Consider the following 57,671-nt stretch of genomic DNA (forward strand, 5'->3'; position numbering starts at 1 on the left):
TGTACCAGAAATATCTGTTGTATAACGAACCTTGCCATTCATAGAATTCAAAATACTAATTCCTGGAGGATCTTGTGAACCAGTTCTATTACCCCATCTATATATTAAATCTAAGCCCTCCTCTTTATTTTTATAAAAAATATTAGAAAAATACAATTCTACAATTTCTGCATGAGATGTTTCTGCATTAATAAACCCATTGCCATCAGCACCATTCATTGTGGTTACTGTTGCATACTCCATTAAATCAATGGTTGCACTGGCGTCCCATTCTGGATGATTTATCAAATCTGCAAATAAATGATCATACTTAATGCTCATATTACGTAAATTACTATTACCTAGAACTACGTAATCTGATATTCCCCAAAAATCATATTTCACATTATTATCAAAACAATATTCTATTAAATCCTCAGCAAAAGAAGCGAAAGGCTCTCCTTTGTAATTTAATACAGAGCCATTTTGATAGAGAAAATCTGGAGCTCTTGTGTGTAAACCAATCATTGCATTCGGCAAAACTGACCTTACTGCACTTTCTGTATTTTCATAATGCTCTATAAAATCTTGTTTGGTACCAAACCAATGGTCTGGTGTTTCGATTTCCGAACCGACTCTAAAACGCCAAGACAACACCATTTCTTCTCCATAGTTTGCTACTAACTCGGTCATCAATGCTACTATATAATCATAGTATGCAACTTGATCTGCAGGAGGTAAAGAATTTCCATAAATAGATATTTGTTCGTTTTCTCGAAAATTAACGTTATCTATAGTCCCTTCAGGAATAAACGTATAGCCGTGTTGAAAAGCCCAAGGCGGTTGATCTAAGACAATTTGATGGATTTCTGTTTGAGAATTAATAATATTATCTAACCTTGCTATCAGTGGCTCAAATCTATAAACGTATTGATTATTAATAGAATCATACAAACAGGTATCAAAATCTAAATCTTTCATTCGTACTCCATTTACAATTTTATTGATTCCGCCAATCATTCTAACGGTATTCATTTTAAGTCCTGGACGTACATTTGAACCATTTTGAGGACTAATTCTATTAGCTATAGACCAAATATTATGTAAAGGTGCGCTCTCATCAGCTTCATCTGTAAAATCTGCAGATAGAGTTACTTGTGCGCTTAAGTTGTAAAGACTAAAAATGAATAATAAAACGGCTAGCTTCTTTAGAGATGACATCATTTAAACTATGATTAAAATTATTGTGAATGACAATTTAGTTATATTCTATAGAATAGCTGTCCTGTTATGTCATGGACATCGTAATTATTCGTTTATTGTCCATTTACGCGAGTCTTTTGCTCAACAAAATAAGGCTGAAACGTATAATTGGATTCAGAATCCCATTTTGAATTCACGTTTGGTAAGAGTACTTTTAACTCTTTAATTTTTTCCGCGTATTTAGGGTTATCTGCTTCATTATTCCATTCATTAGGGTCTGTACTGTGGTCGTAAAATTCTTGAGCTCCATCTTCGTATTGAATATACCTAAACCCATCTTTTTTAATGGTATGATTATTCATTCCAAAGGTTGTAATGGCGTAACTTTCATTTACCGCTTTATTATTTTGCATCATACCCTCTAAACTTACACCTTCATTTTTAGAATAAGCAGGCAATCCGCTCAATTCCAAGAGTGTTGGATAAATAGACAGCATTTCTACTGGTGTATCTATCTTTTTTCCTTTTGGTAAATTAGGTCCGGCAAACATTAACGGTGCTTTAGTAGCGGTTTCCCAAAGCGCATGTTTTGCAAAAGTGCCTTTTTCGCCTAATCTGTAGCCATGGTCTGACCATAATACAATAATCGTATTATCGACATATTTACTGTTTTCTAAAGCATCTAAAACACGACCCAGTTCGTAATCCACATAACTCATACAGGCTAAATACGCCTGTATAATTTTTTTCCATTCGCCACTTTCCTTTGCCCATTCCGTAGAAGGCATCATTGGCAAGTCGTTGATTTGCATTCCGACTGGTGGAATATCATTTAAGTCGTCTACTAAATATGGTGGTGTTTCTATGCTTTCTAAAGGATGCATATCAAACCATTTTTGAGGTACATACAATGGCACATGAACACGAAGAAATCCAAGTCCTAAAAAGAATGGTTTATCGTATGTTCTGTTTAAACGTTCCACAACCCAATTTACAGATTGATGGTCCGGCATTAGAGTATCATTTTCAGGAAAAGCGCCCCAATCTGTACTTGTTCTGCCATGTGTTCCTTTTATTCCTTTTCCAAAACCATCCCAAACAAAACGTTTTTCTGGATAAGGACCAAAGCCTTTGACGCGTCCTCCAGATTCGTTAAATAAACTATCTGGTGAATGAATATGAAACAGTTTACCAATACCCATCGTATGATATCCGTTTTCTTCAAAATACTCTGGAAGAAATGTAATGTCTTTTGTGGCTGGGTTTCCTACTCTTCGGATTTTATTATCTGGTGTCATACCATAAATTCCTGTAGTAGAGGGACGCAAACCTGTCATAATAGAGGCTCGTGATGGGCCACAAAGTGGTGCTTGCACATGCGCATTTGTAAAGGTTACACCCATTTTTGCCAACCTCTCAAAATTTGGGGTTTTAACGTTCGAAAAATTATCAATAGGACTAATCCAATTGTTTAAGTCGTCAACAGAAATAAACAATACGTTTGGCTTTTCATTTTCTGTTTCAGCAGGCGTTGATTTTTCATTTTTACATGAAAACATCAGTAGTATCAAAAATATGAAGCGTATGTTTTTCATAATTACCAATTACTATTCTGTTCTAAATGCTTCAATTTTCTTGTTCAGTTTTTCGACCAATTCAGGATTACTGCTAGCAATATTATATTTCTCGAAAGGGTCTTCATCAATATTAAATAATTGGATTTTTTCCTTTGGTTTTCTAACCGCATCTGGCACAATTAATTTATAAGGTGGGGCAATTGCTATAGTGTAAAACAAACTAGACTCTATAGTCGTAAAATCGTGTGCATAGATTTCTCCAAAAATCTCTTCTCTATTCTGAAGTGTTTTTTCGTCTAAAACATTTATGCCTGGTAAGTTTTCAGGTTTATCAATATTCAAAATATCTAGAACTGTTGGCACCATATCAATACTACTTACAACGGTCGTCGTATCCATCTTTGGCTTAATTTCTCCTGCCCACTTATACATAATTGGCGTGCGCATTCCTAAATCGTAAGGCGAACGTTTTGATATTTCATTATACTTGCTATCATTTAAATTTTGTACCCAACCATTATCACATACATAAACAAAAAGGGTGTTTTCGGTCAACCCTTTTTCTTCAATAATATCAAATAATTCGCCACAGGTTTCATCAAACCATTCGCACATGGCCCAATACTTGGCCACATATTCTGTAGGTGCTTTTGGAAGATATTTATCTAACAAACGCTTTGGTGGTGTATGTGGTGCGTGTGGTAAAAAAGGTGCATACCATAAAAAGAATGGCTTTTTTTCTTTAATAGCTAAATCGACGTAACTGGTTAAAGTATCCATTCCTTTTCGCCCGATTTCCAGCCCATAATCACCATGACGACCTCCACGATTTGGGTCTCCATGGGTCATACCGTAATCGAAACCTCCATTTTTATAATTACCATGCCACCATTTACCTGTTTGAAACGATAAATACCCTTTTTCTTTGAGCAAATCTGGCAATGTTGTTAAGCGTTCGAAATGAGAAATCATGGGCTTATAGGCCTCACTTCTATTCTTTCTCTTAACAGCTTTATCTTTAGTCCTTTCATAAGCCACATCGTTTCCAAGGATGCCATGGTCTTTTGGATACATTCCTGTGATTATGGTTGCTAAGGATGGTGAACATAAGGATGTTGGTACATAACCTCTGGTAAATGTTAGACTTTCTGAAGCAAATTGATCTAGCCTTGGTGTTTCAATATTTTCGTCTCCCATAAAACTGTAATCGGTCCATGATTGGTCATCTGAAAGGATGAATACAATGTTAGGCAATTGCGACTCTTTAGCCTCTTTTTCGTCTTTAGCTATCTTGTTTTTAGTCTCATTTCCACAAGAAAAACAAATAGCTGCAAGTATTATTAAACAACTTATATGGCTTAATCTCTTCATGATAATTATTCTATTTATTTAACGATTCTATTTTATTTATTATTCCCTACTAGTCTTCATTTTTTAAAACTTGTGCTTCATTTTTATTGCGCATCACAGCACCATTATCTCCTAAGAGATACATATTTCTGAAATCCGACCCTTTTACTTTTTCTCCAACAATCAGTCTAGCATCAGGATGCGGATTATCAATTAGAGAAGATATCACAAATCCTGAGTTCTTTCGACTTAAAAGGACAGTTTCTTTATTAAACGTTTTTCCAGTATCAGAACTGTCCCATCGACTTATTTCTCCTACATCATCGTTGGTCTGACTTTCTAAATATAGACTTACTTCTGTGCCTGATTTTACGTCGAAAATACCATCACCTTTCGGAAGATTAGAAGTATCACTTTTTAACCAGACCTGTCCATCCCATCCGAAATGTTGTATGCGTTTAGGGCCACTTCTGTTGGCTCCTACGTCTGGACCAACCAAAACTCCCACATGTGGATTACCATTGGGACCTACATCTGCTATAGCTTGAAATGTCCAATCGTCAGGTATTTTTCTTACCAAGGTTTTTTCGTCTGCCAATTCCTTGGTTAAAGGCATTTCTAAAGTTTCGTTTTTTACGTTTTTCCATTGATTAGTTTTGGTATCAAAAACCATATAATAAAGGTTATGTCGTTCTGGAATATGGCCTCGCTCATCCTGAGTGTTATTTCTATCTCTACAAATATGGTAATCGAATGCCACAATAATATCGTCTCCATTACCTCTAGTTACCCAAGGATACCAAGAATCTTCAGCTAATATATCTGTTCTGCGTTTGTGTTTTAAAAATGAAATAGGCTCACCAATAGTAACACCATTATCGGTTGATTTTTGATACACCCAATTACTTCTATGTGCACCGTGACGATAAAATAAATACATATCGCCATTATCCATTTTTACAAACTGACTGTAGGTACCAAATACTGATATATTATCTAAAGTTTCCCAAGAAGAAATATCTAATGGTTTTTTGGAAACGGCATGTAAATTTTTTCCGTAATGATGATTTCCTAAAGGGTTATCACCATCTTCAAGTGTCCCACCATGACCTCCAAAAGCAATATGAATATAATCAGCATCATCAATAAGAATGGCCGGTTTACCGTGATTATCTATTCGTTTTTTTCGATTTGGATCTTTACCCATTTTACTAACACCCGCTTTATATGGGCCTTTCCATTCTTTAGTTTTATGATTATATGAAGCTACATAAGGGTCTTCTAAAGCACCTTGGTAAGCCACATAAGTAATGCCTTTATGGTAAACACCAGATGGATGTTGCACAATTGCCACCGCATTTCCAAAACCATTATCGGCAAAATAGTCCACCATGTTTTCATTTGACTCTTCATTAGGCGAATCATTTTTTGGTGACTTACATGCTATAAAACAAAAGCAAACACACAGCTTTAGTATGAACGTTTTTCTAATCATCTTAGGATTTTAGTTTTAAAAATTATGATTTTAACAGGATCTAAAAGTCCAGACATTTTTAATTTGGAATCTTTGTTCCAATGTTTCCAAGAGGCAAAGGTTTGTCTTTTTGATAAACGCTTTTCGGGATTATCTAACCAATTTGGTAAGGTTTTAATTTTATTTCCTCTTCGTTCATAATCTAATGGTAATTTTTCATCACCAATTAATCGATTTACCCACACATTAGTGATTTTAACTTGCAGTTTGTTTTCTCCAAGCTTAACAAAATCATCAATAGTTACTCTAAAAGGCGCTTTCCAGAGTGTGGCTACTTTTTTCTCATTTACAATGACTTCTGCAATAACACCAACACTTCCTAAATCTAATTGAAAAGCATTGTCTTTGGACATCTGCTCATTAGACAAATTGAATGTTTTCTCATAAATAGCAGTTCCTGAAAAATGTTGAATGTCTTCTTCTGAGGCTTCTGACCAAGATTTTAAGGTTTTGTAGGTTTTCTTTTTTGATATTCCGTATTGAAGTGGAAAAGTAACTTCCCAATTTTTAGATAGCATTATGGGTTCTGGAACGTTGACGCTTACAGTCTGTGATATTCCTGATTTGGTTTCGTAAATTAATGTACCTGAAAAAGGTGTTTTCCAAATCGTGTTGTCGTCTTTTTTATAAATTTCTGATTTTGGAAGCGATTTATCTAGTTTTAAAAATTCACCTTCTGCAATAATTTCAGTCCTTTCATTTCCATCCGTTTCAAAAGTAATTTTCAGAAAATTATCTTTGTTTTTTAATGTTTTACCTTCAACTAATTTATCAGAAATCTTGATATTATAGGATTTTGAACTTACTAGATGTTTGATGGTTTCAGTTACGTCAAAAGCTTCAAAGTTTTTCGGGACACCTGTGGTTTCAGCTTTAAACTTCCCAAATATCGCCGAAATTATTTTGAGGTCTTTACCCTTAGCATCAATAGTAACAAACTCTCTTTCCTCTGCATGCATATGCTTAACTTCATCTCCAATTTGATATGCCATTCGGAACTCTTTTACATAACCCATCGCTGGGTCACAATCGCAAAAGGCTCTAGTCATTTGAAAACTCAGCTTGTCGTTATTTACTTCTTTAGCTACTTCTTCAGTAATATCTACCAAACCTTCCTGTAAAAAATTACCATACTCAGCCTTAATTATTTTTAAGTTTGATAAGGGTTCAGTTTCAGATTCATCTAAACGCTCAGTCGTTTTTACAATTTGATTTTGATTCCCAGTCTGCTCTCTAAAAACCACAAATACCGATTGTTCAGCATCTAAAACAATTGGAATGTTTGTTGTACCATCATCATTAGTTTTCCAAACCGCTAGTTTTTTAATGTCTCCTGTTTCAGAATTCCATAATTCAGGTTGTTTGTTTATTACTCTAAAATTCGCATCAAGTGTTATGCGTTCTTTTTTCGCATTCGCGATAAAATATATATCAACATCTTCAGTTTTTCTATGGATAAAACTGATATCTGAATTCTTATTTGCATCAGAAGAAAAATCTGGAAAAATATTGTTTTTTTCTAAAAACGATTCAACAGAAATATCTCTTATACTATTATTATCCCAAAGTGAATTGGCTGTTTTTTTGATGTAAGCATCATTTTCAGGATAATTGGTTAAACTTGGCGATTGCTTTGGTTTCGCTCCAATTACTTTTGCGCCTTTATCAACCAATACCTTAATAGTTTTTAATGATTTGGCTGTTATCCAATCGCTTTCTGGTAATAATAAAACTTCATAAGCACCACCAAACTTTGTGACAATTTTTCCATCTTTCACCGATAATTCAGATAATTTATTAGCACCAATTAAATCATAATCGTAACCCTTCTTTTTAAGCTCTGGTAGTAAAAAAGCAGTATTTGGCGAAGAATCTCCTGTAAAAAACAATACATCTGCTACATTATTTCCTTGTTGTAATAAGTATTGTGATTTAGCTATATAATCTAAATGCGATTTGCTTTGTGTCCACCACGTATTTAAACGGTTAAAATCAAAACCGTGATAACTTAAGGCTAAACCTGGTGCCACATCCCAAGGTTGATGCACATAGGTGTGAAAAATAAAACGTGTAATGCCTTCTGCCCAAGCTTTATCACCAATAGCTTTTATGGTTGCTGGATGTTTATCCCAACCACCAATACCAGTAAAAGATTCAGCTCCTACAATTGAGCTTCCGTTTAAATGCGCGATTGAAGACACAAATTTTGAGGAATCGAAAAACGGATAGCCTCCACTCCAAAATTCACACATAACGATATCGCCTTTTGCACCTACTTGCATATTATCAAAAGGTCCCCAATACGGTTCTACTGAAAAATTTAAATTATTTTGATGACACAATTCTGCAAAACGGCCATAATAATTTTCAGCAATTAAATCGCCAATCGTTCTTCTAAAATCCCAAAGAAAGCGTTCTGTAATTTCGCCACTATCTACATAATAACCAGCTAAGGTTGGCAAATACAATGTTAAAGCGTAACCTCTTAAAGTTTCAAATTGAATACCAAAACCAGTTGTCCAGTTTTGCGAACCCACTTCGTAACTATCAATCAAACAATTATTTACAGTTGTCCCAACTAAGTCTCCTAACTTATTTAAAATAGGTTGAATTCCAGCATTCCAGAAGGCATCTAGAGCATTTTTAGACATTTTATCGACTTCTAATCCTCTACCTCCATTTGGTGCTGGTCTATTTTTAGCACCATTTGGTGTATGTCCAATTCGTAAAATAATCCAATCGCCTTTTGGTACATCCCATTCTAAAATACCTTTATAGTTAAGCTTAGAAGTGATATCAACAATACTTTCTTTTTTGACGATGGCAGACTCAGGAATATCTTTAGTGTCAGGTAATAGATGATTTCGAATTCGGTTTGACAATATTTTATAATCTAAACCCTCAATTTTTAAAGCTTGTTTTGGCTTTGGAAATGCTAAGATTGCAATGTCTTTATAGTAATCAAACTTTGTTTCTGGTTTTGGAATTTCGCTTTTAAACCGTTTTCCTCCTTCAATATTCAATTCACTAAAAACAACGGTTTGCATTGCATTTTCAGGTGTTACCCAAGGTCCTCCTGATGATGACCAACCAGGACCATTGTGAAATGCCAATTCTAAACCCAATCGTTTGGCTTCAGTAGCCGAAAAGAGAAACAAGTCTAACCAGTCTTCACTTAAATATTTTATGGGACCTTCTGGAAAACCTAAATGCACATTAAACAATTGGGCTTCTTGAATGCCAACTTGCTTCATGGCTTCTAAATCTTTTGTGATTCCAGATTTAGAAACGTTTCCGCTAATCCAATGCCACCACGTTCTGGCTTTGGCTTCGTTGGGTGGTGATTTAAAACCAGATTCCAACTCATCGTTTATAGATGAATTTTGACCATGTAATGCCATGCTAAGCATAGCTAGGAAGAAAACATTAAATATGATTATTATTTTTTTAATCATTGTCTGTTACTTCTAAAGTATCAAAAAGATTTCCATGATAGGAACTAGCAAAAGCAACGTATCCATTGCTGACGACGTGAGTTGTTTTTGTTATGGATTCGTTATCAACAAAAACTTCGACCTCTTTACCTTGAAATTTTAGTTTCAATTGATGCCAAATAGTACCATCAAAATCGATTATATTTCCTTTGGTCAAGGCTTTCTTATTATGCATTAGCTTCCAGTTTCCGTTTTTTTCTATCATAAATCGATAGCCGTTTAAAAAACTTCCTTTTACACGTCCTCCTAATTCCACATTTCCATCTTCTATATAAACGTCTACACTACAGGTAAAATTCTTCCAATTTACGTCTCCTACTAAAGTGTGGGGTTTTATGTTTGTTCGTCGGTAGATTCGCATCCAATCATAACCAGGTTCTGGTGCAATTTGTTTTAAGCAATTGGTGCCATCTGCTTTTAAAGCGATTTCAAAACTCCCTTTTTGATCTGAATGGTATTTTGGTAAGTCACCAACCTTTCGATCCTCGTAATCCTCTTTATATGGAAAGGGAAATGCTTGAGATTCTGGAATCTCATACCTTCCTTTTTGTTGACCAGTTGTTGTGGTTAACGAATAGATGCTTTTGGGATCGAGTTGTATGCTAAACGACCTCTTTTTAGGGATGATACTTGCTAACTCCACAAATTGATTTTCTGCATCAGATTTCCAAACAAATACCTTTTCATCTGCTAAGTCCTTTTTAATTTTCACCTCTAATGATTCTGCATTTTCAGTACATATAATCATACTCCAATTGGTGCTCTTTTTATCTTTTAAAGTGACAACACTTCCTTTATAAGTTGATGCATCAAACAACCCACATGCACCGTCTAAATATTGCCAATTGTCTGGTGAAACGAATTGTGAAGTATGCGCTGTTGCCCAAATTGTTGGCCAAACTTCATAATAGCCACTCCAAGGTTCATTGGCTTTCATAGCGCCTGCCTTATCCCAAGTAACAGATTTATAAATGGATCCAATAGGTGCCCAAATCAGTGATTTTGTAATTTGATCTCTAATGTAAAATTTATTGTACAGTCGCGCTAAGTTGAGTGCTCCAGCACCATCCCACTCTTTGCCCGTCCAGCTCCAATCTTCACTTGCCCAAAGTGGTTTTCCCGATTGTTTTGCTTTTTCTGTAGTTGGGCGACCACGACCATCAACCATATTATCGGTAAATTCCCTTCCTGAAACGTAGTGATAACCTACAGCCTCAATGACGTCATCAAACGCACTGTCTTTTTCTAAATCATCAAATATTTTCCAATCACCACTGTTATCATCAGGGCCTTGAATTTTCACATTTTTATAACCTCGTGCATCTAAAGTAGGTCTCATATGGTTTACCAACCAATTACGATCTGTATCATTTTCATTTTCTACGGCTGCCACCCAATCTATATCTAGATTCCATTGTTTTTTTGCGACATCTAAAAAAGCTACAAAATACTCAGCAGATTCTTGCGAGTATATGTTTGGTTTTAGCCACCCAGGAAAACTCCAAGGCAGGTATTCAAGAATCATATCAGGATTTCTGTTTTTGGCTTCTCTCATCAACCAAAACTCATATCCGCGAGCAATCGGATTTTTTAATTCTTCTTTTGTAAATGCATGAGAAGGTTCTGAGCCACAAGTAGAATTTTCTCCTCCACCCATTTCTACTTTTAGATGTTGGAAACCTGCTCCAAATTTAGGTTTGAATAAAAGGTCTAAAATTTGACTTCTTACAGGATCTTCATAATCGTATAACAAATCTGTTGAAGCACCTGCACTAACCGCTCCAACACCTTCAAAAGTTCTACCTTTACTTTTACTGTTTATATTGATTTTGATGACACCTTTTCTAGATTTAGAAAACACATAAGGTTGAAATGCAGTTTCAGGGTTTTCTATTTCCCCCATTTCAAACCACGAAACTTCACTATGCACTGCTCCCCTATTATTTCCCCAAATGGTTACTTTCCAGTACACGCGTTGTCCGTTTCTTAAAGGCTCTCCTGAATACTGAATGCCACTAGATTGTGATGAACTGGTTGGCCCTGAATCCCAAAGGTCTGGATATTTTAATTTTTCTGGTGAGGTTGCCATTACAATTCTATAGCCTCCTTGTTTTGGACTTTTTGCATCACCTATAAAAGTCCAACTAAAATGTGGTTTATTACTGGTTATGCCTGTTGGGTTTGTTTGCGATTCACATTTCAAATCTTTCACCTCCATGGCATAGGTATAGGAACACATAAAAACTACAAAACATACTACTTTGTTCATAATACCGCTACTATTTTTACAATTCAATCTTTATTGCAACTAAACATTAACAATAGAAAATTAAACACTAACAAAACACCCATTGCAATTAATATGTTCATAATATCCTCAATTTTAAATATTTTTTTAATCCACAAACAACTCATCAATAAAAGCACCACTTTCACCAGTTGTTTCTAACTTAATACTGTTAGCTCCTGCCTTTAATCTTATAATAGCAGGCACAAATTTCCACTCCTTTTCCCAGCCACCAGTTGCTTTAAACTCTAATGTTCTGATGTATTCATCATTGACATACAATTTCATAGGATGTAATTCCCCTTCATTATTATGCATGTACCGAAAACGAATACTATAATCACCTGCTTCACCATCATTTTCTTGATAAAATTCTACGGAACCTTCCTTTCCATCAAAGCGAACAAATCCAGTTCCTTTGTAACGACGCGCGTCTGTGCTTGCTTTTGCTCCGCCTTTTATAATGCCATCTTCTGCAGAAATATTGATTCCTCTACCAATCCACATATCCTTAGAATGTTCGTCGCCCCAAAATAAACCTTCATTTTTACCAAATGTTTCTTCCATGTTTAAAACAATTTTTTCGTTTTGTTTTACTATAGCTTTTATTGTGGTGTTATCAGTAACTTCAAAAGAGCCTTTATAAATTGTGCCTTCTGTTGCTGGGTTTTCACCATTGGTTGTATACAGAATTTCTAAATCATCAACATTTGAATTTCCTAAAACTTGAATCTGTTTAGCGTCAATGGTGATTGTATTGGAGTTGTATAATGCCTTGTCTCCTAAAATTGATGCTGTTACTATGGAAGCCACTTTTGGATTGGGTAATTCTCTTAGGAATAGCCTTGTTTTTCCGAAAAACAAGGCTCTAAAATCTGATTTTGTTCGACTCATAGGATCAATTGGATTTCCATTTTCCATCGAAATTTTTTTTACATCTCCTTGAATATTATAGTAAACTTTGTTTTCTCCATAAGGATATAAATTATCAAAAGCATCCAAACTTTCTGAAGTAATGATGTAACTTGTGGTAAACGAATCTTCAGCATCTAATCTCTCAATACTTGTTCTTAATTTTGACGGTTGTTTACTCGTTGAAAAAGAGGTGCGTTTGACTTCCTTGCCATCGCTATAAGCTACAGCTTCTAGTTTTCCTTCTTCATAAGGCACCATCCATTCGCATTGCATTTCGTTCCAAATGGTTCCTGGTTGGTCTTTTCCTAAAGATTTTCCGTTTAAGAACAACTCTACTTCATCAGCATTAGAATACACCCAAACCGGAATTACAGTTCCCTTTTGCATTCTTGGATGTGTCCAATGTGGTAACATATGTAACATCGTTTCTTTGGTCCATTGACTTTGATAGAAATAGAATAAATCTTTTTTGAATCCAGCAACATCTAAAGCACCTCCCATGAATAAATTGAAAGGTAAACCTCCATGTACTAAACCAGCTTCTCCATAATAATCAAAACCCGTCCAACGGAAATGACCACTATGCCAAGCATGATCTCGCATCACTTCCCAATATTTTCTTGCCGAAACTCTTACAGTTGCATTATCATAAGACGAATTAAAACTTTGCTTTCTATTCCTCCAGTTTTTAGGATTGATGCCTTCATAGAAAAATATTTCCTTTTCGGTCAAATTCGGTAGCTCATATGTGCCTGGTAATTCGTTATCGCGCCACCATGTTTGTGTTCTGTAATAGCCTCTTGTTTGCCAAGTATGTGGTGCTTCTGTTGAAATAAATGGTTTATCAAATGTTCTACTTTCTATAAAAGACTTGGTTTCAGATCCTCCATTAACGCCTGTAATATCCATGTCTTCTGGATTTCCTGCGCCAGATGTAAACAATCGTGTTGGGTCTAAACTTTTGCCAAATTTCACCAATTCTGGTGCAATGTCACTATGGGTTTCATTGCCTAAACTCCAAACAAAAATACTTGGGTGATTTCTATCTCGTGTTATCCATTCTTTTACATCACGTTTCCACCATTCATCAAAAGCTTGCTTGCCATAATCTTGAGGTGCTTTTTTGTGCCAACCATCAAATATCTCATCCATAACGAGCAAACCGATTTCATCACATATATCATAAAACATTGGTGGTGTTGGATTGTGTGACGGACGAATGGCATTGATTCCCATATCCTTTAAGGATTGTAATTTCCAACGCAACATGGGTTTTGTCCAAGCTCCTCCAACTGGTCCTCCTTCCCAATGTTCACAAACCCCTTTCAATTTTACATTTTCTCCGTTTAACCAAAAGCCCGTTTCGGTTTTCCATTCTACGGTTTTGAAACCAAATGTGGTTTCAACCTCATCAATGATTTTTTTACCGTCTAAAATCTGAGTCACAGACTTGTACAAACTTGGACTTTCTGGACTCCATAATTTTGGGTTGTCTATTTGGAATTGATAGGTCGGATTGGATACTTTAAGTTTTTTACACGTGGAGGTAAGTTGTTTGCCATCTGGTGAAAACAATTTGACTTCATATTTTAACCCTTTTGTAGTTCCATTAATTTCTGCATCAATACTAACGGTTGCTTTATTTTTTTGAATAGATGGTGTTTTTATAAAAATACTATTGGGTTTAAAATGTGTTGGATTAACGCTAATCAATTTTACTTGTGCATAGATTCCGCATGGATGATACCAACGTGCAGATGGCTCTAAACTATTATCAACTCTAACAGCAATTGTATTTCTTCCTGCTTTTAAATACTTGGAAATATCATATCTAAAACTAATGTAGCCATATGGTCGTTTTCCTAAATGGTTGCCATTGACCCAAACATCGCTATTCATATAAACGCCATCAAAATTGATGTAGGTGTTGTTAGAAAGACTTGCTTTGTTGACATCAAAAGATTTACGATACCAACCAATACCACCATCGTGATAACCACCTCCTTGTCCTTGGTCTCCACCTTTCCGCACGCCTTTTTCAAAAGACCAATCGTGTGGAACGTTTAAGGTTGTCCAAGACGAATCATCTAAATCTTCTTGCGAAAAATTGGCGTTGTCCTCTAAAATAAACTGCCAGTTGTTATTAAAATTTGTTACAGACCGCTGCGTATAAACAAGATTTATACCTATAACTAAAAATAGAAGTAGTAGCGATTTTTTAATTTTCATTTGATTGACCTTCACACGTCACTCAAACTTAATTTTAAAAATTATGAATATAATCCTGTAGTGTCATGCTCTGACTATGTTAATCTTAATGATAAAAATGTGAATTAAATTAGGTTATAAATATGCATCATCTTCTTGGCTGATCATTTTGCAAAAACGGTTGATTTCTAGGAAACTGTTCTTCTAATAGTTTTTTCAGTTTCTTTTCTATTTTTTGATGCTTTTTATTTCCTGATAAATTAACATAAGCTAACAAACTATTTTTATGCTCATATAGTTCTGCTTCTAATATTTCATTCGTTACAGAATCTCTCCATTCCGTATAGCGCCAATTGCCATCGGTAACTGTACAACCCATTATTTTTTTGCCTCTTGCATAAACACTAAATGCGGCTTCATCCCATTTTTTATTGGGCTTGTCTACAACCGAAAGAAAACTTTTGCCGTCAGAATCTGGCCCTTCTAAACCGCAATACTCAACTAGCGTAGAAAAGATATCGACATTCTCTATTAAGGCATCAGAAGTTTTGCCAGTCACTCTATTTTTATAGCTCGTTTCTCTACTCACAATTAAAGGCACTCTAACATCTATTTCTAAATTAGATTGCTTGCACCATAACGCGTATTCTCCAATTTTATAACCATGGTCACTCATGAAAATTACCATGGTATTTTTTCTTAAATCTAGCTTTTCTAAGGTTTCCATGACTTTACCGACTTGGGCATCTACATAACTAATTGAAGCATGATAACCATGTATTAACGCTCGTGTTAAATCATCATCTAAATCGCCTTCTGTAGGAATTCCGTGATAGCTTTTTAATTCTCCCCATTTGGGTAGTGCCAACCTATAAGCGCCTTCTGGTTTTTGCCTTGATGGAATTTTAAAATCATTTTTATCATATAAATCCCAGTATTTCTTAGGTGCATTATAAGGTAAATGTGGCTTGCTTAAACCTACAAACATTATAAAATTATCGTCCTTAACCTTGTTCAAAGTTTCTATGACATAATTAGCTGCACGTCCGTCTTTATAGGCTTCGTCTGCGACATCTGCATCTTCAAAAGCTGGTCCTTTTAACGGTTTTACACCTTCAGATTTTAGGCGTTCCATTAATGCTATATTTTCAGGTTTATGGTAACTGTTTGCTTCTTTTTCGAAATAGGTTGTCCATTGGTTTTTATCATCACTACCATGATGATATACTTTACCAATACTTACCGTTTTGTATCCATTGTCATTGAATAATTGTGGCATAGAAACAACCTCTTTATGCACTTTACGCAGTGGTGTGAAAATACTATAAATACCAAGTGTTTCTGGACGCAAACCTGTTAAAGTGCTCATTCTGGAAGGTGCACAAATGGCTTGTTGTACATAAGCTTTGTTAAACATAACACCTTCTGACGCTAGTTTGTCTATGTTTGGTGTAACTGCCGTTTCGCTTCCATAACAACCTAATTCTGCTCTTAAATCATCTACATAAAAAATTAATACATTGGGTTTCTCTTTTTGAGCAGAAACTGATGTGCAAGCACATAGTATGAGAAGTAAACCTATAATTTTTTTCATTTTTATAACCATTGTCTTATGCGATATTGATTCGTACTACTTTTCTATATAGTTTAATAAGATATTTTTGACATTGTCAACATTTCCTTGTTTTAATCCGCCATTTGTAGCTCCTGTAATCCAATATAATACCATACCTGCATCTGAACAATCCCATTTTCCTTTTTGGAATTTTACGATATTATCTAGTTCTGCCAATTTTCCTTGAATCCATATGCCTTGAATTCTAGGGTCAGGATGATTTTTCGCCCAATCCCAATCTTCAAGTTTAACTTTTAGCTTAATATTCTGGTCTGGAATCCGAACTTCTTCTACTCCAAAATCTAATATATCTTGCCATTCGTAGAAATCTCCTGCATCGTCGTTTGCTGAATGATGTGTCACCACTTTGACAAATTGGTGTTTCTCTTTTGGTGAAGCTTTTAGGGCAAATCCGATAATATCTGGTTCGCCTGCTTCGATAATCCAAAGTGGGTCATCTACAGTAGAAACACTTATGGCATGTGCTAAATCTTTAATCGTCTTTTCCATTTTCCACTTCGCATCTAGAAATGTGAGTGACTCAAAACCGCCCCATCGTCTTGCTGTAACATCACAACAACTTTGCATTAAAGCATGACGCTCTTTTTCAGCCGACTCAGAAATTCTTTGATTTCTTATCAAATCACAACTATGTGAGTAATGCACCAATCTGTTTTCGAGTCCAGCAGCTCTTAACAAGGCAATAGAAACTGCAGTACCTCCAAGGTCATCTGGGTCTGGTGAGTTACCATCTGCTACAATGGCAATACGACCTGCAGGCGCTTTAATTACAGGTACAGAATTTCGCACCACATCTATGTTGCTTTTGAATGGTGTTTTTATAATCGCTTTACCTTTACCCACTGGCGCAAAAATGATTCCCGACCAACGTGCTCTCGCCCATTCTTTTCCATCAGCACTGGCTATTTTTGCTACGACTTTAATTTTATCACTTTTTTTAAGTTTTACATTTTCCCAAAGCGCATTATTATTTTCGCCTTCTTCAAAAACATCGTTTGATAATGGCGGTTTAAACATGCCTAATTTTTTATCATTAATTAGAATTCTGAACTCAGATTGTCCATCATTTTCTCCCACACTAACAAATATCAAATCGTAGTTTCCATTTTTAAATGTAAAAGGTGTTGATGTTTGTGCTTCTTTTTGCTTGTTTGGATTAATCCCTAGCCATTTGCCACCTGCATGCTTGTAAAATCCTGTGCCATTTATAGGAAAATCATCAATAGGTAAGGTCTTATTTTCAATGTTGGATGCTGCAATTTGTTTGTAGTACGATTGCATAGGCCAAAGCGTAGTGACCTTTAACCCTTCATCTTTTGGAATGTATGTGCTGTCCTTTGTTAGGATAAATTTATCAAACTCAAAACCATCTTCGCGCATACTAAATTGGATATCGTGGATACCTGCTTTTTCAATATCTAAATAGATTTGTTTTGGCACACCACAATGTTCTTCTTTTGTACGTTGTTTGCTTTCCCAAGTCCATTTATTTTTTCCTTCGCACCATTGCATACGTTGCCCATGTTCTGGCCACTCACCATTTAATCCAACGTGTATGCCGTTATCTTCACTTCCTGTGCTAAAAGCGCGCACCCAAACATAGTAGCGTCCTGGATTATTTATTCTGACTTTATAATGCAAAATGCCTAATTCACCTGCTTTATTAGAGAAATTTTCTCCTTGAATGAGCTTATCAGAATGCGTGACTCTCGTATCTGGTAATATTTCAATATATGCGGCATTACTTGCACCTGAATGATGTTGCGTATCGTCATCTCGACCTACATGAGATACAGCGTCTTTAGACGTGATATACCATTGTCTAATTTCTGATTTACTTTGTTTATTAAAGTATTCGGCTTCAACGGCTACCATGCCATTATTTTCCATAAAAATAACGTCGTCATCAACAATTGACATATTGAAATTTGTCGATTGGGCATTCAAAAATAAACTTGAGACTAGAAGTAAACAGATTACAAATTTTAGGTTCATTTTTTCAACTTATTTAAGTTTTGATTGAAATGTGTATGTCCCAGATTGCACTTCTAATTCAAAAGCATCTTTTCCTGTGTTATTCAACTTCATATTTGAATTATCTTCAAACGTTTTTCCATCAATTTCGAGTGCTTGGCTTGTGTCAGCAGGTATAATTACTTTGGCCGTTGTATTTGGCGGAATTACCACTTCCAAATCGAACTTCCCATCCTTAATTTCCCATGAAGACGATACCTTTCCGAAAGGTGTGTTTAAACTTGCCGAAGCCGATGTTAATGGCTCTTTGGCTTGAGGCGCAATTTTAATGACTTTATATCCTGCTTCCAAAGGTGCAATACCTGCAATACGTTCATACATCCATTCACCTATGGCACCATAGGCATAATGATTTAAACTATTCATGCTCATAGGATTGTAACCTTCGGTTTTACTGTAGCTATTCCAACGTTCCCAAATTGTTGTCGCACCTTGATTGATAGAATAAAACCACGAAGGATAGGTTTCATTGAATAATAATTTATAGACCATATCTACTTCGCCCATATCGTCTAAAACTCTTGACAACAATGGTGTTCCTAAAAAGCCTGTTCTTAGATGATAGTCAGCGTCTTTAAGCTTACGCAATAAATTAGTCTGCGCGTTCTTAATTTTAGATTCAGGTAATAGATCGAATGCTAATGCCAACAAATAAGATGTTTGGGTTTCTGTGACGCCTTTTACTTTTCCAGTCTCATCAAAAAACTCATCATCAAAAGCTTTTGCTACGGTTTGATATAGTGCTTCATACTTAGCTTGCTCTTCTGTTTTACCAAGAACTTCGGCAGTAAGAGCCGTTAATTTTGCAGAATGCGCAAAAAATGCCGTACCGATTAAATTCCTTGAGGTGTCTCCTCTATTATTACCACTTTCAGGAAAAGGTTGCAACCAATCTGAAAACGACATCATATTAGAAATATGGTTATTTGATTTTTTTTGATGATACCCAACCCAATTTTTCATCATCTCAAAATTATCTTCTAAAAAACCTACATCGCCAGTTCGCATGTAAATTTTCCAAGGAATAATTGTGCCTACATCACCCCAACCTGAACTTGCGATTTTATTTCCTCTTGAATCTGGAACCGTCCACGGAATGGCACCATCCTCTAGTTGTGCTTCCCTTACACTTTGCAACCAACTTGCCCAGAATTTATATACATCGGCATTAAACATGGATGTTGGCCCGAATACTTGTGCATCTCCTGTCCAACCCAAACGTTCATTACGTTGCGGACAGTCGGTTGGGATATCTAAAAAATTTCCTCGCAAACCCCAAACAATGTTGCTTTGTAGTTGATTTAGTTTTTCATGCGAAGAGGTAAACGTACCGTTATCTTCAAAATCAGAATACTGCACAATACCTGTTACCCAATCCTTCGTTGGTGTTTCTGAGGTATCAAATCCACTTAATTCAACAAATCGAAAACCATGAAACGTAAATTTTGGTTGATATTCAATATCTCCATCTTTAGCGGCAATATAATAATCTGTAGAATGTGCGCTTCTATAATTTTCAGTATAAAACGTACCATCTGGTGATAGCATTTCGGCAAACCTTATTTTAAGGGTATCTCCTTTTTTCATTGGAACATTTACAACAGGCACACCTACCATATTTTGTTTTAAATCGAACACAACCGCTCCATCATTATTTGTGATGTTTTGTGGCGCTAATTCAACTTTTTCTTTTACAGAAGTATGACGTTTTGGTTCTAACTTCACATTTGTATCAATAGCTGCAACTTCAACTTTCGTCCAAGTTTTATCATCAAAATTATTAGTCGTCCAATTAGGCATTTCCATATTCGCGTTATAAATTTCGCCATCGTAGATTTCTGCAAACTGAAGTGGACCGTTGGTCATTCCTTTCCAACTATCATCAGAAACAATAATTTCTTTAGAACCGTCACTCATGGTCATTTCTAACTGTGCTAAAACTTTTGGTGAAATTGTATTATCCCATGGTGTGGTTCCCCAAAGTAAACGACCAGAATACCAACCCGAAGCCAGTTCAACACCAATGGTATTTTGCCCAGATGCTATTAAATTCGTAACATCATAAGTCAAGGTCTCAATGCGCTTATCGTAAGTTGTAAAACCAGGCGACATCGCATCGTCTGAAACGTTTTCACCGTTTATAGACACATCAAAAACGCCTTTCGAAGTAATGTATAAGCGTGCTGAAGTTACATCTCCGGATAATTCGAATCCTTTTCTTAAATATTGTGGTTTGTGTATCAGTACTTTTTCTCGTCCGCGAATACTGTCCTTAGCGGTATCTAAACCAACCCAATTGGCTTTCCAATCACTATTGTTTAATAAACCCAATTCAAAATGATTGGTTTCACTCCACGTTGATGCTTCACCATCTTGATTCCAATATTTCACTTGCCAATATACTTTTTGGCGAGATTCGAGTGATTTCCCTCCATATGTAATCCAAGTTGATTGCTCTGAATTCTGTTTTTGAGAATCCCATAAATCGGCATTATCTGGAAGTAAATCTGGGTTACTCGCTGCTACAATGTGATAAGCAGACTGACTTTTATTGCTTTCTGACACAGGTAATTGCCATGAAAATGTTGGGTTAGCATCATAAAAGCCTAATGGATTTTCAAACCCTTCGGAAATAGTCAAATCTTTTGCGCTTTCTAATGAAACTTTAGAGTCACAAGACATTGTTATACTCAAAAAGACAAAAGCGTATGCGAAATATTTGAAATTTGATTTTTTAAACATGATTTAAATTTTAGTTTGAAAGTTATATGTTCCTGGTTCTGCTACAATCTTTATTGAATTACTATCAGAACTGATTAATTTTAAATTTGAAGTTTCTTTGAAAGCACTTCCATTTACGATTAAATTATCTTGTATTCCATAAGGAATTTGAATCTCAGCAGTTGTATTTGGTGGAATCACAACATCAAGGTTAAAAGTACTATTTTCTATTTTCCATGATGATGATGCGTTTCCATAAGGGGTTTTTACACTTGCAGAAGCCGATGTTAAAAACTCGGCATTCGGTAAAGGTGCAATTCTAATTTTCTTGTATCCTGGTTCTAATGAAGCTAAACCAGCTATGCGCTCGTACATCCATTGGCCAATGGCTCCGTATGCATAATGGTTAAGGCTGTTCATACTTTGCGGATTATAGCCGTCAGCTTTACTGTAGCTGTTCCAACGTTCCCACATAGTGGTTGCTCCTTGATTTATAGAATAAAACCAAGATGGATAGGTTTCCTTGAAAAGGATTTTATACATCAAATCTATCTCGCCCATATCATCCAAAACTTTTGGTAGAAGTGGTGTTCCTAAAAATCCTGTTCCTAAATGATAATCGGCATTCTTAATTTCTTCAAGCAAGTGGTTTTGTGCTTTTAGTTTGGTTTCTGGTTTAAATAAATCGAAATAAATGCCTAGCAAATAACTTGTTTGGGTTTGTCTGTCCTGTTTAAACTTTCCGTTTTCATCAAAAAATTCATTTTCAAATGCATTAGCAACAGTTTTATATAAGGCTGCATATTTTTTTTCATCATCTGTTTTGCCTAAAACACCAGCAATTTTAGATATTAAATGCGCAGAATGCGCAAAATAAGCCGTATTAATTAACTCTTTTGGTGTATCGCCTCTATTTGCTTTTTTAAGTGTTTCAGATGGATAAGGTTGTAACCAATCTCCAAACGAATGCATTATTGGTATATAAGGTTTCTTTTTAACTTTTGATTGATAGTACCCAACCCATTTTTTCGCCGATTCATAGCTTTCTTCAAGTACTGTAATATCTCCTGTGATATTGTAAATATCCCAAGGGACAATAACACAGGCATCTCCCCAACCAGAACCTCCGTTTTTGTTTTGCAATACATCTGGCACTATAAAAGGTACTAAACCGTTTTTGTGTTCAGACTGATTTTCTCTTAAACTTTGCAACCAAGCTGTCCAAAATGCATGTGTATCATAATTAAACAATGCTGTTGGCGCAATGACTTGAGCATCTCCTGTCCAACCCAAACGTTCATCGCGTTGCGGGCAATCTGTTGGAATATCGAAAAAATTACCTCGCAAACCCCAAGTAATATTCTCTTGAAGTTGATTCAGCTTATCATGTGATGATGTAAATGTACCTTTATCTTCAAAATCTGTATGCTGTACCAAACCTTGAACCCAATTTGATTCTGGTTTTACTTGTTCATCATAACCACTTAATTCCACATATTGAAAACCGTGAAAGGTGAATTTAGGTGTGTATTCTATAACGCCGTCTTTAGATGCTATATAATAATCTGTGGAATGCGCCGAACGGTAATTTTTGGTGTAGAATGTTCTATCTGCTAATAACATTTCAGAAAAACGAATTTTTAAGGTATCCCCTTTTTTCATGGGTACTTTTAGCTTGGGCACGCCAACCATATTCTGTTTTAAATCAAAAATAGCTAAATTATCATGTGCTGAAATTAGTTCTACATCATCAATAATGGTTTTATTTTTTACAGTATGATGTCTTTTTGGTTCATGTTTTACGTCAAAAGACATTGATTCTGCTTCTAAAGTTTCCCAAGACACATCATCGAATTCCGCATTTCTCCAATTTGGAATTTCAAAATTTGAGTCGTAAACCTCACCATCATAAATACTTGCTAATCGTATTGGTCCGTTAGTAGTACCTTTCCAAGATTCGTCTGATATAATCGTTTGTTTAGAACCGTCTTTCATCGTTATTTCTAACTGACAAAGAATTTTGGGTGATGAAAAATTATCGTAAAGTGCAGTTCTTCTGCTAATTCTTCCTGAATGCCATCCAGAAGCTAATTCTACAGCGATTGCATTATTTCCTGTTTCTAAAAATCTTGTAACATCATAAGTCAATGTTTCTATGCGATGATTGTATGGCGTCCAACCTGGTGGCATGACATCATCACTTACATTTTTTCCATTTAAATGTACATCAAAAACCCCTTTTGCCGTAATGTACAATCTTGCAGAAGCAACATCCGAAGACAACTCAAATCCTTTTCTTAAATATTGTGGTCTGTGCATTAAAAATTTTCGAACGCCTTTAATGCTATCTTTTGCAGTATCTAATCCTGCCCATTTGGCTTTCCAATCGGCATTATGCAGCAAGCCTAATTCAAAAGTATTTATGTCGCTCCAATCTGAAGCCTTTTCATCTTGGTTCCAATAGCGTACTTGCCAAAACACCTTTTGTCGAGATTGTAATTCCGAACCTTGATACTTTACAAAAGTAGATTGAGAACTCTTTTGTTTTTTAGAATCCCACAAATCTGGATTATTTGGTAATAAATTCGCTGAAGATGCCACAACGATTTGGTATGCCGATTGTGATTTAATGTCTTCTGAAACCGGTAATTGCCATGAAAATGTTGGATTAGCATTGTAAAAGCCTATTGGGTTTACAAAATTTTCAGAAAGCTTTAAAGATTGAGGTCTCTTTATTTCTTCCTGATTGCACGACACGCAAACGAAAAATGACACAATGCAGCACCAAAATAATAAGGGAAGTTTTGATTTTTTTGATTGTTTCATTTTACATACACTGAGCTATATTTTTAAAGCTCTTCTAAGATTGACATAGTAATTACCAAAGTCTAATTTTTTTCAATAAAAACTATCCTGTACAATTGGGTATTCACTAAACAGAAAGTACAGGTCAGTTTTTAGGTAATGATATTTTAAATTTGGTATTTAACAATTAAATGATGCAAAAAAATACACTAATACAATCAAAAAAATAATTAATTATGAGTAAAAACTACAATATTGCGGTTGTCCCAGGTGATGGCATTGGAAATGAAATTGTACCTGAAGGCTATAGAGTTTTAGAAGCAGTAGCCAAGAAGCATAACTTTGGTTTAACATCTAAAACCTTTGATTGGGGCGCAGGATACTATTTAAAGAATGGGAAATTCCTTCCAGATGAGGGCCTGGAAACACTTAAAAATTTTGATGCTGTATATTTTGGTTCAGTAGGATTACCAGCTGTTGATGATACACTTCCAGCAAAAGATTATACGTTTAAAGTTCGAACGACTTTTAATCAATACGTCAATTACAGACCTGTGAGAACGTATCCTGGTGTACAAAGACCATTAAGAACTGAAAAGCACATCGATTTTATTATTATTAGAGAAAATGTAGAAGGCGAATTTGTTCAAATGGGAGGTCAGTATTTACCTGATGAGGCTAACGGCATGGGAATAGATACTAGTGTTTTTACTAGAAAAGGTATTGAACGTGTGGCACATTTTGCATTTAAATTGGCTAGAAAAAGACGCAACAAAGTAACGCATATTACGAAGTCCAATACCTTGATTAACAGTTTATCTTATTGGGATCGTATTATTGGAGAAGTGGCCGAACAATATCCAGATGTAGTGCATGATCAAATGTATATTGATAATTGTACCGCTAGTTTTGTTTTAAAACCAGAAGTTTTTGATGTCGTTTTAACAACTAATCTTTTTGGTGATATTTTAAGTGATTTAGGTGGAGCAATTATGGGAAGTCTAGGTCTTGGAGGAAGTGGTAATATTAATCCTGAAAAAGAATTTCCATCAATGTTTGAACCTATTCATGGTTCTGCACCAGATATTGCCGGTCAAAATATTGCGAATCCTTATGGGCAAATCTGGTCTGCAGCCATTATGTTAGAGCATTTAGGCGAAGTTGAAGCTGCTAATAATATTATGGAAGCCATTGATAAATCTACCTCTGAGGGTGTTTTAACAATTGATTTAGGTGGAAATGCAAAAACATCCGATGTAGCAGATGCAGTTATTAAAAACCTTTAAAAAATGCAAATTGTTGATCTTACATTAACCTATACAAATAGTTCTACAGGCTTCTCAAAGGAAACTAGTAGAACTATTGAAAAAGACGGATGGAACGCAAGTACTTTATCTTTCTATTCGCATTGCGGCACACATATGGATGCCCCTATTCATTTTAATGTAAGTAATCAAACTATTGATAAAATCCCTGTTTCAGACTTTGTAGGTAAAGCTTGGGTTGTTGATGTTCGTCAAATAGGTCCAAAGGGATTAATAACAGTATCTCATATTTCTAAAGATATTTTGAATACATTTTCCTCTGGAGATAGTTTAATTTTTTGGACTGATTGGTCAAAATATGTCAACACCTCAAAATATAGAGACGACTTACCAAGAATAAGTGAAGATTTAGCTAATTGGTGTGTTGAAAATAAAGTGAAAATGATTGGTGTTGAACCACCTTCAGTTGCTGACGTGAATAATATTGAAGAAGTTACTAAAATTCATCAAATATTATTAAAAGGAGTTGTGATTATAGAAGGCTTAACCAATCTTGAAAAATTACAATCAAATTGTGTGGAATTAATTGCTTTACCTCTAAAAATAGGAGAGGGCGATGGTGCGCCAGCACGAGTTATAGCTATTGAAAAGTATTAATGAGCATACCAGTTACAGACATATTAAATAATTTACCTGAAGAAGACAGCACTAATTTTAGATCTAAAAATAAATCTTTATTCGAGGCTAACAACAAAGCTTGTATCGTTATAGATGATGATCCTACTGGTAATCAAACCGTTTATAATATACCATTATTAACAACATGGGATGTTGATACTTTGGTTTATGAACTAAAGCAATCTTCAGTATTTTTTATTCTAACAAACTCTAGGAGTTTAAGTGCTGAACATTCAAAAAAAATCTATAAAGAAATAGCTCATAACATTAAAAAAGCTTCTGAAATTACTGGTAAAGATTTTACGCTTGTAAGTAGAAGTGATTCTACTTTACGCGGCCATTTTCCGTTGGAACCTAATACACTTAAAGATTCTTTGGGCTTAGACGAAGCTATTTCTGTTTTTATTCCGGTAATGTTTGAAGGCCATAGGGTTACCTTAAATGACACACACTTTATTATTGAAGGAGATGCTCTAATACCAGTTAGTGAAACACCTTTTGCGCAAGATCATTCTTTTAAATATTCACAATCAAATCTCAAAGCATATATTGAGGAAAAATCTCAAGGAGAAATCAAATCTTCAGAGGTGTATTCTTTTTCTTTGGACAGCATTAGAAATGCAGATACAGAAGTCCTTTCCGAAAGTATTCTCAAAATTCCAACTGGTCGTTATTGTATTTTTAATAGCCTAAATTATTGCGATTTAGATAAAGTTGCACATGCCTTATTGCTTGCTGAAAAATCTGGTAAACATGTTATTTATAGAACGTCAAGTTCATTTATACCTTCTTATATCGGTTTAGAGTCAAAGGGCTTAATTGATAAGGATAATTTGTTAAGCTATAAAACCAGTCATGGTGGATTAACCGTTGTTGGCTCTTATGTTAAAAAATCATCAGAACAACTTAAAAAGGCCTTAGAACTTTTTGATTCGAATACTATAATTGAGGTAGATATAGCAAGTATTTTAGGAGATGCTTCAAAGGATTACATAACATCTATAATTCAAAAAACAGATACCAATTTAAAATCTGGTAAGGATACTATTGTCTTTACCAGTAGAAAATTAGTAACCGGAAAAGATGCTTCATCGACTATAAACATAGCATCCACTATTTCTAACGCATTGGTTAGTATTATCAATGGTTTAAAAACAAGACCTAAGTACCTAATTGCCAAAGGTGGTATTACATCACATGATTTGGCTACTAAAGGTTTAAAAATGAAACGTTCTGAAGTCATTGGGCAAATAAAGCAAGGTATTCCTGTTTGGAAAATGGGAAATGATACCAAATTCCCAAAATTACATTTTATCGTATTTCCAGGTAATGTTGGAACTACGAATACATTAAAAGAAGTAATAACTAAACTATCATAATATGGGCACTCGCATACCAACAAAAAGATATGGTTTCTTTTTAGGATCATTTTTAATAACGCTTTTATTGTATGTTGATCGCGTGTGTATTTCATCAGCAAAAGATTCAATAAGTGCCGATTTAAGTCTTACCGATATTCAAATGGGATGGGTTTTAAGTGCATTTGCTTTGGGCTACGCCTTATTTCAGGTTCCTGGAGGCACGTTAGGAGATAAATATGGTGTGCGACGAGTAATGACCACAATTATGGTGTTATGGTCAATTTTTACCGCATTAACAGGAGTTGCATGGAATTATATTTCTATGCTGTTTTTTAGGTTTGTTTTTGGAGCTGGAGAAGCAGGAGCCTTTCCAAATATTTCAAGAGCCGCTTTTTCTTGGGTGCCTACAAAAGAAAGAGGCATCTTTCAAGGTATAAATTTTTCTGGTTCCAGACTAGGTGCTGCTTTCGCTTTGCCTTTAGTAGCATACTTAATTGATGTTTGGGGATGGAAAAATATATTTTATTTTTTCGGTGCAATAGGAGTCGTTTTCGCTGTATTGTTTTTTACATTATTCAGAAATAAACCAGAGGAACACTCAGGTTTATCCGATATTGAAAAAGAATATATTGTAAAAAATAGACAGCAAGAAGTTGAAAAAATAGGAGGAAATCTGCCCATAAAAACGGTTTTAAGGTCTAAAAACGTGATACTGGCTATGATTCAGTACATAGGAAGCAACTTTATTTTCTTTTTTATGTTAACGTGGTTATTCCCTTATATAAAGGCCAAATATGAACTTAGCTTGGTAACAACTGGTTTTTACGCTATGCTACCTCTATTAGCTGGTGCGGTAGGAAATTGGGTGTCTGGCTTTATGGTAGATAGCATTTATAAAAAAGGGAAATGGAAACAATCCAGACAAATACCAGCTACCATTGGTTTTATTTTAGTAGTAATTGGCATATTATCAAGTTTATATATGGACACTGCTTTAGCATCTGTTTTATGTTTATCAGTTGCTATTTTTGGTGCCGACATGACCTTAAGTCCATCTTGGTCGTTCTGCATGGATATTGGTGAAGAGAATTCTGGTAAAGTATCTGGTATGATGAATATGGCAGGGAATTTAGGAGCATTTTCAACAGCTTTGGCATTTCCCTACTTACGCGATTGGACAGGCTCTGACGAACCCTTCTTTTATGTTGCGGCTGTCTTAGGAGTAATAGCTATATTCTGTTGGTCTTTTATGAACCCAAACAAAAAACTAAATGATGACATCTAAATTAAAAGGGGTTGCTATAGGAGCAGGATATTTTAGTAAGTTTCAATATGAAGCGTGGACTCGTATTCCTGAAGTTGAAATAACGGCACTCTGTAATTCAAATTTAGAACGTGCAAAAGGTATTATGGAACCTTATGGTGTTAAGAATCACTATACAGATTATAAAGAAATGATTCTTAAAGAAAAACCAGATTTTGTAGACATCATAACACCACCCGAAACACATTTTGAAATGTGCAAGTTTGCTGCAGATCATGGTGTACATATAATTTGTCAAAAACCTTTGGCTCCAACTATTGAGGAGTCACAAAAAATTGTGGACTATGTTTCTAAAAAAAATGTTCGATTTGTGGTACACGAAAATTTCAGGTTTCAACCATGGCATAGAGAAATAAAGAAAATAATAAATCATGACGAAATCGGAGAACTTTTTAGTCTTAACTTTAGGTCTCGTATGGGAGATGGTTGGGGAGAAGATGCCTATTTAGCAAGGCAACCCTATTTTAGAGATTATAAAAAGTTGCTTATTTATGAAACGGGTGTGCATTTTATAGATACCTTCCGTTATCATGCCGGAGAAGTTAAAAGTATATATGCTATTTTAAAAAGGTTGAACCCAGTTATTAAGGGAGAAGATTCAGGTTTAATGTTATTAAATTTTGAAAACAACTCTCATGCTATTTGGGACGCAAATAGATATAATGAAAACAATTTCAAAAAATCGCGCTATACTTTTGGTGAATATTTAATTGATGGCTCTAAAGGCTCAATTCGGTTATATTCTGATGGAAACATTACTATTCAACATTTAGGAGAAAAAGAGAAAAAACATGAGTATGTGCACAACGATATTGGTTTTGCTGGTGATTGTTGTTATATCTTCCAGAGGGATTTTATTGATAAACTTATTTCTGGAGATAAGTTCGAAACCAGCGGAGAAAACTATTTAAAAACCCTACAAGCTCAAGACGCTGTTTATAAATCTGCAGAAATCAATAGACCTATTTTTTTTTAATTAATTATAATACAAACAAAAGCCAGAAAAGATAAACTTTCCCTGAATCTGTAATAAATTATTATGCCAATACCAAGACTTAATTTAAGGGCTATATCTATCTAGTCAATAACTATTTTACTATTATATATATGTTGATTATCGCCAATAACCCTTATGATATAAATCCCAGACTTAAATTTATTATCTGTATCTATTTCTATTGCACCTGCTGTAATAGAATTTGTATAAACAGTCTTACCTAAAATATCGTAAATAGTAACTGTCGCATCATTAAAACCGTTTAATGCTATTGTAAATTTATCATTAGTCGGATTAGGAAAAATATTTACTAAAAAAGGATCAACATCTACCTCTGGAGTACTTAATGTTGTGGACTCTACTAGCCATTTGGCTCTATCATCGTTATTTGAAGAGTGAATAATTGTGCCGTCAATATTGTGATACAAATATCTATTAACATTTCTAGTTTCAAACGTATAGGTACCATCTGCATTAGGTATAACAGTCCATATTTTATCAACATCAACTCTAGGCGGAGTAAAATTTGTGCTTATCATGGTGCCAGCTGAACCTCCCGCAAATCTTAGGATGCCTCTTTCACCATTATCGATATTGTAATAATCACCTGAGCCAGAAGCTATAAATTCCCATTCGCTTACCACACCATCTCCCGTGTCACTAGTAACAACAGCAGAACCATCAGACATTAAGTATTTTCCAGTTACAAAATTTTTCAATCTATAAATATCGCCTGATAAATCTGTCGGATCATCAATTTCTATATTAACAGTGATTTCGTTAGAAGTTACAGTTTCATTATTTGCATTATAGGCTACAGCCTGAATATCGTAAGCACCCTCTGTATCTGGTGTCCAATCTAAAGTATATGGCGCAGTGGTGTCTTCTCCAAACAACGCACCATTAAGCAAAAACGCTACTTTAGAAATACTTCCATTCTCATCGACGGCATCTGCAGAAATGGGTATTGTTTCACCTAAGTCATAAGTTTCATCATTAAACGGCGACGTTAATGATACTCTAAATGGTTCTTGAATGATATCTAAATCAATTATCTGTAAATACAATGGTCTTGTATCATCTGAATGCCCACTTTCCATTAAATAGTAGTACAATTTACCATCCGCTATATAAACTCTACCATGTCTGAATGTTCTGCCTGTTGTAGGCTGATATACCGTTGTAAAATTATTAGTGCCACCTGCAGCTTTTTGTATTCGAATGCGACCGTTTGTTAGACCAATTAAAAATATATCATTACCAGCCGTGTAGATGGCTTCTGCTCCCGAAAAACTCTCTGTAGTAATAAAATCCGTAGCACCTGCTGGTCTGTAAGTATGTAAATTCTTGGTCACATTAAATTCATCATCCCTAACGCGACTAATTATGTGTTCATCACCATTCTCGGTAACCGTCCAATCAAATCCACCTACAATATAGACTTGATTTGTTTGGGTGGTTTGTGCATAATCTCCTGGCTCCATCACCTTTATCTCATCGGCGTTACGTAGCGGTAAAGTAATACTTGTACCTTCATGGTTTTTCCAATTAGTGGCACCACTTTGATCATCAGAATACGCATAATATACGCCATTTTGATACAGATACTTATCTGTATTATTTCCAGAACGTCGTTGAAAACCGATTCTAATTTTTCCACCAACATATTTTAATCTACCGTACATTCCCCAATTATAATCTTGACCAAAATTACTAGCGTTTTTATCTGCAAACTTTATAAAATCAGACCAAGTGGATGTAGCTGCATCATATTTTGCGAAGTGATACCCTCCATTTGAGCTTGAGCCCTTTCGCATCGAAAAAAACAAATCTCCTTGATTATTTAGAAAAAATTGCGGATAAGTAAGCTCAGAAAATGCACCATAATTTTCGACACCGTTTAAACTTAAATGCTTATAACCACCGTTAGCATTTTGAACAAATTTGTCTAAGGTGAATTCTGCATCAGGAACTGAGGCTGCATTTGCGACAGAATACGAATACCTAAAGTAATCATCGCTTAAACTTCCATCTGAAGGTCTGGTATTGGTATAAGCATGCATATCAAAAAGCAGATGAATGGTTCCATCTAAAGGGCTTACACCTACACCAATGGTATTATGAGATTCACCAATATACCATATATTACGCCAACCTGTATGTTTGTGCGGAAACTCAATGGTAGCCGTGGTTCCTGTAATGGTATTATAACGGGTTAGCATCATATTTCTATTAGCTTTACCGCCTTTATACCAAGTCATAAACACATATTCATTATACGTGGTTATGCAATCTCCATGGGCCGAGATTTGTGGCCCAAATTTATAGTCGTAACCTGTAGTTGAATTTGGTGCCGATTCATCATTTACTTGTACACCATCAAAGTGTAAAGCGATATCTGTAATTTCAACTTCATTTTCTAGAACTACTTGAGCAGAAATAAAATAAGTAGTTAATGATAAAAGTAAACAGACATATTTGATACTCCAACTTATCTTAAAGTATTTTTCTTTCATAGTATTTAAAATATAAACACTTAAAATTACAGTGAAAATGCCTTTAAACAATCCTGTACAATCAGGTGAGTTTAATAATTTAAGTTTAAATTCGTTTACAGATAAATAAAAAGGCTAGAGCTATTAAACCTCTAGCTTCTTTAAGCAATTAAGTGTTATTTATAATTTATCTAATCATAAGCTTGGTATGAAAAACCCTTTGATTTTCATCCACTACTTTTATAAGGTATAGTCCTGATTTGAATTGCCCATTATTTTCAATATTAATTTTATCAGAATCCATAGTATCTTGATAAACAATTTTTCCGAGCATATTGTAAATTATAACATTGGCTTTATTGACACTATTTAACTGAATTGTAAACGCGTCCTCAGCTGGATTTGGAAAAATCTTTGCCGTAAAAACATCAGCTTCAACCTCAGGAGTACTGAGCGTTGTTGATTCTACGATCCATTTTGATCTATCGTCTGTGTTTCCGACATGTTCAATAACACCATTAGCATTATGGTATATGTAGTTTGAACCATTTCGAGTTTCAAACTGATATGTGCCATCATTGCTATTATAAATTACTGTAAATTGTTTATCGGAATCTTCTCTTGGTGCGGCAAAACCAGTATTAATGATATCATTTGCAGGATTTCCTGCTGACCTTAAAATTCCTCGGTCAGATCTTTTACTTTCTATATTATAATAAGCACCAGCCAGTACAAACTCCCATTCTTTATCGCCAGGAGCGACATTGGTACCATCATCAGCCTCTACGACATCTGCACCTACGGAATGTAAGTACTTTCCTGTGACGAAATTCTTGATGCGGTAAATATCACCTGTTAAATCAGTTGGATCAAAAACTTGAATATTAACTGTAATTTCAGTAGAATTCACAGTTGCATTACTTGCGTTATAAGCTACAGCTTGAATATCATAAGCGCCTTCCGTAGTTGGTGTCCAATCTAAAGTGTAAGGTTCTGTGGTATCTTCTCCAAACACTGCTCCATTAAGTAAAAACTCCACTTTAGAGATACTTCCATTTTCATCAACTGCATCTGCTGAAATTTGAATAGTTTCTCCTATATCATAAGTTTCACCATCAAACGGAGAGGTTAGCGATACTCTAAATGGTTCTTGTATAATATCTAAATCAATAATTTGTAGGTATAATGGTTGCGCACTACCTGAGGCATTTTCCATCATGTAATAATACAACTTACCATTATCTATGTGTACTCGACCATGGTCAAAGGTTTTTCCAGAAGTAGCCTGATATACTGTAGTAAAATTATTAGTGCCACCTTCCGTTTTTTCAACTTTAACTCTACCACTACTTAAACCAATAATAAAGACATCATCTCCAGCAGTGTAAATAGCATCCGCACCAGAAAAGTTTTCTGAGGTTATAAAATCGGTAGCACCAGCCGGTTTATAAGTATGCAAATTCTTAGTCACATTAAATTCGTTATCTCTTACTCTGCTGATGATGTGTACATCACCATTATCGGTAACCGTCCAATCGAAACCTTGTACGATATAAACTTGATTAGCTAGGGTTGTTTGCACATAATCTCCAGGCTCCATTACTTTAATTAAGTCGGCATCGTATAATGGTAAGCTAAAACTAGTGCCTTCATGATTTTTCCAATTTGATGCCCCAGTTTGATCGTCAGAATAAGCATAATACACACCATTTTGATATTGGTACCTGTCATTATTATCTGCAGAGCGTCGTTGAAAACCGATTCGCATTTTACCATTGACGTACTTTATGCTACCATAAAGTCCCCAATTAAAATCGACACCTGTTTGACTTTGAGCATTCAGTGCGTTAAAATCTATAAAATTAGACCACATAGAAGTCGTTGCATTGTATTTAGTGAACTTATACTTGCCATTATTATTTCCGCCTTCACGCATGTTCATCAAAAGTTCTCCTGCATCGTTTAGAAAAAAAGATGGATAGGTTAATCCATCAAATTCATTTTGATTTTCGTTACCTGTTAACTTTAAATGCTTGTAGCCACCACTTCCGTTCTGAACAAATTTATCTAAGGTAAATTCGGCATCAGAAAGCGATGCTGTATTTGCTATTGAATAGGAATATCTAAAATAATCATTGGCTAAACTCCCATCTGATGGTCTTGTTGCACTATAGGCATGCATATCGTACAATAAGTGTATGGTTCCGTCTAAAGGACTTACACCAACAGCAATAGTATTGTGAGATTCTCCGAGCCACCACTTATTTTGAAAACCAGTGTGTGTGTGCGGAAACTCTATTGTTGCCATGGTACCAGTTACGGTGTTGTATCGCGTTAACATGACATGTCTATCTGTTTTTCCACCACGATACCAAGTCATAAAAACATAATCTCCGTAAGTCTTTATACAATCACCATGTGCAGAAATGTTTCGTCCGAAAACATAATCGTAAGTAGTGGTACTTCCATTATCAGATGATGTATTTGGCACTTTACTTCCATTAAAGTGTAAACCAAAATCAGTAATATGTACTTCATTTTCTAAAACTACTTGTCCAAACTGAAGTTGAACAAAGCACAACGTGAGAAAAAGGCATAAGTTTTTCCTTAAAAGCCTTATACTGAGTGTGTTTTCTTTCATGCTTTTTCTTTTTCTTTTTTCTTCAAACTTGAAGAATTCAATAAAAATAATTATAACAATGTAAAATAGTATCCTGACCTATCCTGAGAAATAGTTAAAAAATCTATTTCATGTAGAACACTTCTTCTAAAGGTACAGATATTGGTGAATTATCTGGATTCACCTCCATAATATCTGCCATAAAATCCCACCATTTTTTTACGATAGTATTAGAAGCTAAATCTTGAGAACCACCAGAACCTGACACTTTTTGAAAAGCAAACAACGTATGTGTTTCTTCATCTAAAAAAATAGAATACTCACTAACACCATTAGCTTTTAAGAGTGCTTTAAGTTCTGGCCATAACTCATCATGACGCTTTTTATACAGTGCTTTCTGCCCTTTATTCAGTTTCATTTTAAAAGCAAGTCTTTGCATAGTTCCTTATTTTACTTTAACGTTAATAGTATGTAAGCGCGCACCTAAATTTTTACTTCTGGCTCCTGGAGAAGCATTACCTACAATAATTTCAGCATTTCCTTTATGTCTTTTTGTATTTCCCTGATCATCAAAATAATTAAAGGCATTAGAGTCAATTTTAAAACTAACTTTTAAGGATTCTTTTGGTTTTAATGTAATGCGCTTAAAATCTTTAAGCGATGCTAATGGAACACCTTCATCGTTGCCTTTTAAAGTTATATACAATTGTATGACATCTTCAATAGTGCGATTGCCTTCATTGGTTATTGTAGCTTCAATTGTTTGAGTTGTATTTTTTTTAATGATTTCAGAATCAATATTAACATTTGTCATTGACATCTTTGAGTACGTAAGTCCATAACCAAAAGGATATAAAGGCTCTTTAGTCATGTACTTATAAGTTCTTCCTTTCATGCTATAGTCTTCATAGGCTGGCAACTGTTCTTTATTTTTAGGAAAGGTTATGGGTAATTTACCAGATGGAGAAATGTCTCCAAAAATAACATCTGCTATGGCATTGCCACCTTGCTCTCCTGGATACCATGCATAAATTACTGCGTCAGCTAACTCGCTCACTTCAGTTAAATCTAAAGGGCAACCAGCAAACACAACTACTATTAAAGGCTTATTGTGTTTACCTCTCATTTTTCTTAAATATTCAATTTGATTTTCAGGCAATTGCATGGTAATATTATCACCTTTATTGCTTGAACCGATGGCTTCGTTCTCTTCTCCTTCCATAACTATGGTCAATCCTAAAGCGACAATCGTTGCATCAGCCTTTGCTGCTAAATGACTATAATTATCTCCCTTATTTTTATTGGACTGATTGATCATTGCTCCTGCACGATACTGGACTCTGGTAATTGGAGACACTTTACCAACTACACCTTCTAACAAGGTTACTAAATTATCTCCTAAACCGTGATAATTCCCAATTAAGGTTCTTATGTCTCCTGCCAGTGGGCCACTCACATATAGTTGTTTGATATCTTTTTTCAACGGCAAGACATTGTCATTTTTTAAAAGCACTATCGATTTTTGAGCTACTTTTTTAGCGAGTTCTATGTTTTCTTCTGAATGAATTACTTCTAAACCAATAGTTGAATAGGGGTTTAACTCAGGAGAATCAAACATTCCCAATTTAAACCGTGTTTTCAATAATGGACGCAAACCATTATCAATATCTTCATCTGTTATAAGTCCCTGACTGTAGGCTTCATTAAGTTGTTTGTAGGTATTACCACAATTTAAATTTGTACCACTTTTTAAGGCCAATGCCGCAGATTCTGCGGGTGTTTTAGTAAGACCATGGTCTCTATGAAAATTGCGTACTGCGCCGCAGTCACTTACTACATGTCCTTTAAAGTTCCAATTATCTCTTAGAATCATTTGTAGTAAGGTTTGGCTACCACAACAGGCTTCATTATTGGTTCTGTTATAGGCGCACATCACCGCTTCAACACCAGCATCTACACATGCTTTAAAAGCAGGTAAATAGGTTTCATGTAAATCTTGGCTATTAACAACAGCATTAAAACTGTGCCTATCAGCTTCTGGCCCACTATGAACCGCAAAATGTTTTGCGCAGGCTGCTGTCTTTAAATATTTAGGATGGTTGCCTTGCATTCCTTTAATAAAAGACGCACCAATTTGTCCAGATAGAAAAGGGTCTTCTCCATAGGTTTCCTGACCTCTTCCCCAGCGTGGATCTCTAAAAATATTAACGTTTGGACTCCAAAAGGAAAGTCCCATATAACGAATAAACTCTCCATTGTTCCTTACTAAATGATTATTAACGGCTCTTGCTTCGTCTGAAATAACACTGCCAATCTCTTCGATTAATTCTGTATCAAAAGTAGAAGCTAGACCTATAGCCTGAGGAAAAATAGTAGCTTTTGGACCACGAGCAACACCATGTAAAGCTTCATTCCACCAGTCGTAGGATTTAATATCTAAGCGTTCTATCTCACTACTCGCATTTATCAATTGTGATATTTTCTCATCTAAAGTCATACAATTGATTAGTAGTTCTACACGTGCATCAAAACTTAACTCAGTGTTCAACCAAGGTTTTGAATCGCAACCCGTCTGACATATTCCACTAAATGGAAAATGTAGTAAAGTTATAAACAGTAATACTAGCGTTTTATTCATAATAACTTGGATTAAAAACTATTGGTAACAAGACTATAATAAGGATAATTCTTTATCAAAAAAATCATCCCATCTTTTGTAATACAAAAGATGGGATGATCTAAAAAAACATTTTATATCAAATATGTAATGTTATTCTTTTACTATTTTTTTTGTAAAACTAGCACCGTTCTCTCCTTGTAGTTTTACAATATACATACCACTAGTGAGTGTACTTACATCTAATTTAGTAGATGAAGCGTCATCTTCAAGACTACTAGAAATGACTTGTTTTCCAAGTAAATCATAAATAGCAATTTGCTTAATGCTTTGATTTAAGCCCTCTATTGATAATTCATCTTTAACAGGGTTAGTGATAACAACAGAACTTGTATCAAACTCTTCAGTGCTTAATGCAGTAACAAGAATGAAACGAATATCGTTAATTGTACCCCCATTTTGAAACAGTACTTGATCACCTGCTGCCGTTGGAGGTACGCTATATCTTAAGTTTCCTTGTCCTACAGGTTTAGCGAACAATGCATTGTTTCCACTGCCGCTCCAACCAGTCGCTTTTCTTCTTTGAAACTGGTCATAACCGTAGTCTGGATCACTTGTATCACTTATCGGCAGACCAGGTCTAACATTAACTCTAATCTCAGGATCTGCTCCGGACCCATCATAAGTTGATTGATCTACAATCATGGTAAAGGCTCCAGGACCAGGGGTGATGTCTGCTGTAATTTCCACATAACCAGAGGAAGCTGGCTCTCTATGGTCTATTACAGTCCAAAGTTGTGTTGCATCATCGCCTGCTAATTCGTCAGACCATACTAACTCACCAGAAGAACCATCGATGGTCATGTAAAGTTCCGTAGTCAATCCACATGTTGCAAGTTTATAAACACCTGGCTCAAGCCATAGTTCAGGACAATTCTGAGCCTGTACTTGAAGCGCAGACAGAGCAAATAGTACAAATGCACTAATTTTTAAAGTAATTTTTTTCATATTCATTGTTTTTAGTTAAAAAAATATTTAATGTACTTTCTGTTATAAATATTAATTATAGATTAATTTACTACCAATATTAGCACATAAAATCAAAAGTACCATCCTGCACTATCCTGTTAAAATTCGGTATAGAATATTTCCTTATAATTATTCTGTCATGCACTATAGATTGCGGTTTTAAATCAATCAGTTTTAAACTTACTTTTCCACCAGTTTTCATTAGGTTGAAAACCTTCAGAAAGCACTTCCTTTCTATTTTTTTCTAATGAAGGCCATTTTTTATTTATAGTATTAGAATATCTGCTTTGTGCTTTTAACGTATCGAATTCTGAATCTTCAGATGGAAACTTAGCGTTTACGTCTTTTAACCATAACATTAAGTTATCACTAAGATTTGTGGCTATTTCTGAATGTTTGGAAATTACATTTAATGAATCATGCTCTGTTGATGGTAGTTTATAGAGTTCTTGATGTCCATCTTCCCAATAGTGAATCAGCTTCCATCCATTTTGCTGAATAACCGAAGAAGGTTCTCCTCCTTGATTTCCATAATGTGGATAATGCCAATATATTGGTCTGTTTAGGTTTAATTTTTCACCTTTTAATAATGGCTTAAGACTTATGCCATCTATATGCTGATCTTGGTTAAGTTGTAAATTAGCTAAATCTAAAAGTGTAGGATAAAAATCAGTTCCAATAACCGGAAAATCTGTTTTAATTCCGCTAGTATTCAACCAAGGCACCTTGATAAAAAAAGGAACTTTTATACCTCCTTCCCATTGGTAGCCTTTGCCACCTCTTAAAGGTAAATTGCTTGTCGCATAATGGTCACCAGAAGCTACCCCTCCGTTATCTGATGTAAATATAACAATGGTGTTATCTGAAAGTCCGTTGGCCTCAAGCGCTTTTATCACAATTCCAACAGCAGCATCCATCGTTTCCACTAGACCAGCATAAATTGGATTATCTTGAACTTGACGAATGGGTAAAACGCGTTCCATTTCATAACCTGTTTCTGTAATCCCTATACTATCAGCCTTATCTCTGTATTTATTCCACTTTTCTTCTGTGGTTTCAATTGGTGCATGTACTGCGTAAAAAGACAAAAAAGCAAAAAATGTAGAATCTTTATGCTTGCCAATAAAATCTGCGGTTTCTTCAGCCAATCTTATCGTTAAGTTCTCTCCTTTATTCCTGTTCTTAAGTTTAGGGTTGTTCCAAGGTGAAAAATAACCTCCTCTTGGCGAGCCTGCCTCTATACCTGCAATATTTATATCAAAGCCGTGATTTTCTGGATAGGATCCTTCGCCTCCTAAATGCCACTTCCCTGCAAAAAAAGTCTTGTAATCTGATTGTTGAAAAGCTTCTGCAATTGTTATATCTGCTTTTGGTAATGCGTTAACATAATCGGCAGGCAACAGTTTGTCATGCCTATTTCTGCTTCTCCAATCTTCTCCCGTTTTTGCACCAATCCAATCCGTTATGCCATGTCTTGCGGTAAACTTACCCGTCATTATACTTGCTCTTGATGGGCTACAAACACGACTCGTCGCATAACCATTTATAAACCTCGTAGATTGGTTTGCTAACTGGTCTATGTTTGGTGTTTCGTAAAAGTTACTACCTGTAATACTGAGATCGTGATAACCCAAATCATCAACAAGAATGAATAAAATGTTTGGTTTTATCGATGTAATAACGTCTTGTTTTTTGCAATTAACTAGACCAATTAGAGCTAATAAAATACAATTTTTAAGCGAAAAAAGAGAATTAAATTTTAATGACTTTTTTAACAAAATGATTATTTTGATCCGTACTAGAAATAAAATAAATACCGCTTTTTAAACTACTAATATCAACAACTTCTATGCTATTTTTCGCACTAAATTCACGAACAACCTCACCTAATATATTAGTAATAGTAAGATTTGCATTTTTAGGTATATTTCTGATTTCTAATTTTCCTGATGTTGGATTTGGGAATATTTTTACTTCTTTCTTTTCAACTGTTTCGGTAGATAACGATGCGTCATAGCACGAAGATTCTACATTATTTAAATTAAACGCTGTACCATCTGAAACATCCGTTCTACGCAATACCATTTTATCCATATAAAAGAAACTAGACCTGGCATCTACAATTACCGAATAGTTACCTGGAGCATTAAAAGTGGCCCATATAAACCTAAATGAACTACCATCATTTGTATTAGTAACAAAACCCCAACGCTGATCGATAGGAAGGTTTACAGGGTGTCTATTCATAAAAGCTTTAAAATACCCACTTGTACTAGAACCTGCTGGACAATCTCTATCTGGGTTACTTACACAACTAGGTCTTGGCTCTAACTGAGGAGTAGCAGTTGAATTGTTTTGATTAGTAGCATAAAAGTCATCAGCTACTATGCGAAGCCATGCATCATTGTGTTCTCCTCCTGAAGTGCCGGTACCAATTCGTCCACGCCATGCAAGTCTGTAAGTACCGGGATTATTAATTTTTATATTATAAGTAATTGGAGCTCCAGTTAAAGAATTGAAAGACTGTGCTCCATCCCAATATATATAATTTATGGTCGATCCAGGTAAATTAGGGTCAGCCTCACTACCAGTTTGCCAATTTGATCCAGAAGGTAAGATACCGGATTCCATCTCTATTGTTAACAACCCATTTTCTTCTTCAAATGGCAATATACCATCGCAGGCTGCCGTTTGAGAAAACATAAGGTTAGAAACTATTGAGAATATAAGTATTAGTTTAATCTTTATTCTATTATTATTCATAGCTACATAATTATTTAATTGCAATTATCTTCATTTAACGTTGAGTGTTACTTTCAGTAAATCATTATTAACAGAAGATGTTCCAACGGAAATTGTAAACGTTCCAGGTTCCACAACTTTTTTCATGTCTTGATTTAAAATATTAAGCTCATCAAAACCTAAATTAAAGCTGACTGTTTTTGTCTCTCCTGGTTTTAAGGTGATACGTTCAAAACCTTTTAACATTTTTAAATAACGTCCAACCGAAGCAAAATCATCTCGCACATACATTTGTACCACTTCATCTCCTTCTCTTTTTCCTGTATTTGTAACTTCTACAGAAACCGTAGTTGAACCGTCTGCATTAATTGTGGCGCTTTCAAGTTTCGGTGTACCATACTTAAAAGTGGTATAACTCAACCCAAAACCAAATGGATATAGTGGCGATTTATCTGCATCTTTATATAAGCCTTTACCGGAACCTATAAAATCTGGTCGTTCTAAATACGTTACAGGCACCTGGCCTACATCACGAGGAAAAGACACCGTAAGCTTACCACCTGGATTGGTATCTCCAAAGATAGCATCTGCAATAGCATCGCCAGAACGCATGCCTAAATACCAAGTCTCCAGAACAGATGGAATGTTCTCTGCTATGTAATTAATTGTTAAAGGCCGTCCATTGATTAAAACCACAATAACAGGTTTCCCTGTTTTATGGATAGCTTCAACCAATTCATTTTGAACACCATACAAATCAAGACTGGACCTGTCTGCACCTTCTCCTCCAGTTCTACGCGAACCACCTACCACAAGCACAACAGCATCTGACTTTTTTGCGGCTGCAATAGCATCCGAAAATCCTTCTTTAGAATTACTTAAAAGATCACAGCCTTTAGCATAGTTTATTTTCACTTTGCCTTTGGTTTTGCTTGTTAAGCCTTCTAATACCGACGTATAAAATGGCGGCAATCCTGAATAACCTCCTAGTAAAGAATAGGTGCCTTTTGCTGGTTGTTCTTCATGAGCATTAGGTCCAATTACTGCTAACGATTTAATGTTATTGATATCTAGTGGCAATAGATTATTGTCGTTTTTCAATAAAATCATAGCCTTTTTTGCCATTTCATACGAAAAGTCTTGATGCTCTTTTCTACCAGCATTTACAGTTTTGGTGTCAATCTCTTTTGGTTCTGCATCAAACAAACCCAATTTATATTTAGCAGTTAAAATACGAGCTGTTGCTTTGTCAATATACTTTATCAATTCAGGATTTTGCGTAATCGTATCCTTCAATACATTGGTATGGTATGCTGCTAGTTTTTCATTTTTCCCTATTACTAAATCCATATCTACACCTGCTTTTAAACCTAAGATAGCTGACTTGGCTCTAGTTTCAGCAATAAAATGCATAGTTCCTAACCTCGCAACATCATTATTATCAGAAACAATAAAACCGTCAAAACCTAATTCATCTCGTAAAATATCCTTTAGTAACCAAGTATTCATATGGTTTGGCACTCCATTATAATCTTGATGCCCTGGCATAACGGAACCTACCTTTGCTTCCTTTACTGCAGCCTCAAAGGGTGGTAAATAAACTTCTCGCAAACGACGTTCTGACATATCACTAAAACCACCATTTATACCGCGACGGTTTTCAGGATATCCAATAAAATGCTTAGCCGTTGCAATCACATGATTCTCGTCAAATCGCTCATCACCGGTACCTTGTAAACCCTCGATAAATGCAACACCCATTCTAGACACCAAATACGGGTCTTCACCATAAGATTCTTCAACACGACCATATCTAGGATCACCAGAAATGACATCTAAATTAGGTGAATAACAGTGCGTAACACCTAGAGTACGTGCTTCTAGTGCGGTTTGGGAAGCCATTTTTTTGATGAGATCGGGTTCCCAAGTAGAGCCACAGGCAATCGCTTGAGGATAAACCGTTGTATTACCGTAATAATCAAGAACAAGCCACATACCGTGCAGTGCTTCTGCATACTTCATATATGGAATACCTAAACGCTCATTGGCAGGAGCATCTTGGGTCATTTCGGCAATCTTTTCATCTAAGGTCATTTTATTGATAAGGTCTTCGACTTTTTCAGCAATTTCAGCATCTTCCTTACTTTTAGTTGGCTGGTTATTTGTTTCTGATTTACAGCAGAAAAAAGTCGTTACGACACATGCGGTTAGCAGTAATTTCTTCATTTTTTATCTTTTAGTTTATTAGTCAAAATTTCGTATTCCAGGTACAATTTTAATATTTAAGTTCTCTTGATTTTTAGGCCATTTTAAAATCACTAATTTTTGAGTGTTAGCATCCCAAACAAAATTAGTTGGATCAAAATAATTTGGTGATTTATAGGTTTCTAATCCCACATTTTTTAATGGATTATAATACATAACAATATCTGAATCTATGAGGATTGAAAATCCATCGGGATAATGCCGATTAGCGCCAACGAATATTTTTGAGGCACCTTTGCTGTTGTCTGTTTTAATTTTCACATCAAGTGTTCGGGTCGCATGATTAAATAAAAAGGATTGAATATCGCCTGCTATAGCTTGTGGAAATGGTCTTGATATAACATCAGTTATATATTTACGTTCCACAGTACCAGCATCTGTACTATCACTAAAGATTGACCATGTTGATGGCCCACCAGGTAGAAAATGCTGCATGGTTCGGTTACCTAAAAACCAGGCTTTGATTGTGCCTACTCCCATACGATCAAAAACCTCAGCGGTTCTAATATAGAGCTCGCGATATTTTAACTGACCTAATTTTCCTTCAATTAGTGTGTCTGTGGTTGCAAAGGTTGGAAAACCCCATTCACCTATAAGAATTGTTGCATTTAACATGTCTGATTCTTTATCAAACCGATCCATATTACGTTTGATAAAGTCAATATCGTTTTGGTATATATGTGGTGCAAAAATGATGTTCTTTCTGTTAATTGGCGACTTTATTTCTGAATATTGATTATTATCAATTTTATGTCCTTTATTCATAAAGATAGATTGAAACAAAATCATTTTATCGGCATTAATTTTTTGGCTTTCGTCAATTATTTTTTGATAAAGGGGAATGAGGTATTTATTAGTTAAATCCTCATAAGAAATATCCATGGTTAACTTCCTAGGTTCATTTACAACATCGTATCCAAGCACTGAATCATCATTTGAAAATCGATTCCAAATGACTTTCCATGCATCAATATAGGTTTTGTATTCTCCTTTTTTATTCTGCCAGAACTCCTCCCACACAAATTTATCGACACCATAAACCGTCATTTTAAAGACTGTTTTAATACCATGGTGTCTCCCTAAAGCAACAAGGGTATCCAGTTTTTTAAGATAATTTGGTTCTAGTTTACCATCTGGAAAATTGCTTAATTTACCTAATTCTAAACGAATGACCTGAGTATTGGCACCCATTCTTACCATTCGTGCATAGTCATCACTATTAAAAAATACTTCACCTTTATGGTCGTTTGTATTGACCACGAAACCTCTAGGAATGATATGGCGTCCTAAATCATCTCTTAGCCCGTGCTTAATTTGTGCGAAGAAAACAAAAGGCAAGCATAAGAAAAGTACAAAGTATTGGTGTTTCATATGTCTTTATTAACTTTTAGTAGTGTATACTTTTTCTAAACTTAAATAGTTTTACTGTTAGTTGAAATATTCAATTAGGTCGAAAAATCACTCTTCCGACCTAATTAAATGTGACTAACTCAAATAAAAAATTATCTTTTAAAGGTATCTATATAAGGTATTAACAGCATCCTGTTGTATCCTGTTGGCATTATTAATACAACATATATTTTTAAGTATGCAATCAGTATAGTTCAGGACAGTTAATACATACTAAATATTTATTTTTGATAAAAATATAATCTATATGCAAAAGTTAAATTATAATATCAAACTCGGATTGATTCCCCTATTGCTTGTTTTCTTAGCCTTCACTTCTTGTACCAAAGATGGACTTGGATTCTCTGAAGACGGCATTGTTTATGAAATACCAGATCCAGACTCAGATCCAGATCCTGATCCAGACCCAAATGCTGTGGTTGTGGCTGCTGATGAAGATACAAGCACAGATTTGGCTTGTCCAGCTTCAGGTGAATTTGAAAACAACACTACCAGAAATGTAGATGTAACTGACCCAGCTAATGCAGGTGAGGTTGATGATAGAAGTTGCTACTCGGATTACTCAGAAAGTATTATTGATGGTACTACTTGGGGAATATATAATATTACTGAAGGGTCTAATCACTGGGATGCACCAGGCACCTTACAACCTCGAATAGAACGCGCATCAACCATAGCAAACGCTAATGTAGGATCCTTTGTTAAATTTACAGCAGACTTTAGAATCCTTGAAGTAGCTGATGCAGGATCTTTTGGACAAGATGGAACTTATATAGCACAAGCTAAAGGGCAACATACAGGCGGAGGCGGTTCTCCTGACCCTGCTATATGCTTATATAGAGCACATCCTGTTTACGGTACTGGTATTAATGCTGATAAACAAGTTGCTTTTGATATTTATGCAGAACGCATCTTAGAACGTGGTGGATCAGGTAGCGGTAGAGAAGTTGTTTTTCTAAAACAAGTAGATAAAAACGAAATAGTTTCATTTGAACTAGAAGTAGGTTTTAAAGAAGACCCTAATAATTCTGGTCAAAAAATACACTATTGCAATGCTGTAATTGGAGGACAAGCCTTTAATTGGAATATTCCAGATCCAGATAGAGGAACGCAATCAAAAATGAGATATGGTGCTTACCGTGTTAGAGGAGGTAGAGCACAAATCAGATGGGCCAATACCACACTTGAAAGAGTTAATCAATAGATTTCATTTCTTTAAAGCAAAATATAGCAACCATTAAATCATCATGAAAAACAGCAGGAGAGATGCCATTAAGAAGTTTTTAATGGCACCTGTCCTGCTTTCAACTCCTGCATTGTGGAGTGCAACTACTACAGATAGAAGAACTGAATCTGCAGCTCAACGTTTGCAGTTCAGCGTTAATGCATATTCCTTTAATGACGAATTTAAAAGCGGTCAAATGGACCTCTTTGATATGATGGAATTTGCTTCGGACATAGGTCTAAATGCAGTAGATCTGACCGCTTACTATTTTTCATCCTATCCTAAACTTCCTAAAAAATCTGAAATTTTTGCTTTAAAAAAAAGAGCCTTAGAACTTGGTCTTAATATCTCATGGACTGGTATTCGCAACAATTTTGTAACGGCAGATACAGAAGCAAGAAAAAGGGATATAAAAATGATTAAAGACTGGCTAGATATTTCATCTATCATTGGGTCTTCAATATTACGCATATTTACCGGTAGAAACCAACCTAATGGATATACCAATGCTCAAGTAAAAACATGGTTGGTTGATGCCTTTAAAGAATGTGCTAAGCATGGTGAGGAAGTTGGTGTCATTGCCGCCTTACAGAATCATAATGAGTTCTTATTTACGGCTGATGAAGTGATTGATATCATTGAACGCGTAGACTCTGAATGGTTCGGTCTTATTCTTGATATTTCTGGCCTTAGGACCACGAGCGATCCTTATGCAGAGGCAGAAAAATTGGCTCCTTATGCCAATTATTGGTTTATTAAAGAGCATGTCTATTACAATCAAGTGAAAAAACCTACAGATATGAAGCAAATGGCTGCCATGATAAAGCGACACAATTTTCGTGGTTATGTTTCTTTTGAAAGCCTATCAGACGGTAATCCTAAAACTATTATTAAAGACATGTTAGCAGAGTTTAAAATGGAATACGAAAAAAGCTAGCTTTATTAAACTGTATTTTATTCGTTTTTTATTTCTCCATAAATAGAATTATAACTTGTTTTCGCAAAATCCATGATGAAATTGTTTTCAATTGAAATATCCCAGAATCTGAAAGAGGGCAACAATCTGGTATAAGATATGGTCCTTTAGAATTAAAGTCCGTTGAGCAAAAATAGATGGGTAAACATATCATAGACTAAAGTAGAAATAGACTAAATTTTTGTTTTCTAAAAAAGATTGGGGACATTCCAACTTTTTTTTATGATCTACATTCATTTTACACTGTTTTAAATCTCATTTTTGTTTCTTTTTTAATTTCATTACACAAAGTGATAATTGAAAAGTTTGATAAAAGGAAATGTACACAGTGCTAATTTATACAGGTCTATGTTAGCCTATTGAACAAAGAAGACCGAAATAATTCTATTCCGGTCTTAAATACTATAAACAATATCCAAATCAGTCTAAATCTTAATAACCAGGGTTTTGAGTTAAATTTGGATTTAACTGCAATTCATTTAAAGGAATTGGCAATAAAACATGATAATCTTGTATATTTTCATCAGGATTATACGTTTTGAATTCCGCATTGCGAACAACATCTAAATAAATACCCCATCTTATTAAATCGTATCTTCTGTGTGCTTCCGCAGCTAACTCCCATTTACGCTCATCATAAATAGATTCTCTAAACGCTTGTTGACTTAGACCTAAAATAGCTTCAGCCTCTCCTACAGTCGCATAAGCACGCTCTCGTATACTCCTAATATACTCAAAAGCTGTATTAGCATTGCCACCTGGACGTTCGTTTTCACATTCAGCAGCCATAAGATGCACATCTGCCATTCTGAATACTAATCTATTATCACCGTGATTAAATCTTGGGGAAGTCTCAAAATTAAGATTCATAAACTTAGGTAAATATGTATGATTCAACTGAAAACCCTCATAAGAATCCATAATATTTAATGGTCTTCTTAAATCATTAGCAGGAAATTTATTAGCAAAGTCTAATGATGCAATCTGAAGTCCAGTACCATTAAATTCTTCTCCGTTGGCAGATAGAGCTGCTCTCAGAGGATCTCTATCATCTGAATTTGCTGGCTCATCTCTTATACGCGGATTAAAGAGACTTGGTCTCCAATAATTATTTCCAGCAAATGAACGGCCTGGAAATGCTGGCTCAAATTGCCCTGTAACATCCTTGGCAAAATCTAATGACCAAATAATTTCTGCATTATATTCGTTAGCAGGGTCAAACACTTCCGCATAAGTTGGTAATACGATATGAGGAGATCCATTGATAATCTCTAAACATTTATCTAAGCCCATTTGCCATTCTTCAGCTTTCATATGTATTTTTGCTTCAATAACAGCTGCTGCCCACTTAGAGGCTCTTCCTCTATCTTCATCTGGCAAAACAGATGGCAAATTACTTTGTGCAAACTCCAAATCATCTAATACGCTTGCTAAAATAATATCTTTATCAGTTCTTGCAAGTGAACCAATCTCTTCTAAGGTAAGAACTTCTGTATAAAAAGGAGCATCGCCCCAAAGGTTGGTAATATGCCAATAAGCCATAGCGCGTAGAAATCTCGCATTTGCAATAGTATTGGTCTGAACATCTTCAGAAATGGCTTCATTTCCTGAAACCCTATCAATAAAAACATTGGTATTTAGTATAACTCTATACAGATTCTGCCAAGTATCAGACACACTCATTTTTTGGTTTGAGATATCAGCGGTAGCCGCACTTAAACTGTAATTACCCATTATCTCGAAAATTGGATGTGAACGATTTGGCTCTATAATATCAACCCCGTTGTCATACCAATTATCCAACCCTGCTTGTCCATAAATAGAGTTATTTTTAATTAGGGAGTATATACCTGTAATACCTTGTTTTGCATCCTCATCAGTGGCAAAGAAATTTTCTGGAGTAATAATATCTCTTGGGTCTTCCTCTAAAAATTCGTCACAACCAAAACATGTGAACATAATTAAGGAAATACATAAAAATAATTTATTTGTTTTCATAATTCAATTTTTTAAAAAGTTACGTTAAGTCCTAAACTTAAAACACTGGCATTGGGATACTCCCCATTTGCAAATCCTTGGGCTAAGTTACCCAAACCGCCTCTACCAAAACGACTAGTCTCAGGATCAATTAATCTGAAATCTGAAAGCAATAGTAAATTGGTTCCAGTTGCATAAATTGCCATGCCTTCTAAACCTTTCCACCCCATTTCTTTAACAGGCAAATTATACGTAAATCTAACATTTTTTAGACGCAAGTGTGTAGCGTCCTCGACATCAAAAGAATTGGGCTGATAAGCACCTTCAACAAATCCAGGTCTAGGAACATTAGAATTGGAGTTTTCAGGTGACCAATAATTAGCAACTTCTGCATACTTTGGCAGCTCGCCACGAATGAAAAAACTATTACGTGTTCTTAAATTAAAAACTTCACTACCAACCGTTCCTTGAATATAAATACTTAAATCGAAGTTTTTATAAGAAAAATTGTTCTCAAACCCAAAAATTAAATCTGGAAAAGGATTTCCAAGTACCTCAAAGTCTTCGTTGGTTATAAAACCATCTCCATCTGTATCTTTATATCTTGGGCCTCCAACAAAATTTGTAGCAGTATCTTGTCCTGAAGCATCAATTTCATCTTGACTTTTCCAGGTTCCTAAATACTGGACTCCAGTAAATACTGGTGCCGTTTCGCCAACGATTAACCTTAGGTTTCCAGCACCTAAAATCTCGTCTACAACGACGTCAATAAACTCCTCACCTCCTAGATCTAAAACCTTATTTTTATTAGAAGAAAGCGTTAATGTAGAATTCCAAGTAAAGTTTTCATTATTTATATTGGTAGAATTTACTAGAAATTCCCATCCTTTATTTTCTAAAGAACCTATATTTTGTAATTGATTTGTATAACCTGTTTGTCTAGGTATTGTAACATCTAATAATAAGTCTTCTGTTTTTTTATGATAGTAATTAAATTCTGTAAAAACTCTACCTCCAAAAAGCGAAGCTTCTAAAGCAATATCAAAAGACGTTGTTGTTTCCCAAATTAAATTAGGATTAGCTGGTCTACCCAAGAGAAGACCAGGAAGCTCAATTCCATTAGTGGATGTGTTTGCCTCGGCATAAACAGCTAAAGTACTGTATGGATCTATAGCTTGGTTACCTGCTTGACCATAACTAGCTCTTAGTTTTAGATTACTAAATATGTCTTGATCTTGCATAAACGACTCTTCACTAATTTTCCATGCAGCTGCTATAGAGGGGTAAAAATTATACTTATTACCAGGTGCGAACACAGAACTACCATCACTTCTACCAACCAATGTTAACAAATATTTGTCTTTAAACGTGTAATTAAGCCTACCGAAAAAAGAAACAAGTGTTCTTTGACTATAACCAGAACTCACTATATTTCTTGTAGGATCAGTTCCTAATCCTAAAGAGTTGAATGTTGTAGCATCTGTAGTAAACCCAAAAGCCTGAGCTGACGCAGTTTCAATAACATCTTTCTGGAAAGAGGCACCACCTAAAACCGTATAACTATGATCCTCTCCAAAAGTTCCAGAATACTGCACGGTATTTTCGTTATTCCAATTAATAGTAGATATAGTACTTATTCTAGCATTACTGTCTCCAACTTGTAAATCTGGTCTTTGGCTAGACGTAAATTCGTTCCTTTTAGAATTGGTAATATCTGGATTAAAAGTAGAGCGTATAATTAAATTTTCTATAGGACTATATTCTAGATATATCGTTGCTAATAAATTGCTAGAAATAGTCTCATCTATATCTAGTTTTGCTGTTGCAACAGGGTTGTTAAATGGATTACCGGTTACTTCATTAGCCCCATTGAAAGAACCATCGTCATTGTAAATAGGTTGGGTTGGTAAAATACCTAAAAGACCTCCATAACCAACTACACCATTGTCCAGTTTAATTCTTGAATAATTAATACGAGTTCCTGCTTTTAAATTATCAGTTATTTTAAAATCTAAATTAGACCTAAATATATATTTTTGTATTCCTGAATTCTCAATAAGACCATCTTGATCGAAAAAATTTAACGAATTATAATAACTTACACTTCCGTTTTCTGAAGAGCCAGCTATAGAAACATCTACATTATGAATAGGCGATGGATTTAATAAAAGGTCTAAATAGTTATTATCTGGGTAGTCCGATGGATTTCCTGGAAATGGCTCAGCCACACCTCTTATAATAGCATCCTGATTGGTGTATTCAATTTGTTGTTCCTGACTTAAATAGTCTGGTTGTTCAGGTACTAATTGTGTGCTTGTAAAAATACCTACATTAATTTGTGGTTTACCACCACCAATATTAGCACCACTTTTGGTGGTTACCAAAATTACTCCATTTGCACCTCTTGACCCATAAATAGCAACAGATGATGCATCTTTCAAGACCTCAATAGATTTGACATCATTTGCATTAAGATTGTTTAGGTTAAAATTTGTTCCAACAATAATACCATCAATAACCCAAAGTGGTTCGTTACTGCCAGTAATGGAATTACCTCCACGTACTCTGATGGCGGTACCAGCACCTGGTGCACCACTAGTTTGCGTTACTTGTACACCTGCTGCTCTACCTTGCAGGGCTTGATCAACTCTCGAAACTGGTACATCAGCTACATCTTGAGCACTAACCGAAGAAACGGAACCTGTTAAGTCAGATTTTCTCTGGGTTCCATAGCCAATGATAACTACCTCATCTAATGAGCTATCTGGTTCTAAAGTTACATTAATTACAGATTGGTTTCCTACAACCACCTCTATTGAGGTATAGCCTACATAAGAAAACACTAATGTGCTTTCGGAGCTGGCTTGGATTGAATAATTCCCGTCAAAATCTGTTTCAGTTCCTGTTGTTGTTCCCTTAATTATGACTGAAGCACCAGGAAGAGGGAGTCCTTCTGCTGTAACTTTACCAGTTACCAATTGTGCATTTGACATTGCAACGAATGAAAATGTCAAAATAACACACAGCCATGTTTTACGAAAACCACAACATTTGTTCAATGTGATTAATAATTTCATAAGAATATTGTTTGATTGTTATTATATATCTAAATTATTATGAAATAATTTAAGAACTATCCTGTTCTATCCTTTGGTATCCTGTACAATCCTGCACTTCCTAAAGTGGCGTAATACCAAGATTTTGAGTAATGTTTTAAACTTTGATGTTTAAATATTGTTTTCAGTAACCTGACACATACATTCTGGATTTATAATAGATTCTTTAATTTTATATTCTTGTATTCAACCTTCATAGGTGGTCCAACATGAACTTGAACACCTATAAGACCTTTTACAGATTTATTGATTTCATCTAAATCGTTTACCTCACTAAAAAGAACACCATTTATATAATGTTGCATTTTATTATCTTTTATTATGAGATGAACAGTGTTCCAATCATTGAGTTTGATGTTAGATTTTAGCTGTGATTCCACCTTAGTTTCTGTAACGGTTCTGGTTTGCCAGCAGTTCTTCTTTACATTCTTACGCAAGTTTGTTTTTGGTATGCTATCAGGCATCTTCGGAATGGTTACTATTTCACCCAAATAAGCCAATGTCGTTCGCTTTTTTTCTTCGTAATTTTGACCTGTATATTTGTTTTTGCCATCAATATCGCATTGATAACCTCGTAATGCAAATGGCACATTATCAATAACTTCGCTTCTATAATTAATTCCACTATTCCCAGAATTGCTTATTCTGTAGTCTAGCTTCAGTTCAAAATTTTCAGGTTGTTCTTTTTCATAGATTATAAAAGAATTTCGTTTTAGAATGGTTTCTGGTGTTACCTCTCCTATTAAAATACCATTTTCAACACGCCAATATTTAGGGTCTCCATTCCAACCGTCTAAATCTTTACCGTTAAATATGGATTGAAATGTATTTTCTTTTTCTTTGGATTCGGTTTGGTGTTTACATGATGATAGACATACAACAAGGCTAAATAATACTAAACATATTTCAACTTGAAAAGCGTTCTTTTTCATATTGAAGTTTTTGAATATTCAATCTTATAGTTTCCTGAACCTATAATTACTGCACCTTCCGTAATTTCTATGGTGTTTTGCTTTTTAAAATCTTCAACCGACAGTCCATTAATTTGAAGACTTTCAAATTCTGAAGTAGTCACCATAACCTTCGCCTTTGTATTGAAAGGCACTTCGAGATTCATACTTAATACGTTGTCCTTTGTATTCCATTTATTTGTAATATCACCATAAGGTGTTGGTATAGTAACATTGGTGTGAGTAACTTCTCTAGGATATTCTGGATTCACTGTAAAAACTTTAAATCCAGGATTATCAATTGATGATTTTACACCACCTAAGGACTCATAAAAATAAGCTGCAAAACCACTATGCATTGGGTGGTTTAATGAGTTGGTTGGACCTTCCATTTCCTCCCAAACAAATTGGCGTTCTGGCCATGTGGTGAATCCTGAATTCATCACATACGTCTGACTAGGAAAATCTGGTGTGGTTAATATTTGATATGCTAAATCTGCCTTTCCGTATTTGGATAAAACGGTATATATGTATCTGTTTCCGTGTATTCCTGTAGAGTGGTGTCCGCCTTTCACTTCAAGGATATCGTGAGCTAATCCATTAACCACATTTTCTACTTCAGCTTCTGGAACCATATTAAATTGCAGAGCTTGAACTGTAGCGGTTTGACTTTGATACCATTTATGTTCTGTATTAGGGATTTCAACTAAAAATTCCTTATTGAATGCTTCTAACAAGGCTTCTTTTTCTTGTTTCATTTGTGCTTCATAAACTGGGTCATTATTCATTTTAGCAAAACGTTCCATAATACCTAAAACATCATAAAAATAGGCATTGGCTGAAATAATAGGGTCGCACTCCATTGCGGAAGGATTTGAACGTCTGTCCCAAAGTGGTGGGCACCAATCTCCCATACCATCTTGCATAATGCCATTATCGCCTTTAAAATTGAGATAGAAATCGGTCAGTCCCTTCATTTCTGGGTAGAATTCTTTTACAATAGCATCATCACCATAAAACTTATAATTATACCAAGGTAAGTACATGGTAGCAACTCCCCAATCTATTTTCGCATAGGTTGAAGTACGTTTTCCTGGTGCAATCATCGTTGGTACTTGAAAGTTAATTTCTGGATTATTATGACCCTTTGTTGGTCGCATTTGGGTGCGTATGTCTTCCATATATTTCTTGTAGAAATCGTACATATCATAATTGTACAACGCATACTCACAAAAGGCATGAGCATCTCCTAACCATCCGCATTTCTCACGATGTGGACAATCTTCTGGAATTCCATGTAGGTTATCTACAATGGTCCATTTACTGATGTTGTGCATTTTGTTCAATAATTCGTCTGAAGAACTAAAACTCCCCGTTTCTTTAATATCTGTAGCCACTAAAACCGCTTTAATCATATTGGCATCTGGCTTTGAAGAAATGCCTTTAATTTTAGCATATCGAAACCCATGATAACTAAATTTTGGTTCCCAAGATTCTACATCATCACCTTTACAGATATACTTATATATTTGAGGCATCCCATTGGCACCTCCACCTGTTGAACCTTGGAAAATATCTTTACCGTTAGTTAATAAAGCTTCTGTAGTGATGACTTCAACCAATTGTCCTTCTTTTTCTTTGACATTGAGTTTTACCCAACCCGCAATATTTTGTCCAAAATCTACAACCCATTCGCCATCTGCACCTTTGAACACTTTTTGTGGTTCAAACTCTTTAAGCTTTTTGATAGGCGGGATTTGTTGCGCACTTATTTTCTTTAGTTTAGGCAATGTTTCTTTAGCATTTTCCCATTTAGCATCGTTGTAACCAACAGTATTCCAATCACCTAGTTCGAAACGTGCATCATAAGTATCACCACCATAAATATTATTAAATACGATTGGTCCTGTTGCTTCTTTCCATGTTTCATCCGTGTAGAAATCGGCTTCAGTACCATCATTATATTGCAATTTCACTAAAAGCTTTACTGTTGGCGGGCCATAAGACACCCCTTTTTTATTTGATTCTGGATCTCGGTTCCAAGAAATATTTTGTCCGTAGAAGCCATTTCCTAAAATAATTCCAAAGGCATTCTTTCCAGCTTTTAGTTGTTCGGTAATATCATAATTGACATAATAGGCTTGCTTATCGTAGTTTGATGGTGCTGGGTCCAACACATGATCTCCGACTTTTTCTCCATTTAAATACAACTCGTAATAGCCTAATCCGCAGATATAGGCTTGTGCATTTTTTATTGTTTTGTCAATAGCAACCTCATTTCTAAAATAACTAGCCGCAAATCCATCAACAGGTTCTGGTTTTTCCATTCTACCTATTTTGTAATCTCTGAAACGGTGTTCTGAGGTTCTTGTATCCTTATTTAAAGTAATCCATTTGGAATTGCCCCAATTTTCAGAAGTCATCAATCCTGTTTGGAATGTTTGAACTTCAGACCAATTTGAAGCTACGTTATTTTCATCCCAAATTTTCACTTTCCAATAGTAGTTTTTCATTGCTTCTATTGCTTTGCCTTGATATTTTACAAAAGTGGATTGCTCACTATTTACTTTATCTAAATTCCATAAATCAGCACCATCTTCATTTAATATTTCTTCTGAGGATGCTACCAAAATATGATAAGCTGATTGTGATTTATTGTAACCTTGAGCATTAACAATCCATGAAAAAAGGGGTTGTTCACTTTCTATAGCTGATGGATTTTCTTTTGCATCAACAGTTAATTGTTCTAAAGCTATTGGTGTGATTAAGGTAGAACCCTGTTTACAGGATATACAGAAAACAGCTATTAAAAGAACTAAAAATAGAGCTTGTTTGTTTACCATTATAAGATTACATGAATGGATATTGATTTTGTATTTCATTTAAAAACTGTATTTCGTTTAAAAACTAAAGATATTAGAAAACGAAAAAAGAGTTATCCTGTACTATGATGTTAGGTAAAAAGAAAACTATCAAAATCATGTAAGTACAGGATAGCATAATTTTAAAAACATCTTAGTTTTAAGGAAATATTAAGATTTTTTATGGCAAAGTCTTAAAGAACCAATATAAACTTCAATACCAAATTAAAATGAAAAAAAGTAATCTACAAAATCTGAAAAAAATAGCTTTAATTCTATTATTAACTATTTCAATTTCTTGCTCTACAAACGACGTAATTGATTCATCAATTGACGAATCTACATTACAAGAATCACCAGACTCGACGGAATTACATGCAAAAGCAAGTTGTGACACATCGTTTCCAAACCTTGGCCCTGGATCACCTCAATCCTGTTCTGATGTATCTAATCCCAATAATAAAGGAACCCTTGACTGTAGAACTAGTGAAACTTATGGAGGTTATGATAATATTTCAGGAGGTTGGGGTAGATACAAAATTATAGGAGGCACTATAAGATATAATAATACTAAAACTAGAGTGGAACGATTTTTCAACACCCTTTCTCGCAGTCCCAATAAAGAAACAGTACTTACTGGCAGGTTTAGAATATATGATTTAAGCGATGGCAATACATGTATTATTCAATCTCATGCAGGTGGTCTAATTAAAAAAGGTGTTGAAGCAGGTAAAAAGAATAGTAGTGCACAATTTTTATTATACGCTAGAAAAGTTACAGTAAATGGTGTTAATAAAATTAGATTAGAAACTCATGTAACTACGAATCCTTACACACCAAGTGGAGGAGGTAGAACAGTAACAAATTTCAAAACCATTAACTACGGGCAAGAATATACTTTTAGATATGAAACAGGATATAATTCATCTAATACAGCATTTTCGAAGATAAAAGTTGGAGGTACAGAAAAAAACATAATTCATAACCATACTACTGAAAGAGTTTATACAAGATATGGTGCTTATGGCACAAGTGATACTGGAGACAAAACTGCACATATTCAATTTAAAGACATTAATCATTGTAGAGATTAAAATAGAATTTCAAAATAAGCAATACTAATTATATAATGAAAAGGAGACTCTTTAACTGTGGTCTCCTTTTTTTAAAGAATTTTTTAAAGCTCGTTTTTAGCCTTATTCTTAAACACGCTCTAATTTTATAGGATAGGCCTTGTTGGCATTCCATTGGCAGACGTATAAATTTTCATCATTATCGACACAGACATCGTGGCAATGCCGAAAAATGGGTTGGTCTTGTACCATTCGCTGTAACTTTCCTTTCTTATACTTTGGTTTTGTTCCGCCAGGATTAGACACTACTTTTCCATTTTCATCTAGGATGGTTACAAAACCCGATTTAGGACTTGTTTTAAAGGGGTGTGTACTTTGGTCGCCTTCTACATAATCGGCCTCTGAAGACCAACAAACGCCAGAGTATAAATGTTTGTTATGAATAACAGGTCGGCAGACAAAAGCACCTGGTAAATCTATCTGCTCTATATATGTACCGTCTAGTGTAAACCGTTTAAAGCAATTTGCTGCTCTCGATGTAATTAACAAAGTAGGTTCTCCTTTAGCTCTGTAATCGATACAAACACCATGAGCCGTTTGAAATTGGTCTTTTTCTGTACCTCTACCACTTCCTATTTTTCGAATAAATTCTCCATCTTTTGTAAATTGAAGAATATAATTTGAGCCATAGCCATCTGCTATATAAATATCACCATTAGGACCAATGGCACTCTCCGTTGGCTTAAAGGCATCCTTTTTATCATAAGTGCCATATTGAGAAGGATGCCCTATAATCATTAACTCTCTGCCGTCTGTTGTTGTTTTTATTAGACTTTCGCCTTTGGCATCACAGATAAATAAAAAATCTTCGGAACCGTCATTCCATAGTGATAACCCATGACCACCTTTGTAACGTATTCCCCAAGAATCGAGAAGCTTTCCTGATT

At 35.1% G+C, this 57,671-nt stretch carries 33 protein-coding genes (2 of these 33 cut by a window edge); 8 read left to right on the top strand and 25 right to left on the bottom strand.

Annotation, left to right across the window (positions count from 1 at the left end):
- The 11 genes from Q0822_RS01530 to Q0822_RS01580 form a co-directional block, all read right to left on the bottom strand.
- Positions 1 to 1,203, bottom strand: partial view of a T9SS type A sorting domain-containing protein gene (locus Q0822_RS01530; protein ID WP_299119242.1) — the beginning only. It extends 1,359 nt beyond the left edge of the window; the window shows 1,203 of its 2,562 coding nt (coding positions 1–1,203); its start codon is at positions 1,201 to 1,203; the stop codon falls past the left edge of the window.
- Between the two features lie 92 nt (positions 1,204 to 1,295).
- A complete protein-coding gene (locus Q0822_RS01535; RefSeq protein WP_299119244.1) occupies positions 1,296 to 2,777 on the bottom strand; it encodes a sulfatase in 1,482 nt (493 codons plus the stop codon).
- A gap of 12 nt (positions 2,778 to 2,789) precedes the next feature.
- A complete protein-coding gene (locus tag Q0822_RS01540; protein ID WP_299119247.1) occupies positions 2,790 to 4,130 on the bottom strand; it encodes a sulfatase-like hydrolase/transferase in 1,341 nt (446 codons plus the stop codon).
- Between the two features lie 49 nt (positions 4,131 to 4,179).
- The gene (locus Q0822_RS01545) at positions 4,180 to 5,502 is read right to left on the bottom strand and encodes a BNR-4 repeat-containing protein (RefSeq protein ID WP_299119250.1); all 1,323 of its coding nucleotides are present in this window, start codon (positions 5,500 to 5,502) and stop codon (positions 4,180 to 4,182) included.
- 98 nt (positions 5,503 to 5,600) lie between these two features.
- Positions 5,601 to 9,098, bottom strand: coding sequence for a glycosyl hydrolase (locus Q0822_RS01550; protein WP_299119253.1), 3,498 nt, complete (start codon positions 9,096 to 9,098; stop codon positions 5,601 to 5,603).
- Positions 9,091 to 11,406 (bottom strand): hypothetical protein, encoded by a 2,316-nt coding sequence (locus Q0822_RS01555; protein WP_299119256.1) that lies wholly within the window; start codon positions 11,404 to 11,406, stop codon positions 9,091 to 9,093. Before Q0822_RS01555 ends, Q0822_RS01550 begins: the two co-directional genes overlap by 8 nt.
- Positions 11,407 to 11,532: 126 nt before the next feature.
- The gene (locus Q0822_RS01560) at positions 11,533 to 14,568 is read right to left on the bottom strand and encodes a sugar-binding domain-containing protein (protein ID WP_299119258.1); all 3,036 of its coding nucleotides are present in this window, start codon (positions 14,566 to 14,568) and stop codon (positions 11,533 to 11,535) included.
- 127 nt (positions 14,569 to 14,695) lie between these two features.
- Positions 14,696 to 16,141 carry a sulfatase gene (locus tag Q0822_RS01565; protein WP_299119260.1) on the bottom strand — a complete coding sequence of 482 codons (1,446 nt, stop codon included), beginning with the start codon at positions 16,139 to 16,141 and terminating at the stop codon, positions 14,696 to 14,698.
- A 36-nt stretch (positions 16,142 to 16,177) separates the two neighbouring features.
- Complete coding sequence (locus Q0822_RS01570; RefSeq protein WP_299119263.1) at positions 16,178 to 18,103, bottom strand: hypothetical protein; 1,926 nt, start codon at positions 18,101 to 18,103, stop codon at positions 16,178 to 16,180.
- 84 nt (positions 18,104 to 18,187) lie between these two features.
- Complete coding sequence (locus Q0822_RS01575) at positions 18,188 to 20,959, bottom strand: family 78 glycoside hydrolase catalytic domain (protein WP_299119266.1); 2,772 nt, start codon at positions 20,957 to 20,959, stop codon at positions 18,188 to 18,190.
- A gap of 3 nt (positions 20,960 to 20,962) precedes the next feature.
- The gene (locus Q0822_RS01580; RefSeq protein WP_299119269.1) at positions 20,963 to 23,764 is read right to left on the bottom strand and encodes an alpha-L-rhamnosidase; all 2,802 of its coding nucleotides are present in this window, start codon (positions 23,762 to 23,764) and stop codon (positions 20,963 to 20,965) included.
- Positions 23,765 to 23,979: 215 nt separating this feature from the next.
- Here Q0822_RS01580 and Q0822_RS01585 point away from each other — a divergent pair, with 215 nt between their 5' ends.
- The 5 genes from Q0822_RS01585 to Q0822_RS01605 are packed head-to-tail and all read left to right on the top strand — an operon-like array spanning position 23,980 to position 29,347.
- Positions 23,980 to 25,029 carry an isocitrate/isopropylmalate family dehydrogenase gene (locus tag Q0822_RS01585; RefSeq protein ID WP_299119271.1) on the top strand — a complete coding sequence of 350 codons (1,050 nt, stop codon included), beginning with the start codon at positions 23,980 to 23,982 and terminating at the stop codon, positions 25,027 to 25,029.
- A 3-nt stretch (positions 25,030 to 25,032) separates the two neighbouring features.
- Entirely contained in the window at positions 25,033 to 25,665 is a 633-nt protein-coding gene (locus Q0822_RS01590; RefSeq protein ID WP_299119273.1) for a cyclase family protein, read from the top strand.
- Positions 25,665 to 27,065, top strand: a complete 1,401-nt coding sequence (locus Q0822_RS01595; RefSeq protein ID WP_299119275.1) for a four-carbon acid sugar kinase family protein — start codon at positions 25,665 to 25,667, stop codon at positions 27,063 to 27,065. The genes Q0822_RS01590 and Q0822_RS01595 overlap by 1 nt, the downstream gene beginning before the upstream one ends.
- Position 27,066: 1 nt before the next feature.
- On the top strand, positions 27,067 to 28,332 hold the full coding sequence (locus tag Q0822_RS01600; RefSeq protein WP_299119277.1) for an MFS transporter: 1,266 nt from the start codon (positions 27,067 to 27,069) through the stop codon (positions 28,330 to 28,332).
- Positions 28,319 to 29,347 carry a Gfo/Idh/MocA family oxidoreductase gene (locus Q0822_RS01605; protein ID WP_299119280.1) on the top strand — a complete coding sequence of 343 codons (1,029 nt, stop codon included), beginning with the start codon at positions 28,319 to 28,321 and terminating at the stop codon, positions 29,345 to 29,347. The genes Q0822_RS01600 and Q0822_RS01605 overlap by 14 nt, the downstream gene beginning before the upstream one ends.
- A gap of 101 nt (positions 29,348 to 29,448) precedes the next feature.
- Here Q0822_RS01605 and Q0822_RS01610 read toward each other — a convergent pair whose 3' ends face one another.
- The 9 genes from Q0822_RS01610 to Q0822_RS01650 form a co-directional block, all read right to left on the bottom strand.
- Positions 29,449 to 31,884 carry a BNR-4 repeat-containing protein gene (locus Q0822_RS01610; RefSeq protein WP_299119283.1) on the bottom strand — a complete coding sequence of 812 codons (2,436 nt, stop codon included), beginning with the start codon at positions 31,882 to 31,884 and terminating at the stop codon, positions 29,449 to 29,451.
- A 166-nt stretch (positions 31,885 to 32,050) separates the two neighbouring features.
- Positions 32,051 to 34,504, bottom strand: a complete 2,454-nt coding sequence (locus Q0822_RS01615) for an Ig-like domain-containing protein (protein ID WP_299119286.1) — start codon at positions 34,502 to 34,504, stop codon at positions 32,051 to 32,053.
- A 103-nt stretch (positions 34,505 to 34,607) separates the two neighbouring features.
- Complete coding sequence (rhaM, locus tag Q0822_RS01620; protein ID WP_299119289.1) at positions 34,608 to 34,922, bottom strand: L-rhamnose mutarotase; 315 nt, start codon at positions 34,920 to 34,922, stop codon at positions 34,608 to 34,610.
- Positions 34,923 to 34,928: 6 nt separating this feature from the next.
- Positions 34,929 to 37,121: a glycoside hydrolase family 3 N-terminal domain-containing protein gene (locus Q0822_RS01625; RefSeq protein ID WP_299119292.1), complete on the bottom strand. Its 2,193-nt coding sequence runs from the start codon at positions 37,119 to 37,121 to the stop codon at positions 34,929 to 34,931.
- A 132-nt stretch (positions 37,122 to 37,253) separates the two neighbouring features.
- Positions 37,254 to 38,108 carry a T9SS type A sorting domain-containing protein gene (locus Q0822_RS01630; RefSeq protein ID WP_299119295.1) on the bottom strand — a complete coding sequence of 285 codons (855 nt, stop codon included), beginning with the start codon at positions 38,106 to 38,108 and terminating at the stop codon, positions 37,254 to 37,256.
- Positions 38,109 to 38,293: 185 nt separating this feature from the next.
- Complete coding sequence (locus Q0822_RS01635; RefSeq protein ID WP_299119298.1) at positions 38,294 to 39,907, bottom strand: sulfatase; 1,614 nt, start codon at positions 39,905 to 39,907, stop codon at positions 38,294 to 38,296.
- A complete protein-coding gene (locus Q0822_RS01640; RefSeq protein WP_299119301.1) occupies positions 39,882 to 40,892 on the bottom strand; it encodes a T9SS type A sorting domain-containing protein in 1,011 nt (336 codons plus the stop codon). The genes Q0822_RS01635 and Q0822_RS01640 overlap by 26 nt, the downstream gene beginning before the upstream one ends.
- Positions 40,893 to 40,922: 30 nt before the next feature.
- Positions 40,923 to 43,097, bottom strand: a complete 2,175-nt coding sequence (locus Q0822_RS01645; RefSeq protein ID WP_299119304.1) for a beta-xylosidase — start codon at positions 43,095 to 43,097, stop codon at positions 40,923 to 40,925.
- 18 nt (positions 43,098 to 43,115) lie between these two features.
- Positions 43,116 to 44,507: a cellulase family glycosylhydrolase gene (locus tag Q0822_RS01650; RefSeq protein ID WP_299119306.1), complete on the bottom strand. Its 1,392-nt coding sequence runs from the start codon at positions 44,505 to 44,507 to the stop codon at positions 43,116 to 43,118.
- A gap of 286 nt (positions 44,508 to 44,793) precedes the next feature.
- Here Q0822_RS01650 and Q0822_RS01655 point away from each other — a divergent pair, with 286 nt between their 5' ends.
- A complete protein-coding gene (locus tag Q0822_RS01655) occupies positions 44,794 to 45,750 on the top strand; it encodes a hypothetical protein (RefSeq protein ID WP_299119308.1) in 957 nt (318 codons plus the stop codon).
- A 43-nt stretch (positions 45,751 to 45,793) separates the two neighbouring features.
- On the top strand, positions 45,794 to 46,708 hold the full coding sequence (locus Q0822_RS01660) for a sugar phosphate isomerase/epimerase family protein (protein ID WP_299119310.1): 915 nt from the start codon (positions 45,794 to 45,796) through the stop codon (positions 46,706 to 46,708).
- A gap of 471 nt (positions 46,709 to 47,179) precedes the next feature.
- On the opposite strand, the gene Q0822_RS01665 is transcribed toward Q0822_RS01660, so the two are convergent.
- From Q0822_RS01665 to Q0822_RS01680, 4 genes are all read right to left on the bottom strand, one after another.
- On the bottom strand, positions 47,180 to 48,745 hold the full coding sequence (locus Q0822_RS01665) for a RagB/SusD family nutrient uptake outer membrane protein (RefSeq protein ID WP_299119313.1): 1,566 nt from the start codon (positions 48,743 to 48,745) through the stop codon (positions 47,180 to 47,182).
- A gap of 11 nt (positions 48,746 to 48,756) precedes the next feature.
- A complete protein-coding gene (locus Q0822_RS01670; protein WP_299119314.1) occupies positions 48,757 to 51,801 on the bottom strand; it encodes a TonB-dependent receptor in 3,045 nt (1,014 codons plus the stop codon).
- A gap of 191 nt (positions 51,802 to 51,992) precedes the next feature.
- The gene (locus Q0822_RS01675) at positions 51,993 to 52,772 is read right to left on the bottom strand and encodes a DUF1080 domain-containing protein (protein WP_299119315.1); all 780 of its coding nucleotides are present in this window, start codon (positions 52,770 to 52,772) and stop codon (positions 51,993 to 51,995) included.
- A complete protein-coding gene (locus tag Q0822_RS01680) occupies positions 52,769 to 55,672 on the bottom strand; it encodes an alpha-L-rhamnosidase (protein ID WP_299119318.1) in 2,904 nt (967 codons plus the stop codon). The genes Q0822_RS01675 and Q0822_RS01680 overlap by 4 nt, the downstream gene beginning before the upstream one ends.
- Before the next feature lie 209 nt (positions 55,673 to 55,881).
- Here Q0822_RS01680 and Q0822_RS01685 point away from each other — a divergent pair, with 209 nt between their 5' ends.
- Positions 55,882 to 56,745: a hypothetical protein gene (locus tag Q0822_RS01685; RefSeq protein ID WP_299119321.1), complete on the top strand. Its 864-nt coding sequence runs from the start codon at positions 55,882 to 55,884 to the stop codon at positions 56,743 to 56,745.
- 108 nt (positions 56,746 to 56,853) lie between these two features.
- Here Q0822_RS01685 and Q0822_RS01690 read toward each other — a convergent pair whose 3' ends face one another.
- On the bottom strand, positions 56,854 to 57,671 hold the 3' portion of the coding sequence (locus tag Q0822_RS01690) for a 6-bladed beta-propeller (RefSeq protein ID WP_299119324.1). Its footprint extends 283 nt past the window's final position; 818 of the gene's 1,101 nt are visible here — the last part of the coding sequence; the start codon falls outside the window, past its right edge; the stop codon is at positions 56,854 to 56,856.

Source organism: uncultured Winogradskyella sp., from assembly GCF_947496485.1.
Classification (GTDB): Bacteria; Bacteroidota; Bacteroidia; order Flavobacteriales; family Flavobacteriaceae; genus Winogradskyella.

Bases quoted from the DNA above. Each gene is read 5' to 3' on its own strand.
- Q0822_RS01590 (WP_299119273.1), top strand. From the start codon at position 25,033: ATGCAAATTGTTGATCTTACATTAACCTATACAAATAGTTCTACAGGC.
- Q0822_RS01660 (WP_299119310.1), top strand. From the start codon at position 45,794: ATGAAAAACAGCAGGAGAGATGCCATTAAGAAGTTTTTAATGGCACCT.
- Q0822_RS01640 (WP_299119301.1), bottom strand. From the start codon at position 40,892: ATGAATAATAATAGAATAAAGATTAAACTAATACTTATATTCTCAATA.
- Q0822_RS01545 (WP_299119250.1), bottom strand. From the start codon at position 5,502: ATGGTGGACTATTTTGCCGATAATGGTTTTGGAAATGCGGTGGCAATT.
- Q0822_RS01540 (WP_299119247.1), bottom strand. From the start codon at position 4,130: ATGAAGAGATTAAGCCATATAAGTTGTTTAATAATACTTGCAGCTATT.
- Q0822_RS01565 (WP_299119260.1), bottom strand. From the start codon at position 16,141: ATGAAAAAAATTATAGGTTTACTTCTCATACTATGTGCTTGCACATCA.
- Q0822_RS01575 (WP_299119266.1), bottom strand. From the start codon at position 20,959: ATGTTTAAAAAATCAAATTTCAAATATTTCGCATACGCTTTTGTCTTT.
- Q0822_RS01600 (WP_299119277.1), top strand. From the start codon at position 27,067: ATGGGCACTCGCATACCAACAAAAAGATATGGTTTCTTTTTAGGATCA.
- Q0822_RS01610 (WP_299119283.1), bottom strand. From the start codon at position 31,884: ATGAAAGAAAAATACTTTAAGATAAGTTGGAGTATCAAATATGTCTGT.
- Q0822_RS01595 (WP_299119275.1), top strand. From the start codon at position 25,665: ATGAGCATACCAGTTACAGACATATTAAATAATTTACCTGAAGAAGAC.
- Q0822_RS01630 (WP_299119295.1), bottom strand. From the start codon at position 38,108: ATGAAAAAAATTACTTTAAAAATTAGTGCATTTGTACTATTTGCTCTG.
- Q0822_RS01535 (WP_299119244.1), bottom strand. From the start codon at position 2,777: ATGAAAAACATACGCTTCATATTTTTGATACTACTGATGTTTTCATGT.
- Q0822_RS01555 (WP_299119256.1), bottom strand. From the start codon at position 11,406: ATGAACAAAGTAGTATGTTTTGTAGTTTTTATGTGTTCCTATACCTAT.
- Q0822_RS01585 (WP_299119271.1), top strand. From the start codon at position 23,980: ATGAGTAAAAACTACAATATTGCGGTTGTCCCAGGTGATGGCATTGGA.
- Q0822_RS01605 (WP_299119280.1), top strand. From the start codon at position 28,319: ATGATGACATCTAAATTAAAAGGGGTTGCTATAGGAGCAGGATATTTT.
- Q0822_RS01655 (WP_299119308.1), top strand. From the start codon at position 44,794: ATGCAAAAGTTAAATTATAATATCAAACTCGGATTGATTCCCCTATTG.
- Q0822_RS01570 (WP_299119263.1), bottom strand. From the start codon at position 18,103: ATGTCAATTGTTGATGACGACGTTATTTTTATGGAAAATAATGGCATG.
- Q0822_RS01550 (WP_299119253.1), bottom strand. From the start codon at position 9,098: ATGATTAAAAAAATAATAATCATATTTAATGTTTTCTTCCTAGCTATG.
- Q0822_RS01625 (WP_299119292.1), bottom strand. From the start codon at position 37,121: ATGAATAAAACGCTAGTATTACTGTTTATAACTTTACTACATTTTCCA.
- Q0822_RS01685 (WP_299119321.1), top strand. From the start codon at position 55,882: ATGAAAAAAAGTAATCTACAAAATCTGAAAAAAATAGCTTTAATTCTA.
- Q0822_RS01560 (WP_299119258.1), bottom strand. From the start codon at position 14,568: ATGAAAATTAAAAAATCGCTACTACTTCTATTTTTAGTTATAGGTATA.
- Q0822_RS01665 (WP_299119313.1), bottom strand. From the start codon at position 48,745: ATGAAAACAAATAAATTATTTTTATGTATTTCCTTAATTATGTTCACA.
- Q0822_RS01615 (WP_299119286.1), bottom strand. From the start codon at position 34,504: ATGAAAGAAAACACACTCAGTATAAGGCTTTTAAGGAAAAACTTATGC.
- Q0822_RS01675 (WP_299119315.1), bottom strand. From the start codon at position 52,772: ATGAAAAAGAACGCTTTTCAAGTTGAAATATGTTTAGTATTATTTAGC.
- Q0822_RS01670 (WP_299119314.1), bottom strand. From the start codon at position 51,801: ATGAAATTATTAATCACATTGAACAAATGTTGTGGTTTTCGTAAAACA.
- Q0822_RS01580 (WP_299119269.1), bottom strand. From the start codon at position 23,764: ATGAAACAATCAAAAAAATCAAAACTTCCCTTATTATTTTGGTGCTGC.
- Q0822_RS01645 (WP_299119304.1), bottom strand. From the start codon at position 43,097: ATGAAGAAATTACTGCTAACCGCATGTGTCGTAACGACTTTTTTCTGC.
- Q0822_RS01650 (WP_299119306.1), bottom strand. From the start codon at position 44,507: ATGAAACACCAATACTTTGTACTTTTCTTATGCTTGCCTTTTGTTTTC.
- Q0822_RS01680 (WP_299119318.1), bottom strand. From the start codon at position 55,672: ATGAAATACAAAATCAATATCCATTCATGTAATCTTATAATGGTAAAC.
- rhaM (WP_299119289.1), bottom strand. From the start codon at position 34,922: ATGCAAAGACTTGCTTTTAAAATGAAACTGAATAAAGGGCAGAAAGCA.